The organism is Brevibacillus sp. NRS-1366 (genome assembly GCF_050467985.1).
Map to the genome: position 1 here is coordinate 1 of NZ_JBITPN010000059.1, position 57671 is coordinate 57671.

The window sequence follows — 57671 nt, forward strand, 5'->3', positions numbered from 1 at the left end:
GCTGCATGAATGGCTAACGGGAAGGTTTGCGTAACTTTCCATTATTTGGTGGCGTATAAGAAGTGAAATGACAGAACAAACAACTTTAGAGTGAAGAGTGAGAAACTTTTAAGGAGTGAACAATTATGAGGATGTATTCTAAAGACATCAAAATCATGATTGGTGTGATTTTTATCGTTTGTGTAGTGGGAGGTGCACTGGCATTCCAAAGCACATTTGCTATAAGCGCGATTAATCAAAGCCCGACGAATCCTCCTCACTATCCAGAAAATGAAAATGGACAGACATACGGTTCTGTTGAAGAAGCCACTTCCGTTGAAATGCTACCTGACTTAATCCACGTAGGAAGTGTGAATGGCATTGCAGGATATTTGCTGAAAAAAGATTATCTTGGTGAACTTGTTCATGATGCTCCACTGTATGATGTTAATGGGAAAACCATTATTGGTTCTTTTCTTATTGGCGCTAAGAATATGAACTATCCTAAAAATAAAAACGGACAGACATACGGTTCTGCCACAGATGCTGCTTCTCCAGATACGGAACCTGAATTAATCAGTGCAATAGGATGGTGAAACCGTAATTAGTGTGTTTCATGTTGGAGGAAAGTAAGAAAAATTTATGTTCAAGTGTTACGCTAACAGATTCACTAGTTCAACAAAAGGGAGGCTATTAATTGAAAGAAAATTCATTTGAATGAGCGACCTTCGCGGACAAGGTTGTTCGTATAGCTGGAAAAAAAATTACCGAAATACGGAGAGAGTCTCGCATAGAAGTAGCGTATAAGGACGCAGGAGAACTTGTAACCTCAGCAGATTTTGCCTATGATCAGATTATTCGTGAAGCAATAGCAAGTACTTACCCTAAACATGGTATTCTCTTAGAAGAAACGACCGATGGAGTCTGATCTAAAAATATCTTTGAAGGTCCTCTTTGGATTATTGATCCGTAAGACACCATGTCTATGAAGGAAATACATGGTATGATAGGGGGAAAGAATGCTTTTGGGATGGAGGCTGACCGATGAAGTTCATCGACAATCAAGGAATGACAGACCCCCGCATCAATCTGGCAATCGAAGAGTATGCTCTCAAAAATCTGCCTGATCATGTTGATTATCTGCTGTTCTATATCAATGAACCTTCCATTATCATAGGAAAAAACCAAAATACGATCGAAGAGATCAATGCCAGCTATGTCGAAGAAAACAATATTCACGTCGTTCGCAGGCTGTCGGGAGGCGGCGCTGTCTACCATGATCTGGGCAATCTCAATTTCAGCTTTATTACCAACGATGACGGACAGTCCTTCCACAATTTCCGCAAGTTTACCGAGCCGGTTGTACAAGCCTTGAATAAGCTAAATATCGAGGCCGAGTTGACCGGTCGCAATGACATTCAGGTAGGAGAACGGAAAATTTCGGGCAATGCGCAGTACTCGACCAAAGGACGCATGTTCAGTCATGGCACCCTGCTGTTCGATTCGGAGATGGAGAATGTCGTGTCTGCCTTGAAAGTAAACGCAGAAAAAATTCAATCCAAAGGAATCAAGTCCATCCGAAGCCGTGTTGCCAACATCACGGAGTTTTTAAATCAGCAAATGACAATCGAGGAATTCCGCCTGGCGATTTTGCATTCCATTTTTGATGGCGGGGATGTAGAGGAGTACAAGCTGACCGACGCGGATTGGGAGAAAATCCATGAGCTGTCTCGTTCGCGCTATCAAAGCTGGGACTGGAACTACGGCAAATCGCCAAAGAGCAATTACCGCCAGTCGAAGCGTTTTGATATCGGAACCGTGGAAGTCCAATTGGATATAGAAAAAGGAAAAATCAAGGAAGCCAAAATTTATGGAGACTTCTTTGGGGTGAGGGATGTAGCGGAGTTGGAAGAGCTGCTGCGTGATACTCCGTATGATCGTCCTTCCGTCAGCGCACTTCTCGCAGATATAAATATCCAGGAGTTCTTTGGCAATCTGGATCGAGAGTCGTTCGTCACGCTTTTGATTGGATAACCATACGCTCAGGCTGTCGATTCCAGGTCGACAGCCTTTATTGTTGGGAATGGATATTCGAGCTCTATACCAAGTTAAGGAGGGCCAAGCATATAAGCGTAGCCCTGTGGCTTCATAATAGTTCTATTCAGCTCAGATTCATGAGATCCTCATGACCTTCAAATTTTCGGGTATTTCATGGGCGAACGCCGTATCACAGATGGCGCCGTGTCCCGGAACGACTACCTCGGGTTTGATTTCGTTGATAATGCGATCAAGGACTTTCAATCTTTTCCTCGGCATTAAGCACACAGCCGGAGGTCTGGTCACCTTCGCGCAGGGTGAGGTCATGAAAGTGCACATGTCGTGGATGAGCGATTTACATTTCTTGTCTATTGGGGCTTGGTCAGCCATTTGATAATGAGGTCAAAAAACTCCTTGCCCATTGTCTCCAAATCTTCTTTTCCATCGTAGAGACACCAATCATATATGAGGCTTCGGCCAAAGCGAGCGAGGTATTCCACAAGTACTTCACGATCCAGGGTAACCTGAAATTCCCCTGAACGAAGCCCCCACTCCACAATCCGCTCAAGCAAGACGTAGACGGCGCGCTGGTCGCTTTTATTCAGTATGTTCTGCCGATCACTTAAACTGATTTGATTCATATAAACGACTTTCATCACATTTACGCCGCACACGTTAGAGCAGTAATGACACATGGAAGCGATCAGAATTCGCAGTTGCTCGCTGGCAGGAGTCTGGGGCGATATCTCCTGGAAAGTTTTTTCGTAATAGGCGTCAATTTGGTTGAATTGTTCTACTAGCACAGAATCCTTAGAGGGAAAGTGTGTGTAAAAACTTCCCTTTGACACACCGGCATGCTGAGTGATATCGTCCACGGTTACGGTTTCAATACCATACTCTGAAAAGAGCTTAATTGCTGTTTCAAGTATCTTTTTTTTGGTTTCCTGCGCATCCAGGTCCCGTTTTGTCAATCTTTTTCCTCCAATAGCCATAGTTCCTCCTACCTTGTTTACGAAGTGTGCAACAGTCAATTGATGATAAAGCTTGCTATATATTATAAATAAAAATAAAAACGATTGACATCACTCAAAAAAATATTGTAACAGGCACTTTGAGTAACACAAATTTGCTTGACCACATTTGTGAGGTAATCACGATCTGTTCATTACCTTTTACAAAAAAATACCCTGCGCCTTGCTGGGTTGCAAAAGTCCATCCGCCAGCTTGCAATCTAGATTTGAGTCTCTCAATGGTTTGGTCCAGAGGAAGCTTGGCTCCATACCAAACATAATCACTCTCGGTTGCCAATTTCGTTATCTGATCGTAGGAGGATCATTAAGAAACACCAAACCGATTCCAAGCGCCAAAATAAGGCTAACTAACAGAATGCTGACTTTACGTTTCACTTCGAATCTCCAGTCTTACAAGACTTGTAATCCAAATGATACCATTTCCTCCGGTTGAAATGCATTCAGAGATACATGAATTTCCTTTTAATTGGAAACCTATTTTAAGAAGGTCTTCCTTTAACAAAGATAAGCTGAAAAGAAATCCATGTTGAGTGATCAGGCTAGCGTTATGTATGTTCGAAGTGAAACGGGCAGCTTAAAAATTACCCGTTTCACAAAAAGGCATTAATTGCAACTGCAAGCGACAATTACCAAGAGGACGAAAAGAACCAAGACCAAAGAAAAGTCTTCACCAAAGAAACCGCAGCTGGACATTTCGATCACTCCTTAGCCAAGATAAGCAAATCCTAAGAATATGGTTTATCGGAAAAAGCGGCGTCTCGAAAAGGGTGATTCGACGAAAAAGAAAGGTGACTCACGGAAAAAGAAAGGGGATTCCCTGAAGAAAAATGGTGATTCGCGAAACCCTCTAAAGCCAGGTGACTCAAAAGTTCTGAAGCGACCACCAAATCCTCCTCGACCACGAAACGGCGGTGGATCATCGTACCTCATGGAACATGACGACTCGCATTTGCATTTACAGCGTCTACGTGACATTGGCTTTCCCTCCTTTTCGGTCTCTTCATTGATATGTGTAACTCTGTCTAATGGCTCAGGCATTTACCTAATGATTCCAGCCTAAATTAACCCTAGATGGAGAAAGAGCCGTGAACAGGAAGGCTTTAGCTATCGGAAATGAATTCATCTTTATTTACGGGGGTAAAAGCGATGTTATCAATCGGAGCAGCCTTTATTGGTTTAGTCATCTTGCTTGCGTTGATTGGTTATGTCTACTGGAGAAACATACGAAAATAATGGACTCATCTGCTTCGAATGAAAAAGGACAGGTAACGACAATACGGTATCATTCGTCTAATTGGTATCAAATACCAAACAATAAGGGTGAGTTCCAAATGAATAAAGCATTCATGCTTATCATGGCAATGGTCGTGGTAGTTTGCTCTAGCGGCTGTAGCTCTGGAACGGTAAGCAATGAGGAGAAAGCAGTGGCGGCACATCCGAAAGAAGAAACGAATCAAACGGGAACAATTGAACCAACTCCTCACCCGGAAGAAATGAGCCGCTCAGCAAGCTACAACATAATCTCAGGCTACATGGAGGAAGAGTGCAAAAAGGCTTTTTCACCCTACTATGAATTACTGGATTTTGTGATCTCCGATTATCAGGAAACAGTCGTCGATGGAAAAGTGGAGGCGACATTCGGGTATAAGGTGATACACAAAAATTTTGCTAAAGACCCTGACACGGTTGGCTATATTAAAGCCGCTAAAGAAAAGGGTGATCCCAACTATCAAAAGCTATACGATGAATATTTACAACCGAAAGAAATGAACTTTCAACTGAAAGCCGTGATAGAGGATAGCTATTCCATTGCGCTGTACACCAATGTGAATCCAAAAGGAATCCAGTGGGAGAAAGCCGTTATATCAGATTTTGTCCTGAGCAAATGATCTCGAAATGATTCACGCTTTTGATTGGATAACCCACTTAGGCTGTCGATCTAGGTCGACAGCCTTTTTTAGTAGGGGACCGGTGCACTGCCTCATGTCCAGGTGAATTTGCAAGCGTAGGATAACACATGGAGAGGACTTATTCCAATTCAGGATTGAGTCCTTCGTGTGCAAAATCATGCATGATTTCGATGATCTTCTTTCTCGACAGACACCCTTGCATGATACTCTCTGCTAAGATCAACCTCATTCAGCGGGACCACCTTGGTTCTCTTGGTTACTTTATAACCAATGTAAAGAACTAAAAAGAGAGGCAAGCCGATGTATGACACAGCGATGCCATGCCAATCGATGATTCCGTTGAAAATGGCATCGTAATTTTGTCCCAAAATGACAAACGAGCAAAGAACAAATGAAAAAATGGGACCAAGAGGGAACCATTTCGCCTTGTACTTAAGTTCATTCAGATCACGACCTTGGGCTACAAACGCTTTTCGAAAACGATAATGGCTCACGGCGATTCCCAGCCAAGAGATGAATCCGGTCAAAGCAGAGCTGTTTAACAGCCAAATATAAATGGTGCCGTCTCCATACAAAGAGCTGAGAAAACAGGTCGCCCCAATAACAGTTGTAGCGCATACCGCATAAATCGGTACTCCACGCGAATTGATTTTTCCAAACAGTTTTGGAGCTTTACCGCTTTTCGCCATTGCATAGAGCATTCTTGATGCCGCATAAATCGAAGAGTTCCCGCAAGAAAGCACAGACGTCAGAATCACTGCATTCATGACAGCAGCGGCAAAGGCGAGTCCTGCTTTTTCAAATAGCAAGGTAAACGGACTAATGGCGACATTATCGCTCCCATTTAATAGATTCGGATCATTATAGGGGATCACGAAACCGATAATCAGAATAGTAAAAATATAGAAGATTAAGATTCTCCAAAAGACAGACTTAATCGCTTTCGGAACATTCTTCTCCGGGTTCTCACTTTCACCTGCTGCTACACCGACCAATTCCGTTCCGATGAATGAAAAACCAGCCATTATAAACACGCCAATGACGCTCATCAATCCTCCATGGAACATAGCCCCTTCCATCATGAAGTTTTGAAAGCCAATCGCTTTTCCTCCAATGATCCCCACAATCATGAGTGTTCCGACAATCAGAAAAATGATAATAGTCATAACCTTTATGCCAGCAAACCAGAATTCTGATTCTCCATAAGCACGTGGTGGTAGTAAGTTAAGTCCAAATAACACGGCCAGAAATAGGCTGCTCCACAGGATTGCAGGCGAATCAGGAAACCAGTATTTCATCAACAGAGAAACCGCAGCGATTTCTACGGCTACCGTAATGGCCCAACCAAACCAGTAGTTCCATCCCAGGGCAAAGCCAAGAGCCGGATCTACAAATTTGGTTGCATAAGTTTCAAAGGCGCCTGAGGAAGGCATATAAGTACTCATTTCACCCAAACTTGTCATTAAGAAATACAACATGATTCCGATAACGAGATAAGCGATAAGTGCCCCAATAGGACCAGCCTGGCTAATGGATGCGCCACTGGCCATAAACAATCCGGTACCAATTGCTCCACCAATGGCAATCATGGTAAGATGTCGCGATTTCAGTTCCCTTTTCAAGTGCCCTTCAGTATGATTCGCTTCAATTTGCATGATGAGGCCCCCTCTTTACTGAATATTGTGATAGCAGAGTGGATAAAAATTCCCCCCTTGTATGACAAAAAGATAGACAAGCCTTGTTAGAGCAAAAAACGTACCATGCCCCAAAGTCTCATTCGCATTCAGATTTTCATAGAAACAAAGGAGATGTATACTTAACTAAAAAACAAAAAAATTTGCCCCGATTGAGCAAGGTTTTTTGTTTTTACAACCTTGGTTTAACATTAGAGTGGAGGTAGTCAAATGATAACTCAATACTTACAGTCCATCTCAGATCTGTATGATCAAATAGATGCGCTTCTCATTACAAATAAGGAGGGTATCATCGAATATTCGGTCATGTATTGCCACGAAACAGATAGTTTTGAAAATGAAGGTTTTACCGGGAAACATATCTTAGAGGTCTATCCTTCCATTACGCGGGAAACCAGCAGTCATTATCGCGTCATGAGAAGCGGAAAACCGATTATTGGTGAAAAACAGACGTTGACCGATAAGAATGGAAAGTCATCGTTTTTCGTCAACTCCACGTTTCCCATCAAATACAATCATGAGGTAATGGGTGCGATTGAAGCCTCGATCTTGGCATCCAAAGACGGAAAACCCCTCTATCGAACATCCTCTAAACGAAAAAATGCCGCAAATTCCTTATATACGCTCGATGATATCATTACGGCAAATGCAGCTATGCTGGAAATGAAAGAGAAAATAAAAAAGATTTCGACTGGAGACTCCCCTGTTCTGCTATGTGGTGAAACAGGAACAGGCAAAGAGCTCGTTGCTCAAGCGATTCATAGTCATAGCTTGCGAGCAAGGGAGGTTTTCATCTCGCAAAACTGTTCGGCAATTCCGACAACACTGCTCGAAAGCACCCTTTTTGGCACGGCAAAAGGAAGCTTCACCGGTGCAGAGGATCGGAAAGGATTATTTGAGCTGGCCCATAACGGAACATTATTTTTAGATGAGTTGAATTCAATGGATATCGGGGTTCAGGCGAAACTGCTTAAAGCCATCGAGGAGAAAAAAATCAGGCGCGTTGGTGGGGAACGCGAAATTCCCATTAACGTCCGAATCATTTCTGCGATGAATGAAGACCCATTTACAGCGATTCAATATGGAATCATACGCAGTGACCTTTATTACCGTTTAGGCGTGATCCAGTTAAACCTTTTGCCACTAAGGGAGAGAAAGGATGACATCCTTCTATTGGCTGATTGGTTTCTTCACAAGTACAATGCGCAAATGAACAAGAATATTACCGGTTTGTATGACATCACCAAAAATGTATTGGTAGAGTACAATTGGCCCGGCAACATTAGAGAGCTGCGAAATGCCATTGAATACGCCTTTAATGTTGCGACAGACGAAACGATTATGCTAAAGGACATACCGGAGCATATTCTCTTCAAGAACACCGGTAAGCAAAGTTACTTTACTCAAGACCTGAATCCTGCTAAGTCATTGTTCGATCTGGTAGAAGAATTTGAAAGAGACATGATTCTAAGTACGCTGCGCCAGTCCAAACATATAGCGGATGCCGCGAAAAAGCTGGGAATTTCCAGGCAGGCCCTCCAATACAAAGTCGATAAATATCGATTGTAAAAAACAAAATTTTTTGCAAATAAGAGCAATATTTTTTGGTTTTTTACTTGGGGTTTGTGTAGGAGACGGACAAACAAATGAGTAAGCACGCAAGAAAAAGCCATGGCACATAATTTGCTTAATGGTAGGTACAGAAAGACGAAGGGAGGACAACTACGTATGAAATCTGTTCAAGATATGATTAAAGACAATAAGATTTGGGCTGGATTGAATCGACCAGGTATTTCCATGGAAGAAGCGGATGTTGTTGTTTTTGGAATTCCTTATGATGGTGGAGTGAGCTTCCGCTCCGGTGCCAAAGAAGCACCTCGGGCGATTCGCGAAATAACCTATACAATCCCGCCAACAACGGAACACTGGGAGGACCTCTCAAATCTCAACATTCTTGATGTGGGGGATGTCGCTGGGGATAGTCGGGACGATTTGTTTCATAGTGCTGAAGAAACCGTGTATGCCAGTGTAAAGGCCGGGAAATTATTCACGATGATCGGCGGCGATCATTCCACGACGATTCCCGTGTTGCGCGGGGTGGATCGTGCGTTGGACAAACCATTTGGAATTATCCATATCGATGCGCATTTTGATCTCTGTCATGAAATGGGCGGCGATCTCTTGTCTCATGGCTCCGTAGAGAGACGAGCGTTGGAATTGGCAAACGTTCCGGACACGGAGAGCATTTTTTTTGTAGGCATTCGTTCTGTGGAATCAGAAGAGCTGGCATTCATTAACGAGAACAAAATGAATATTCTCAAAGCGATGGATGTCCGCAACATCGGTGTCGCAGAAACGGTAAGCAGAATCAAGGAAGAAATGAGCCGCTTTGAAAATATTTACATCACGATCGATATTGATTCGTTAGACCCGGCATACGCACCAGGTACGGGTACTCCGCAATTTGGCGGATTGCAAAGCAGGGAACTCCTTGATTTGCTTTATGGATTGTTTGAATTACCTGTCATCGGTTTTGACGTTGTGGAAGTGTCCCCTTCTTTGGATCACACCTCAGTGGCTACCTTTGCCGCACGAAAAATACTTACGGAGTGCTGGGGACATCATCTCCGTAAAAACAAGCGCGTTCACGGGACCTACGAAACCAAATAAACAATGTGTGCACTCCTCATAAGCAAAAACCAGTCAAAAACACGAAAAAAAGCGTTTGACTGGTTTTTGCTTTTCTTTTTATCAAGACGCACCCCATCGGACCCTACTGCTTTCGATCAAGAAATATAAGTACAACTAGAAAAATACTGAGTGCAAGAAAGCTCTTTCTGCTGTATAAATGATTCCGCTGGCCAGAAACGTGGTTGTAGCCAGGATGAGATAGATGGATTTCATTTGGGAACACCTCAACTCCTATTCTATGGAATAGATTAGCATAGATGGGTAGAGTGCAAAAGGAAACGTTACTTGGCCAAGTATGCAGCAGGAGAGTCCGGGTCACTATGTAAATGAAGAGAGAGGGCAAACAAAGCTTAGGCGAAAGAAGGGATTGTTATGAGAAAAGGAATCGTGACTATGTGAAATGTGCGCTCCTGGCAGGAAAATGAAGCCAGAAGTGAAATGAGTACAGAAAGCCAAGTAAGGCAATCGAGAAGAAAGCAGGGAAAACGTAATGACAGCACCGTACAAAAAAGTATTTTGGGCAGCCGGTTTCGGTTGGATGTTTGATGCGATGGATGTTGCACTTTTATCATTTATTATGGTAGCACTCAGGCAGGAATGGGGATTGTCAGGAGAAGAGGCAGGGCTGCTCGGAACCGGCAATCTCGTAGGGATGGCCTTGGGTGCGTTTATTGGCGGGTTTCTTGCAGACCGCATTGGCCGCAAACCGATTTTTTTACTCACGCTCGTGTTATTTGGGGCTGCGAGTCTGGCCAGCGCGTTTGCGACCGGTTTTTTGACCATGCTCTTATTCCGTTTTCTGATGGGACTAGGGCTCGGAGCAGAGCTCCCAGTAGCTTCGACGCTGGTCAATGAATTTGCACCGGTAGAAAAGCGCGGGCGTACAGTCGTGCTGCTGGAAAGCTTTTGGGCAGTGGGCTGGATTGCAGCAGCAGTCATTTCTTACTTTATCATTCCGGTTTACGGTTGGCGTATTGCCGTTATCATCGGGGCTTTGCCCATCGTGTACGCCTTGTTTGCCCGTAAGAGCATTCCCGAGTCGCCGCAGTTTCACCAAAGGGCAGAGAAGGCTCCGTTGAAAAAAATATGGACTGCCCATCAAAAGGAGACGTTGACCCTGTGGGTCGTTTGGTTTGCAATCACCTTTTCCTACTACGGCATGTTTCTCTGGATGCCATCAGTGCTCGTCGATAAAGGCTTTACGATGATCAAGAGCTTTCAGTATGTATTGATTATGACATTAGCCCAACTGCCAGGATACTTTACAGCCGCGTACCTCGTGGAAAAGTGGGGAAGAAAACAAACATTGGCAACGTTTTTATTCATGACCGGCGTAATGGCGTTCGCGTTTGGGCAAAGCAGTGGAACTACAGGATTGTTAGTAACCGGTGCCTTGCTCTCCTTTTTTAACCTTGGGGCATGGGGGGCGCTCTACGCGTATACACCGGAAAATTACCCGACTCCCTTGCGTGCCACAGGCTCGGGATTTGCTTCTGGAGTCGGGCGGATCGGCAGCATTATCGCTCCTTATCTCGTCGGTTATTTCTCGGCTCTGCATTACAGCTACACGTTTATCTTCAGTATGTTTACGGTTGTGCTCATTGCTGGCACCATCGTGTTGGTGGCGATTGGAAAAGAAACAAAAGGGACAGAGGCTGACAGTCTTGGTTAATCGTACAGGCAAAGGATAGCCTGGGCTTCAGCGATTACTTTTTCCCGCAGCTCATCAGGCCCGATCACTTGAATGTGCGCTCCGTAGCCCAGGATAAGCTCTGTTGCCGATTCGAGTGTATGAAATTCCACCTCAGCTTCCATCCAGCCGTTTGCAACAGGCTTGGTGGAAGCTATTTTCATATATCGTTCAAGCTCAAGTCTGGTTATGAGCGACTCTTTGACCAAGACCTGCGCTGGATAGCGAGGCAGAGCAGCTTTGAACTCCTGAGTGGACTTGTCCCAATAGCTAGCGAGATCAAAGTCAAGCGGCCGGACAAACGATTCTTCCAGCATTTGTGCAGCGATAAGCCGTGAAATCCGATAAGTGCGCATGTCAGCATCGACCTGTGCCACCAAATACCAGACACTTCGCTTTGCCACCAGCCCGAGCGGATGGATCAGTCGTTCTACAATGGAGCTGTCGCGTTGGTAGCGAATCAACAGTTTACGCTCCTGCCATACGGCTTCCTGGATGCTAGCCAGATAGGGGAATGTCTCATTTGACTGGTGCCAGCCAGCTCCGTCGATGTGCAGCCGCTGCCTTACGTGATCAGCGCTTTGCTGCATTGTTTTCGGCAAGGCGGAGAGCAGCTTCGCAATCGCACCTTCAAAGCCAACACCCATCCCCAAATCACGCAGCGGTGCAGGAGGGGAAGCGAGCAGCAGCGATTGCAGCTCTTCCGTTTTCATCCCCGTCAGATTGCTCCGATAGCCTTTGGCCAACGCCCAGCCGCCACCGGCACCTCGCTCTGCATAGACAGGAACACCTGAACCGCTCAATGCTTCCATATCACGATGAATGGTCCTCTCGGATACCTCAAGTCTTTCTGCGAGCTCCCTTGATGTCAGACGCTCATGGTTTTGCAAAAGCAACAAAATCGAAAGCAAGCGATCAGCCCGCAATAAGCTCACTCCTTTCTGCACAGAAAACCCTTACCGTTGATTGTATATTATCTTATCGAATATTACAGCGGTTGTCATATTTACACCTGTAGACTAATGAACGTAAAGGAAATAATCAATTGCGAGGAGAGATCATTCGATGAAGCCGTTGCAAGGTAGTGTAGCGTTGGTTGCGGGAGCCACCCGTGGAGCAGGACGAGGGATCGCTGTCAGTCTGGGCGAAGCGGGGGCGACGGTATACGTCACGGGACGCAGTGTCAGAGGTCAGCTGTCCGACATGGCGCGGACAGAAACGATTGAGGAGACAGCAGAAATGGTGACGGCATGCGGCGGACATGGTATCGCCGTGCGAGTAGATCATACGAAACCTGAAGAGGTAAAGGCATTGTTTGAGCGTGTGAAAGCAGAGCAAAACGGACAGCTTGATCTGTTGGTAAATGATATTTGGGGCGGAGACGCCTTGACTGCTTGGGAGAAACCTTATTGGGAGCAGGAGCTTGCATCAGGTCTGTTGATGCAGGAGAGGGCCGTTCACACTCACATGATTACGAGCCATTACGCCACACCGCTCATGCTGGAACGAAAAAAGGGACTGATCATAGAGATTACCGACGGCATAGATTATCGGTACCGTGGCAATCTCTACTACAGTCTCGCAAAAATCTCGACGATTCATTTGGCGCAGGCGATGGCAGCACAGCTTCGTCCACACGGCATCACCGCAGTTGCTTTGACCCCTGGATTCCTGCGTTCAGAAGCGATGCTCGACCACTTTGGTGTGACGGAATCTACGTGGAGGGAGGCGGCAGACCCGCATTTCATCGCTTCAGAAACACCAGCCTATATCGGCCGGGCCGTAGTCGCACTTGCCACAGACCCGGCTATTGCCCAAAAGTCAGGAAAGACACTGAGTACATGGGGTCTTTCTGACGAATACAGCTTTACGGATCGGGACGGCAGCCGCCCCCATTGGGGACGCTATGCCGAGGAGCAAGGCTTTTATCACTCGGAAGAAGAAGCTTGAGCCAATTCTTTTCTGGACAGCCATTTGCGCACATCGCCATTGAGAATTAGATTGGTGATGACCCCTGCAATCAATCCCCAGAAGGCAGCACCAATCCCGCCAATGGAAATGCCGGAGATGGTGACGAGGAAGGTGACGAGCGCACATTCCCTCTCCGATGCTTCCGTCATCGCCTGCGCGAGGCTGGAGCTGAGCGAAGCAAACAAAGCCAGTCCTGCAATAACCGCAATCAGCTCTTTGGGCATGGCTGAGAAAACAGAGGCAATGGTTACGCCGAACATCCCGAATACGAGATAAAAGGCGCCGCAGGCAATGCCCGCGATGTAACGCTTCGTGTGATCGGGATGGGCTTCCTTCCCTGTACAGATCGCTGCGGTTATCGCCGCAAGATTGATGCCGTGCGCGCCAAAAGGAGCGAGAAGCAGCGAAGCAATTCCTGTCGTTGCAATCAGCGGGCTAGCAGGCGTATCATAGCCATCCGCCTTTAACACCCCGATGCCAGGAGCATTCTGGGAAGCCATGGTGACGATGCACAATGGAATTCCCAAACCAATGATGGCATCAAGCGAAAATGTAGGCATTGTAAATACCGGATTGACCAGAGCGATTTGAACGCCATCCAGATGCAGGCGCCCCAGACCGAAGGCTACGACCAGCCCTACAAGAAGGGTCAGAACGACAGCATAACGCGGAGACCAACGCTTCGCAAACAGATAGCAAAGGATCATCGGCAAAGCCAGGGCGGGAAGATGCTGCATGGAGACAAACACCTCGACACCAAAAGAAAGCAAAATTCCCGCCAGCATGGCCGTCGTAATGGAAGCGGGCACGTACTTCATGAGCGTGGAAAAAAGTCCGGAAACGCCCAGGATCGTAATCACGACGCCAGAGAAAATATAGGCGCCAATCGCATCGGCATAAGGGTAAACCGTCAAACTGGAAACGAGCAGAACAGCACCCGGCGTAGACCAAGCGGTGATGGCGGGCACTTTGAACCAGATGCTCAAAATAATAGCAGTGAGTCCGCTCCCGATGGAAATCGCCCAAATCCACGAGGAGAGCAGGGCATCGCCAAGGCCTGCACTTTTGGCGGCTTGGAAAACAATCAGTAATGGCCCCGCGTAAGAAACCATTGTCGCAATGAGTCCGACGATAATAGCAGATAGGGATACATCAGAGGGAATGCTTTTTAATGATGAGATAGACCAATGATGTTTTTGTGAATCCACGACAAGTAATGCCTCCTACATGGGATCAGCTAGGGCCTCCCCCTTTTTCGTTTAAAATGTAACGGATGGTTCGCTTGGTGATGTTCAGCTTTTTGCTTAATAGCTGTCTGTCGCCGTTCGTTTCGTTCAAGCCCTTTTCAATAATTGACCGTCCGATTTCGCCTTCGAGCAATTTGATTCGCCTGATCAAGTAATCGAAGTCGATCCCTTCCATTGATTTCACAGTGCGGGTGATCGCCTGGGCAAAGCGCTCGCACTCTCGGTCAATGGCCTGCTCTAATCCGCTGTGGGCAGCAGGGTGCTCGACCTGTCGCTTCGCTTTGTCACGTATCGTTACAGGCAAGTGGTCCGCTCGAAGGACCTGACATTCGTGCAAGGCAAGGGTCTGATTGAGTACGTTGATAAGCTGGCGGACGTTGCCAGGCCAATGATAGAGCTGCAATAATTCCATTGCGTCCTGATCAATTTCGCAGGGCGTGCCGCTGCGCTTCTCCAGATAAAAGTGAGCAATGGCAGGGATGTCATGCACTCGCTCACGCAATGGTGGAATCGAGAGCTTGATGCCTTCGAGCCGATAAAGCAAATCACTTCGAAAACGATTCATTTCCACTTCATGCTCGAGATCACGATTGGTAGCAGAAATAAAGCGGATATTGCTTTGGCCGACCTCCTCGCCGCCGACCCTCATGAATTCTCCCGTTTCCAGTGTTCTGAGCAGCTTTACCTGAATGGAATGGGGGGCTTCTCCGATTTCATCAAGGAACAGGGTACCGTTATGAGCGAGCTCGAATAATCCTTTGCGAGCCTTTACCGCTCCGGTGAATGCTCCTTTTTCATAGCCGAACAGCTCGCTCTCCAATAGAGATTCCGGCACTGCACCGCAGTTGAAGGCAACGAACGGTTGCTGGGAGCGATTGCTTGCGCCATGCAGAAAACGGGCCATCAACTCCTTGCCTGTACCCGTTTCTCCTTCGATGAGTACATGTATTGCCTTTTTTGCTAATTTTTTGGCGATTGCGGTTACTTTGGTCATCGGACTCTCTGGTGAATACACAATACCATATTGCATAGCTTCTTGGGATAGTTCATCTGCTTGTTGGAAGGAAGATTCCAGAACAGAGTCGATGACGTGCTCCAGACTGTCCAGGTCATCGAACGGTTTTTCCAGATAATCCCGTGCGCCCCATTGCATCGCCGTTACCGCTGATTTGATGGTGCTGTACCCAGTCATGATGAGGACCTCGCAGGATGGAAAAACAGACTTGATCCGTTTGAGCAGCTCCAGTCCGTTAGAATCCGGCAATTTTAGATCGACCAGAGCGGCATGGAACTGATCGCGCTCAGTATGCAGCAAGCGCTCCACATCTTTCCCTGAATTGGCTACAAACACGTCGCAGTTTTTTTGCCTGAGAAAATAAGTAAAAAAGGTAGTGACCTCGGTTTCATCATCGACAATCAAAATCCGTTTCTTGTCCATCCAACCCCTCCTCCTCTGTCAGCAGTGGCAAAAGCAACGTAAACAGGCTGTAGTGACCCTCCGAGCTCTCGGCGAACAGCTTTCCGCCGTGTGCCTGTGCGATCCCCAGACTGACGGATAGGCCGAGACCTGTTCCTTTTGTTCGTTCCTTCGTAGAGTAGAAGGGCAAAAAGATCTGCTGCAAAAGCTCTGGCGCGATTCCCGAGCCGTTATCGTGTACAGACAGTCCGACATAGAAGCGCCCTTCCTCTTCCACTTGAAACGAGCGGATCGTGATGTGCGGGTCCTCTTTTTCAACAAGAGCGTCTCTCGCATTCAACAAAAGATTAATCACAATCTGCTCAATCTGGTGACGGCTCCCGTGAAAGAGCAGGGGAGGCTCGGCCATTTCCCGGGTGATGGTGAGCCCTGATACAGAGAGCTGATATCCGATCAGCCCGAGCACGTCTTCCACGATCTCATCAATCGAAATGGTGGCAAACAAGTACTCCTCCTGGCGGGAAAAAGTGAGCAGATTCTGAATGATCTTTTTGCAGCGGACACCGCATTGATAGATATCCTTCATCAAGGGAGCAGCCTGGGTATCCGTCATTTCCCGCATGAGTAATTGCGCATTGCCGAGGATGGCGGTTAACGGACTGTTGAGTTCATGGGCAATGCCTGCAGCCATCTCCCCGATCGCGGCCATTTTGGCGGACTGGATGAGCTGGGCTTCTATCTTGATCTTTTCACTAACGTCTTGAAAGAGCAAGCTGTTTTCGACCGACACACCAACGTGGCTGGCGATTAACTGGAACAAATCCGTTTCATCCCGATCTGTTTGCCGCTTCTCCCGATGGAACAGGGTCAAAAAGCCAAAGGTCTGGTTTAACTGGCTGCGCAAAGGAACAGAAGCAGCGTGGTGCTCCGGGAGAACTTCTTTCCATTCGAGATGAAACTCCTCTATCAAGAGAGGGGCCTCCACAAGCACCGATTTCGTCAGCGTATGACATTGCCAGCTGTCTCCCGTCCATTTGGCCAAATACGAAGACAGGATGCCTCCTTTTACAAGGGTAAGGGCGAAGTGCTCAAACTGGAGGATTTGGGAAAGCTGTGTGGCAATATAGATACTAGTTTGGGGCCAGGTCGCATTGATCTGGATTTGCGTCAGCTGGTTGATGACGGCAAGCTGCTTATTCTTTTTTTTCATCTCCTCTACGAGGTAGACCAGCTCACTGTAGTAGCTTTTTCGGGAAGATTGGATGCCAGTCAGCTTTTCCAGAATTTCTTGCTTATTTTGCATGATAGACCTCCTATCAGATCCTGTTCAGCTATGTTTTCCGGACTTTTGGAACATCCTCTACAAGGCTTGGCGGAAGAGGTTGGCCACGTCGTGCACATTCATATCTCGCGGATTGGTAGTCATACATACATCGAGCAGAGCCAGAGAGCTCAAGAGATCAATCTGCTCAGGCGCAAGTCCGATCGCCGAGAGAGACTCGGGAGCATCCAGGTCTCTCGCAAGCTCCTTCACAGCTTTCAGGGCCAGTCGCGAGGAGTCGTGTGAGCTTAGACCGGCAGTATTTTCACCCAGGCATTCGGCGATCTGCCTGTATTTTTCAGGAGCAGCGATGTAGTTGTACTCGAGTACATAAGGAAGCAGGATGGCATTGACCTCTCCGTGGGGCGCATCGAGAAAGCCCCCGAGCTGGTGGGACATGGCGTGAACAGCACCGAGGATCGCATTGGAAAAGGCGATTCCAGCCTGTAGACTAGCCATGGCCATTGCTTGCTTGGCTTCTGCGTTGTATTGGCTGGCCACAGATGGCCGCAGATGCTTGGCAATGAGTCGCATGGCCTGGAGGGAGTGAACCTCCGTGAGTGGTGTCGCGGCAAGCGAGATATACGATTCGATGGCATGAGTCAAGACGTCCAGGCCCGTATTGGCTGTCAATTGCTTGTCCTTGGTCATCAACGTCTGCGGGTCAATGATTGCGATATCGGGAATGAGTGACTTGGAGATAATCGCCATTTTTACCTTGCGCGTACTGTCGACGATGATGGAAAACTGTGAGACCTCGGAGCCGGAGCCAGCAGTGGTTGGCACCATCACCATCGGGGGAAGCGGATGCGCAATGTTGTCGACACCTTCGTACTGCACGATGCTGCCTTCATTGGTGGCTAATAGAGCGATGGCTTTGGCTGCGTCAATGGAGCTGCCGCCACCAACGCCGAGTATCGCGTTGCATTCCTTGGCTCTGTATTCGGCAATGCCTGCGTGGATTTCGTAGTCTTTGGGATTGGCTGTCACGTTAGTCCACAGGTGATATTCAAGCCTTTGCTGCTGCAAATAAGAAATAATACGCTCTGTCCAACCAGCATTGACGACGCCCATATCGCTGACGAGAAAGACACGGGTCGCCCCCAATCTTCGCAAACTTTCGCCAATCTGCGCGATCGACTGGTTTCCAAAAATGATTTCCGGCGTCATGAATTTGGATATTTGCATGCTTCTTCCCCCTTTTTCCGCTATGTAGTAATACCGCAGATAGGGGGCAATACCCTTTTTCGGCCAAAAGGTCGGCAGCAGGGCCGTTTTTTTGGCTCGACGGGCCAAAATATCGGCTAAAAGTGAACCGAAACGACGGAAAAACGCTGGAAAATAAAGCGCTTTCAGTTGGCACGCTGCTTGCTATAAGAAAGAGATAGCATTCCTATCCATGAGAAAAAGAGGAGGAAGAGTAGAATGAAAGCAGCGATTGTAAACGAGTTCCATCAAAAGCTGGAAGTAAAGGAAGTGCCAGTTCCGGAGGTTGGACATGGTGAAGTTCTCGTGAAAATCAAGACATGCGGAGTCTGCCATACGGATCTGCATGCGGCACACGGTGACTGGCCAGTGAAGCCGAAGCTTCCGCTCATTCCAGGTCATGAGGGAGTAGGGGTCGTAGAAAAGCTGGGCGAAGGCGTGACCTCACTGAAGCTGGGCGATCGTGTAGGGATTCCATGGCTGTTCTCGGCCTGCGGCGAATGCGATTATTGCTTGACTGGCTGGGAGACGCTGTGCAAGCAGCAATTGAATGGCGGGTATTCTGCAGATGGCGCGTACGCTGAATACTGCGTGGCACCGGCTGCCTATGTGGCCCGCATTCCGGATGAGCTGGGCGATGTGGAGGCAGCACCAATCCTGTGTGCAGGGGTAACGACTTACAAAGCGCTGAAAGTAGCCAATGTAGCGCCAGGTGAATGGGTAGCGATTTATGGAATCGGAGGTTTGGGTCACGTCGCGCTACAATATGCCAAGGCGATGGGCTACAACGTAGTGGCGGTTGATATTCACCAGGAAAAGCTGGAGCTGGCAAAAGAACTGGGAGCAGACGTTACAATCAATGGCAGCGAGGTGGACCCTGTACAAGCAATCGAGGAGCAGGTTGGCGGCGTTCATGGAGCGATCAGCGTGGCGGTAACCAAGAAGGCATTCGAGCAAGCCTACAAGTCCGTGAGGCGCGGCGGTTCGCTGGTTGTCGTCGGATTGCCGAATGCTGAGCTGCCTATCCCCATTTTTGATACGGTCCTAAATGGTGTGACCGTAAAAGGTTCCATCGTGGGTACGCGCAAGGACATGCAGGAAGCGCTGGATTTTGCCGCTCGCGGTAAAGTACGTGCGATCATCGAGACGCAGCCGCTGGATCAAATCAATAAAGTATTGGAACGACTGGAAAAAGGCCAAATCAATGGTCGTGTCGTTTTGACGATGGAATAATAGAAGGCAGGATGTGTGAAAAAGGGAGGTCCCAAAAGTAGAGAATCCTACTTGAGGGACAGCCCTTTATTTGTTTGCGCTGTTGATCGAATCATTTGAACAATGCAACTTTTTCGTAGCCTTTTGTTGCAAACTTGCCTATAATGCTCCGTAAGCAGCTAAAAAGTTGTATGGAAAGGTAGGGTATACGTACATGTTGATCCGCTTAGCCGTAATTACGCCCGAGGATTTTGCCCCGCTTATTACGGAGTGCGCGGTAGAGTTCACGAATATTGTTTTTACCACTTATTACTATCAAAACCCGATGGAATGCGACCAATTGATGGAGCAAGTTCAAGATTGCGACGTCCTTTTGTTTGCAGGACCGCTTCCGTACTATTTCGCCAAAAAAGCATTGGGTCAAAGAAGGATTCCGGCTGTCTACATTCCGTCTGATGAGTACACGCTGACGTTGAACCTCGGACATATTATGCTAAACAGAAAAGAAGGCTTGAAATCCTTATCAGTAGATATCCCGAAGATGGCGTACCTGGAGCAGGCAGTGGACGAATGGCAATTGGATGTCTCGGGCTGGAGTGCCATGGATTACAGTCAGATCATTGACGGTACCGGCGCGAGCTTTCATCCAGAGGCGATCATTTCGTTTCATCGAGACAACTACAGAAGTGGGCGCAGTAATCTCGTCCTGACCAGCGTGGACTATGTCTATACGCAGTTGTCTAAAGCAGGGATACCGTGTGTCAATCTGATCGTGCCCAAGAAAAGCATCAGGGAAACGGTGGCAAAAGCGGCTCATTTTGGTCAGCTCATGATTAGCGAAAACGCTCAAATTGCTGTCGGATTGGCGGCTATCAACCAGGTGGAGAAAGATGCAGCGATCATTGCAAAGCCAGATGCGGGAATTATGCTGCAGCAGTTGCTGTTGGAGTTGGGGAAGGAGACTGATGCGTCCATCCAGCAGTTGGGATTGGATCAGTTTATTATTTATGGAACCAGAGGCAGCATCGAACAGATGACTGGCGACTTTTCCCACATGCCAGCGATAGGAAACATGGAGCTGTTATTCGATGTGACAATCAGCATGGGATTCGGCTTTGGCATGACGGCAAGAGAGGCGGAGGCCAATGCACGGATTGGATTGTTTCACGCCCGAAAGCAGCAGGGGATCAGCAGCGCTTTTTTAGTGACGAATGAAAAAGAGGTAATCGGACCGTTGGGTACCATTTCCAAAGCGTTTCATCTGAAAAGCGATAATCGGGATATTCTCCGGGTAGCAGATCAAACGGGGCTAAGTGTGGCTACGGTTACGAAGCTGTCCTCGTTTATCAATCTGCGTCGCGAAAATCGTTTTACGGCAACGGATCTTGCTGAATATTTACAGGTAAGCAGGCGAAGTGCGGAGCGGATGCTGAAAAAGATGATGGACAACGGTTTTGTGGAGACAGTGGGGGAGGAGCAGCCATACCAACAGGGACGACCACGTGCTGTCTATCAAATTAATTTTTAGAATATTCCATTGACTAATCATGTGTTTATTTGTATATTTATTCACAATTAACGACATGATAACGACAATTGTCGGTAATGGAAAATTTAGGGAGGGTCAGCCATGGCTTCTAGAGTGCCCCACGTATTTGTCATTTTATTTTCAGTCATTTTACTCGCAGCTATAGCTACGTACGTTGTTACCCCAGGGGAGTACGACCGTGTAGAGGATGCGAACGGCCGGATGATCGCGGTTGAGGGCAGCTACCACGCCGTTGAGCCGCAGCGTGCAGGGTTTATGGACGTTTTTCAATCTATTTATACGGGAATGAACAAGGCTTCTGATATTATTTTCTACATTTTTATTGTAGGTGGTTCCTTCGGGATTTTACGCTCGACGAATGTGATTGAAGGTGCTGTAGGAAGTATTTCGAAAAAAATGGCTGGACGGGAAAAGCTGATTATCCCGGTTCTCATGGTGTTTTTCTCTCTGGCAGGTGCGATGCTTGGTCTGGCGGAAGAAACGATCCCGTACATTACGATTCTAGTTCCGCTTATGCTTCGACTCGGGTTTGACTCGATCACCGGTGCGGCAGTTGTTCTGTTGGGAACTTCGGCAGGCTTCACTGCAGCGTTCATGAATCCTTTTACGGTTGGGGTAGCCCAAGGGATTGCACAGATTCCCGTTTTCTCCGGGATGGGCTTTCGGATCGTGGTTTGGGCGGTATTCATTGCAGTCAGTATTTGGTTCGTTATGCGTTATGCGGACAAAGTGAAAAAAGACCCGATGAAGAGTCCGACCTATGAAACAGATCTCCTGATCAAAGAAAAGCAGGCACCGATTGAGCAATTGGCAGGCCTGACTGGCAGACAAAAATTGGTCTTGACCATTTTGCTTGTTACTTTGGTCACACTGGCGATTGGCGTATCCAAGTTTGGCTGGTATTTGACTGAGATCGCAGGATTGTTCCTTCTGATGGGTATTGTGATGGGGGTTATTGCTAAGCTTTCTTTAAATGAGATCGCAGAAGCGTTCATCGAAGGATGCCGTTCGTTGGTTATGGGAGCTTTAGTAGTTGGGGTAGCGCGAGCGATTCTTGTCATTTTGCAAGATGGTCTGGTCATGGATACTATCCTGTACGGATTGGCAAATGCCGTAGGCTCACTCCCGAGTGGTCTGACTGCGATCGGGATGTATGTCGTTCAGTGTTTGATCAACTACATTATTCCATCTGGCAGTGGACAAGCCGCGGTAACGATGCCGATCATGGCTCCATTGGGCGACCTGGTAGGCGTTACTCGTCAGACAGCGGTACTCGCTTTCCAACTGGGGGACGGCATCTCCAATATATTCACGCCAACGTCTGGCTACTTTATGGCAGGACTTGCTTTGGCGGGTATTTCCTGGATTAAATGGGCCAAGTGGATTTTGCCACTGATCATTACGCACTACGTACTTGGAGCGATTTTCGTTACGATCGCGCATATGATCGGCTATCAATAAACAGCAGGGGGAAACTGTAGTGAAAATCACTTCGGTGACCGTAACGGGGATCAAGCTTCCGTTACTTCGTCCATTCATCGTTGCCTATGAAACGTACTACGATATGCCGACACTTCTCATCAAAATCGAAACCGATGCGGGTATTACAGGATACGGGGAAGCTACGCCGGATCAGCACGTGACCGGGGAAACCTGGGAGAGTACCTACAGCATGCTGGTTCATCATCTAGCTCCTAGTGTGATTGGAGAAAACCCATTTCACATGGAACGAATTCATGAAAAAATGAAGGGGCTAGTATACGGTTCGCCCTCTGCAAAAGCTGGAATCGACATCGCTTGTTATGACATTATGGGAAAAGTGACTGGACAGCCCATCTACAACCTGATTGGCGGGCTGTATCATGAAACCTTGCCAGTTCCGTATGTCGTAAGCATCCTGGCTCCAGAAGTGATGGCTGAGGAAGCGGCTGATGCACTGAGGCAAGGATACAGCACAATTAAAATCAAGGTCGGGACAGATCCAATCATTGACGTGGAGCGAATCCGAGCTGTCCGCAAAGCAATTGGCGACAAAGTACAATTGCGGGTCGATGCCAATCAGGGCTGGCGAAACAGAGCGACGAGCATGTGGGTGCTGGATCAGGTGAAGGATTGCAGCATCGATTGGATCGAGCAGCCAGTCATCGCCGATGATATCACGGCTCTCGCTGAAGTGCGTCGCCAGACCCGTATTCCCGTGATGATTGATGAAGGTGTGCATGGGGACCGCGAAATCCGCGAAACGATCGTCAAGCAGGCGGCGGACAAGCTGAACATCAAGCTGATGAAATGCGGCGGGATTTATCCTGCGACCAGACTGGTAGCCCAGGCGGAAATGGCGGGGATGGAGTGCCAGGTGGGCTCGATGGTAGAATCAGCAATTGCGTCGGCAGCTGGTGCGCATTTGTGTGCCGCCAAAAAGGCGATCATCTCCAATGAGCTGGTGGGACCGTTGATGTTCTCGCGCGATGTAGCCGTCATGCCCTATGAAGACAAGGCCATCAAGCTGACGGATCGTCCAGGACTAGGTCTCGATGTGGATGAGCAGGTAGTGGCTGAGCTTGCACAAATGTCAACTGTGGTTATGAAGTAAATACTAAAAAAAGAAAGGGTAAAGCGATTGGATAGTCGCTTTGCCCTTTTTGCATTTAGAAGCATAGACGACCCCTTCAATGTGCAGTCTCATGGCTGAAAGAAAAGGGCGATATCTTTAGTTCGTAATAAAATTCAGATTGAAATTAAATGAGGTTTTGTTAACCTGCGTGATTTGCTTCGTGCTCTCATCGTATTCAAAAATGACAACGCGCGTTTCATAGTCATCTACTTTCTCTACGACCGCAAAACGATTTTTATCTAATTGGGCAACAGAAGAATTGGTAGAAGATACGGGAATCGTCGGAAACGATGGCATTTTGATCGGCGGCGCATCGAAGCTTGGCACTGGCTTGGTTGCGATGAAAAACAAGCACAAAAGAATGCCAGCTAACAAAGTGGTTTGAATTTTTTCTTTGAAATTCATGTCATCACCTATCTTTTTTATTTCATTGCTTTTGATGGTAACATAAAGACGATTGGAAAAAATAGAGAATAATGAAAATTCCTTGTTCGACTAAGCAACAGAAAAACGCGGGAGCGCTGAAGTAAACTTCAACTGCACCCGCGTTTTTCTATTAGACCACGATTCTGCTTAGACTATGCAACGGAACGTGTTGGCTCATCATTTCTTGTTTCAGCTTTTTTTGTGAGGGCACTCACCGTCAACGTCACGACCACATTAATCGTAAAAGCGATGATCCCGATATCAAAATCTTTAAACGCTTGCGGCATGGATGGGAAAATATCGGCCATGGAGGCATTGCTGAGTGTCGTATACAGAACGGCAGCAAGACCAGCGATAATACCGCTAAATGCTCCTTGAACCGTGACCGGATTTTTCTTCCACAGGCTGAAAAAGAGTGCGGGGAAGAGTTGGGTGACCAGGCTGTAACCCATGATCAGGAGGGTGACAATTGTGTCGCCTCCATTGAAGGTAAAATACAAGGCGGCGAGGGCTACCACAGGCACCAGATAGCGAGTCAAGCGGGCGAGCTTGGCATCATTTGTTTCGGGTTTCCACACTTTGTAGACGTTTTTGGATAAGATGGTGGCAGCTACGTTGAGCATCATGGAGCTGGGGACGAGGGCAGCCAAAATGCCGGCAGCGCCGATGACACCGACAAACCACGGATCAAAAGTAGCTTTGGAGAGCTTGAACAGGGCCAGATCGGTATCGGAGCCAGTCAGGCCGGGTACCTGAAAAATAGCAGCAAAGCCGATAAAGATGACGAAAACGAGCACGATTTGATATAAAGGCATCATGATGGCATTGCGGCGCAGCGCCTTGCTGCTTTTTGCTGCGTAGGCAGCGCTAAAGGTATGGGGCCACATGTAGGAGCCGAGCGACCACAAAATAAGTGTAGAGACAAACCAGTACGTAGAAAGGCCACTTTCAGGAAGGACCAGAAAACCGGGATTTGCCTGATCGATAGACTTGAACATTTCCACGAATCCGCCATGATAGTGAATCGGCAAATAAAAACCCATGAAAATGACTACGCCGAGAATGAGAAAGTCTTTGAGGACAGCGGTCCAAGCGGCACCATGAATGCCAGAGAGCATGACGTACACGGTGACACATATGACACCAATCCAGATTGCAGCAGAGGGGGAGATCATCCCGTAAGAAGCTTCGGATACGATGATCCCGAGTCCCTTCAACTGAAGGATCAGATAAGGAATCATAGAGATGACACCGACAATCGCTACCAGCACCCCGAGAGCCGTACTGTTGTATTTGCTGACAAAAAAGTCGGATTGAGAGAGAAGCTTCTTTTCCTTGGCGTACTTCCAAATGGGAGGCAAGAGCCAGTAGGATAATACAAAATAAGCAGCGTTAAAGATGTAGAAGGCTGGAGCACCCGCAGCGTAAGTGAAACCGCTTGCACCAAGAAACGTAAAAGTCGTAAACGCCTCACCAGCCATTAAAAGGAAGACAAGCATGGAGCCAAGCCCGCGGTTCCCAACAGACCACTGCTCCAGCGTCATCTCCTTGCCTTTACGAGCACGGATAGCCAAATAAATGGATAAGGCCATGAATGCGGTAATGATGAGCAAAGCAGAATTCATTCGTCGTCGCCTCCTTGGTTGGCTGGGTCGAGCTTGAATACAATCCCCATGAACACCGAGGTTAATACCAGCCAGAGCACCATCCAGAATAGGATGAATGGCATGCCCAGAACGTAAGGCTCGACTTTGTTAATGACAAGAAGCGAAAAGAAGACGGGTATGATGCTGAGTAGATACAGCCACTTTTTCATGGAATGACCTCCTTTAAGATTCAAAATGCTGTATCAATTCAAGAAATAAGCGGATGGCGGTTGGAATCGCCTCTTCATCAATATCGAATTGGGGATGGTGGTGAGGATACATGCTTTTTTCTCCACCCATTCCGACGAAGAGATAAATGCCTGGCTTTTTCTCTAAATAATAAGAGAAGTCTTCAGAACCCATCATCGGTCCGATCGGCAGAAGCATTTCCTGACCAAATCCAGAAGCGATGACTTGTTCTGCATACTGAGCGAGCTTTTTGTCGTTAATGACAGGCGGGGCACCCCAGCCGAACTCTACGGAGCCTTTTGCCAAGTAGCTCGAACAAATTCCTTGGACCAAGCGGGTCATTTCATCCACGATCAAGGCACGAGTCTTATGGGACAAGGTCCGTATCGTACCCCCGATAGTAGCTTCATGAGGAATGACGTTGTAGGCTGCGCCTGCCTCCAATTTGCCAACAGAGATGACGGCTGGCTCCAAAGGGTCAAGTCTCCTGCTAACGATGGATTGCAGAGCAAAAATGATATGACTGGCAATATAAGTGGGATCAACGGTGTCCTGTGGCATGGAACCGTGGCCGCCCTTGCCTTCGATGTGGATGGTGAAATCGTCTGCGGCAGACATGATAGCGCCTTCACAAACACCGATTTTTCCGAGTGGGAGGCTTTGCATGAGATGCAGTCCGAAAACCACATCGGCCTCCTCGATCGCTCCTTCTTGTACCAGGGCCTGGGCACCACTGGGCAATGCTTCTTCTGAGGATTGGAAAAGAAAGAGGATGTTGTGCCTGCACGCCTCGCGATGCTCGGAAAGCCATTTGGCGACAGCGAGGAGAATGGCTGTGTGTCCATCGTGACCGCACATATGAGCGACACCGGGAATTTTGGATTGGTAGCTTTTCTCTCCTTGCTCCATGATTGGCAGAGCATCAATATCGGCGCGCACCGCAATCGTTTTTGCGCCTTCTGTTCCTTTCAAATAGCCGACAATATTGGGGGGACAAAAATCCAGTACCTCAATATTCAGCTCTTCCAGGCAGTTGCGGATATAGGAACATGTTTCGAATTCCTGACCAGACAATTCCGGATATTGGTGCAAGTGGCGCCGATGTGCAATCGCCCAATCGGCTAAATCCTGTGATACAATCGTATGCATAGAAATACCTCCAGAGATAAATATATAAAATAGAATATTTTGACAAATGATATTATTTTCATTTTTCTATTCTTGATGTGGTTTAGTGTAAACAGTCGAGGTAACTAGAGGTCAATAGATGAATCTAAAGCTTTTTGTAAAAAAAGTAGAGTTAGCTCCAGTTTTTGCGGTACAGGAATGTTAAACGCGTGGGAGGTTAGCATGAAGATAGGAGCGTTTGCCAAGCAGTTTGATGTTTCTATTGATACAGTCCGTTACTATATTGATTTGGGGCTTTTGGTGCCGGATAAGCAAAAAACGCAGTATCAAATGAACCAGACCTGTAAAGAAGACATGGCCTTCATTGCGGAGCTGAAGCAATTGCATTTTTCTTTGCAGGAAATTCATAAGATTCTGTCCTATAAGCGAATTACTCATTTTACAGAAGAGAATGACATCCATTACTTCGTGAATCTGCTGACGGAGAAGAAGGCCAAATTGGCTGAGGAGCATAATCAAATCGCCCAAACGATCCAGCGAATCGACCAAATCATCGCAAAAACGCAGAAATCACAGGTGAAGGATTCGGGGAAAGGGATGCCGCTGTCTTTTGTTCCGTACTTATATTGTCCGAGCTGTCGCGTCCCATTGAAGATGACGGATGCTTCCATCCAACAGACAAGTGTATACGATGGAAAGCTCGCTTGCCAGTGCGGCTATGAAGCGGAGCTTGCTGAGGGGATCTTGATCACGAGAAATGTCACGACCTCTCCTTACCATTCCTGCATTTACGATGAAGAAATTATTAAGGAGTGGAGCCCGAATCTCATCAGTTTGGCTGAAAAAAGCAGCTTGTCCATGTACAAGGAGCTGACTCGCCACAATTTAGCACAAAAGCTGATTGTAGAAACGAATGTCGATATCTTTCTATTTTTAACCAAATATTTGCCCCTTCTCAGTGAGGATGTGAACTACGTCTTCTGCGGACACTCGTTCGAAATGATGAAACGGCTGAAAAAACGAGTGGAGTATTCCTGCCCGGATGCAACCGTCTTATATATCGTGAATAGCGATCTGCAGTTGCCGTTACGCCCGGAATCCATTGATTTTTTTATCGACAGCTTTTCCTTCAATCAATTCTCTTTATTGAATAAGCAGCTTCCTTGCCAAATTCTTGCCCCCTATTTGCATGAGGAATCGAAGATCTTGGGAGCGTACATGTTCTTTCAACCGTCCTCGAAATCGTTGAAAAGGATTCAGGAATTGTATCCGGATCCACACCCGAAAGCGTACGCGCTTGGCTATCTGGAGGAAAATATGGACGGTTTGGATGCAAAGCGTTTTCAGAAAGAACATGTAGGCCAGACGGACAATCCCGGAAGCTACTTTATTTATCATACCGAGCATGAAATGGCCCATTTGTATTCATATCAGTACGCTTATAAGGAGCGCGTCTAAGTAGGGATGGCGATCAACCGAAGCGAAAGAAAACTGTCCTCGTTCCGGACGAAAATGTGTGTAAACTGTCTTTTATCATTCAAAGCCAGACACCGCTTTTGCCCCGGTGGCCACGAAACACAAGGGGTCTTTCGCTGGTATCCGAATTGCATTTCTTTTTTCTGACGTGTAGGAAAGGTTAATTACTTCATAGTGGGAAAGCATCCTTGCATACACTTTCCAAAGCGCATAAAAAATTTCCGCTAAAACGCGGTCGCTCCGCCGTGGGCAGGCTTCGAAAAAGGTTATGAAAAATGCGGATTTTACCGAAAGGAGAGAATGGCCGTGGAGATTCGAGATGTAGTTGCCATCGTGACAGGTGGAGCCTCCGGATTAGGGGAAGCCACTGTGAGAAATGTGGTAGGACATGGAGGAAGAGTAGCCATTCTTGATCTGGCGGAGGAAAAGGGGCGGGGATTGGCACAGGAGCTGGGACGTGATCATTCTCTGTTTATCCCAACGGACGTGACGAGTGAAGCGAGCGTCCGTGAAGCGATTGATCTGGCCACAGGAGCATTTGGGACGATTCATGCCGCTATTAACTGTGCAGGGATCGGCCTTGCGCAAAAGACGCTTTCCCGAAACGGTCCGCATCATTTGGAAGCCTTCACCAAAGTAATCACGGTCAATTTGATTGGCACGTTCAATGTCATCCGTATGGCAGTAGAGCAGATGGCAGGCAATGAGCCGAATAAAAAAGGGGAGCGAGGGGTGGTCATCAATACAGCTTCGGTAGCTGCGTTTGACGGTCAGGTAGGTCAGGCAGCATATAGCGCCTCCAAGGGAGGGATTGTCGGAATGACACTTCCGCTTGCACGTGATTTGGCGCCATATGGCATCCGGGTGATGACAATTGCGCCAGGACTGTTTGACACCCCTTTATTTGATAAACTGCCCAGGTCCGTAAAAGATGCGTTGGGAGCGACTGTTCCCTTTCCATCCCGACTTGGCGACCCGCAAGAGTTCGCAATGCTTGTGAATAGCATCATTTCAAATTCAATGTTAAATGGTGAGACGATCCGGTTGGATGGAGCGATTCGCATGCAGCCGAAGTAATAACAAAAGAGCCCTGTTTCCACAAAGGGCTCTTTCCTTTTGCCATTTTTATGGCGCAAACGGAATCATTCCTTTTCCACCAAAGAAATTTCTTGCGCTTTTAAGACAGCTTGCGTCCGATTGGTTACCCCGAGTTTACCGTAGATTCGATGCAGGTACACCTTGACCGTGCCCAGTGTATTGCCCAGCTCTTCCGCAATATGTTTGTTGGAAGCGCCTTGTGCCAGCATGGAGAGAATGATCATTTCTTTTCCAGTCAAAGGCTCAATCAAAAGGGAGGAAGCATCCGCCATTTTGTTACGGCTTCTCTTGGGGAAAAGGGAAAGGAGCTGCTTCAAATATGCCACAGACACATGGGGAGTTAGCTTTTGCACCCGCCCTCTGCTACGTTCGGTGTAGGCCAGTAACAAGTGAGACATGGCAAGCCCATGATCCACGAAGCTGCGAATATAGCCGTTCGCCTCCCCAATGACGAGCGCTTCGTGTAGATGGGCCAATGCCTCTGGTTTATTGCCAAGCTGTTGATGAGCCAGTGCTTGCAAAATAGCGATATCCACCTGACTGGTCAGCAGTCCCTCTCGCAGGGCTACAGAACTTAGGATATGTAAAATCCGAAGAGCATCCTGCTCCTGTTGCTTTGCCAGTTGCATGCGAACAAAGGTGAGCAGCTCCAGCTCCTTGTGGATTGTCGGCTGGCTCAATAAAGTGAGTGGCAGCGTGGCTAGTGCAGATTCTGCTTCGGAAAGGTCTCCTTCGAGCAGGGCAATCTGTGCTAGAAACGCACGCAAAGGTTGCAGCCAAAAAGCAGCCGACCAGTGTTGGATCGTTTCTATTGCTTGCTCGATGAGGTTCCGAGCAGCTGTGGTCTCTTTGTTTACCAGCATGATTTTTGCCTGGGTCAGAGTATAGGGTACAAAGAGGCCTGGAATCCGCTCACGGCGGGACACATGCTCTACCTGTTTCAGCAGCTCGGTGCTTTCCTCTAACTGGTTGCGCTCGTAATATCCCTCTGCCATCGCTTGGACGACGTACATGTTCATCAAAGATTCCTGCCAGCCATGCGCTGTGAGAATTTCGATGAATTGTTTGCCGACGCTCTCGGTTTGCAGGGAAAGCATTCCCTTTAATCCAAATGCTGTCCGTCTAATAAAGGGCTCAGTGGTATTGTAGTTAAAATGATAAAAAACGGGATTTTCCGGCAATTTGTGATTGAGCTCAGAGGAGCCGGCTACCCACGTATCAAATTCACGATTTGCAAAAAATAGATTGGCTTTTACGAACAAGAGGCCGCTTAAAAATTGGAGCTGCTCGTCAGATACATCCATCGCAGCGCATTGTTCTTCCAAGCGCAACAGAGATTCACGAGCGCGGTTTGTTTGACCGCAAGCAATCAAAATAAAGGCGTGGAGCAGAGAGAGCATAGGCGTCAGCACATCGGACGGCTCTGGAAAGCTGTCCAGCCAACGCAGCAGCGTGGAAAACTCCCCGCGTTGGACCAATAGAGGGATGTGCCCCTCCAACAAGTGTGCAGCAAGACCGTACTCAGTCGCTGCAAGGGCATGATCAATGGCCTCGTCGTAAAATCCCCGGTTCGCAAAGCATTCACTGGCGAGCCTGTGGAGCGCAAACGATTTTTTTGGGTCCAGCTGATGAAGCTGTCTCCGCAAAAAATCCGTAAATAGTTGATGGTAACGGTACCAGTTTTGATAATCATCCAAGGGAATCAGGAAAATATTTTGAGCGTAGATGCTATCCAGCATTTGTTGGCTATTCGATTGTCCTGTCAGAGTGTTGCATGATTCGGCATCCATCCGGGACAAGACACAAGTCAGCAATAAAAAACGCTGGGTATCCACAGGAAGCCGGAGCCATACCTCATGCAGCAAATATTCCGAGATATTTCGATGGGAGCCTGTAAAGTTTTTGAAAAACTGATCAGGGCTCGACGAATTCGCAAGAGAGATGGCAGCCAATTGCAGCCCGGCTACCCATCCCTCTGTACAGCCCCTCAACTGTTCTATTTGCTGTGCGGAAAGGGAGAGCTTGTGAACTTCACGGTAAAAGTTCACGGTTTCCTCCTGATTAAATAAGAGCTGTGCGGCATCCAGATGACAGGCCTCATTGCGCAATATCCATTTTGACGTGGAAAAAGGCAGCTTGGTCCGGCTGGCTATATAGAGATGAACATTGTTTGGCAAGTATTCAATAAAGTAGCAAATACTCGCGTGAATCGATTCTTCTGTTATCACATGGTAATCGTCGAGTATGATCGCCAAATGCTGGTCTGTGATCGTCAACTCATTGAGGAGGGAGTCAATGCATGTATAGATAGAGGTGTGCGTGGTAGCCTCCATTGACGGCTCCATCCGCTTTGCTAGCTGAGGGAGCAAGGAGTCTGACAATGTAGCGATTATATATCTCCAAAAGCGTATCAAGTCATTATCCTTTTCATCGAGCGAAAGCCAGGAGGCAAGTGGCTGGTGCAAATGGGCCCATTGACTGAGCAAAGTAGTCTTCCCGTACCCCGCGGGAGCGGACAAGGTGGTCAGTTTGCCATTCAATCCGTCATCCAACAGTCGTTGCAGCTGAATTCTTTCTACACTGTGGGAATGAACCGAGGGCATGGTTGTTTTGGTTTTTAACATGATGGAATGCTCGGAGCGAAACATGGTTCCTCCTTTCACCTGTGGATCTATTTATATACCTTCCTATTATACTTGTTTTTGGCAACATTCGACATTTGAAATGTTGACATCCTATTAGCTGGTTTAGAGTAACAACATCGTTTCACCAAAAGATAAACTGCTGAAACTTTAACTTTATAATCCTTGGCTAAGTCCTACTATCTGATCATTAACATTTACATTACTTAATCCCCCGTGATAACAAACCACGGATGCAATGTCGAGGTCTACATACTTTTTTAAAGAGAGGCGAGCTGCATTCATATCCGGAGTGGTCGGGGCATGAATTCCCCCGAGAATGCCGTTTACACTGTACATCGAATCCCCGGCAATGAGAGTCTTACTTTGCTTTAAATAAAGGCTGATATGACCGGGAGTATGCCCAGGAGTATGGATGACGCGAATCCCGCCGCAAAACGGCAGTTCCTGACCGTCAATCAAGGTATCGTCCACTCTGCCTTTCGGGGGATTCTCAAGGTGCCCGTCTTTTAAAAGCGGTATCTCCCCTTGAATATACGGCTTATCCAGTTCGTGTGCATAAACTTTAACATGATTACCACACTCCTGCAAAATCTCAGGAAGACTGCCTATATGATCCACATCCTGATGCGTCAAAATCACAACTTTTAGTTTGTCGAACGACACTTCTACCTTTTCCATGGCCACGCGTAAATCTTCAATTTGCCCTGGGAATCCTGTGTCTATTAAAACAGCCATTTCTTGATCCCACAAAAGAATTGGGTGAATAATATTCCCATGAAAATCTAGATGAAGCATTTCTACTCCCTTTGAAATTTTCATAATATCGGGCCTCCGTAAAACGATTTTTTTACGCAAAACAATATTATTATGTGGGTTTAGTTGTTGTCAACATCTTCTCTATAAATCGCTCGACATAACAGTTTCACTAGATCTACCAATAGATTGGCGTTTTGCACGCAAAGTTTGCTATTTTTCACTTGCCCGTCGGTTTTCCACGATAAATAACCGATGCCCCAAGACATGCTTCAACAGGCTTCACACTCGTTGCCCGCTAGAATGGTGCATAGAAAGAGGGGACGAGGGAGGTGTATGGGAGATCGGACGTGTAAACAAGGTAGTTTCCCTACTGGCAGTCAGCATTCTTTTGGCCACAATAAGCGCAAGTCCGGCTATGGTCCGGGCAAACAGCGGCAGCGCAGAAGAGGAGAACGTAGATACGGGGGAGTCAATTAAAGTGGCGTTTGTAGGGGATATCATCATGGACAAAAGCGTAGGGGGGCAGATCAGTCGAAACGGCGTAGATTATCCGTTCCAAAAAACAGCAGACTTTCTCAAGCGAGCGGACCTGACGATTGGCAACCTAGAGACGTCCGTCAGTACGAGAGGAAAGCCTGAGAAAAAGGAGTTTACGTACAGATCCAAGCCAGAAACATTGAAAGGACTGGTACATGCGGGATTTGATGTCGTAAACCTCGCGAACAACCACAGTCTCGACTATGGCATGGAAGCCTTGTTCGATACGATGCACCATTTAGATCAGGAGAAGATCGGGTATGTCGGAGCGGGCAAAAACGAAGAAGAAGCATTTGCGCCTTATATTCAAACGATCATGGGGAAACGCGTAGCTGTCATTGGCCTCAGCCATGTACTCCCCAACCGCCAATGGTTTGCAGGCAAAAATAAGCCGGGATTGGCACACGCTTACTCGTACGAACCGATGCTTTCGTATGTAAGGAAAGCGGTAGAACAATCCGATATCACGATAGCGGTGATGCACTGGAATTTAGAGTACAAAGATTTTCCTGAACCGTATGCCCGCGAGATGGCACGCAAGCTGATCGACAACGGAGTAGACGCGATCGTAGGCTCCCATAGTCATTCTGTAATGGGCGTCGAATTTTATAGAAACGTGCCGATTTACTACAGCGTAGGCAACTTCGTCTTCACGACCTCCTACAATCCAAAAGGGAGAGAAGCGATGATGGTCGAATTAACGTTCACAGAGAGTGAAACAAAATCACGCGTCATCCCTGTGAAAATAACGAGCGGACAGCCCGCTCCAATGGATAGACAAAACCGAAAGCGCATGGTCGATAAATTGAACCGGATTTCTTACCAGGCAAGCATCAGAGAGGACGGCGAAGTAAGCAGGAAAAAGTAGGGAGGCGAGATATTCGCCTCTCCATTTTTTTGCATATGATTCACCTGATTATGTTTAATCAGAATGGACAAGGTAGGATATGGAAGGATGTTTTTGGATAGCAATGGTAATTACGGTTAACTGCATCTGAGCGGTCCTGAGGGGCGAAAACCAAGGATTTTACAGGGTGAGCAAGTGAAAGTGGCTATGTTAGTATAAACCCCGTGTTAACCATAATGATTCGTGAGAGGAGACCAAGATACCACCACTAACCGAATAAGGGCCTAGTTCCGCTCATGGCGGAAGCGGGGGAACCATCTACTAGGGGTTAATTCTGTGTATGCAGAAGGGGTGCTAAACTGCCATCCTACCCGTCAGCTAACCTCGTCGGCTAAAGCAGAGTAATCATACATCAGTTGCATGTCATCGCATGTTGCAAGTATCGGGTACCCATTTCTTTGAAGGGAATGGAGAATGTCCCGTTCTATTTGACATGCCTACTAACGAGAAAGCAGTCGACGCATTTTGCTTAGCCGCCAGGGAAGGCCCTCCTGGAGCTGGAAGCGATGTGTCGACTTTTTTTCTACCATTCTTAAAAAAAGAGAGGAGCAAGGGAGATGAAAAAGAGGAACGTACTGAGGTGGGGGAGCATGGCGATCATGTTGTGCGCCCTGCTGCTGGGAGGCTGCGGGTCGGGAACACAGGAAGCCCAGCCAGCCACAGGCGAGGATGCTGCGCGGGTGAGTCAGAATACTCTGGAAAGATCCAAGAGCCAAGGGTTTGTCACGGTAGGGTTCGCCAATGAAAAGCCGTATGCGTACGCGACGCCAGATGGAAAACTGACAGGAGAAGCGGTGGAGGTAGCTCGAGTGATCCTGAAGCGGATGGGAATCAACGAGATGAACGGGGTGCTCACCGAATTCGGCTCTCTTATCCCCGGACTGAAGGCCAAGCGCTTTGATATGATCACTGCCGGGATGTACATCACCCCAAAACGAGCGCAGGAGGTTACTTTTGCCAATCCAGAATACAGCATCGGGGAGGCGATCGCCGTCAAGAGTGGCAATCCGTTGAATCTGAAAAGCTATAAAGACATTGCGACCAATCCGCAGGCAAAAGTAGCTGTCATGAGCGGCGGCATCGAAATGGAATATCTGGAAAAATCGGGTGTCAAAAAGGAACAGATGGTGCTTGTTCCAGATCAGCCTTCTGCCGTTGCTGCTCTGCAGGCAGGTAGAGCGGACGCGATCACGATGACAGGTCCATCTCTGCAGTCCGTGCTGGAGAGTGCCAAAGACGACAAGCTGGAGAGAGTGATGGATTTTGTACAGCCGGAAATTGACGGGAAGAGCGTACGCGGTTATGGGGCTGCGGCTTTCCGCAAAGAGGATGAGGCGTTTGTAAAAGCCTACAACGAAGAATTGCAAAAGCTGAAAGACTCAGGGGAGCTGTTGGAAATTTTGCAGCCTTTCGGTTTTACCGAGCAGGAGCTGCCGGGTGAGAAGACAGCAAGTGAGCTTTCGCAGCCGTAATGGAGGGGAAGCAATGAGTAATCTTTTGCCGCTTTTAGCAAAAGGAGCTGGTACAACTCTCCAGGTGACTGTCATGTCTGTACTCGTCGCTTTGCTCGTTTCCTTCCTGGCAGGGTTTGGCCGTCTCAGTCGTTTGCGCAGTGTTCGTATGTTGAGTACGGTTTACGTGGAGCTGTTTCGAGGTACCTCCCTTTTGGTGCAGTTATTTTGGTTGTTTTATGCACTGCCCCTATTGGGAATTGAGCTTCCTCCTTTGGCTGCAGGAGTGATCGCGCTAGGACTCAACTACGGTGCTTATGGATCAGAAGTGGTGCGTAGCTCCATTCAGTCGATTCCAAAAGGACAGACGGAAGCTTCGATTGCCTTGAATATGACGTCGTGGCAACGGATGAGGCTGGTCATTTTGCCCCAAGCCTTTGTCATGATGTTACCTGCATTCGGTAACCTGTTGATTGAATTATTAAAGGGGACATCCCTGATCTCTTTGATTACAATAGCGGACTTGACGTTCCAGGGGATGATTCTGCGTACAACCGATTCGTCCAGAACATTTGAAATATTCTGCTTGATTTTGATCATGTACTTTCTCATGGCGTATCCCATGACACTGGGGATGCGATGGCTTGAGAAACGCTTTTGTGCAGGGAGGGTGTAAGGAAAATGTGGAGCTGGTCTTTTACATGGAGTATTCTTCCTGCCATCCTGCAAGCCATTCAAACCACCATCGCAGCCACGGTCGCCGGTTTTTTGCTGGCCTTGATAGGGGGCTTGCTGCTTGCCTTCGGGCGCAGAGCGAAGAACCGTGCTCTCTCTTGGTCTGCAGCAGGGTTCATCGAATTTGTGCGCAGCACACCGCTCCTCGTGCAGCTGTACTTTCTCTTTTACGGTCTTCCGGCAGTAGGTATTTCGCTTAGTCCGTTTACGTCTGGTGTTCTGGGCCTGGGAGTTCATTACAGCTGCTATCTGTCAGAGGTATACCGATCCGGTATTGATGCTGTCCCCCGCGGACAGTGGGAAGCAGCGCGAGCACTCAACTTCTCCCGGGGCCAGACGTGGCTGCGCATCATTTTACCGCAAGCGATCCGCCCTGTGGTACCTGTGCTTGGCAACTACCTGATTGTTATGTTCAAGGAAACGCCCATTCTGTCAGCCATTACCTTGGTAGAGATGCTGGCGGCTGCCAAGATTATCGGTGCCGAATCGTTCCGCTATTTGGAGGCATTCACGCTGGTAGGACTTTTGTTCTTGCTGCTTAGCTACGTCTCTTCCGTTTTCATCAAAAAACTGGAGCTGACGTGGAACAAACAATAGTTGGAGGTGATCAGCATGAAAGCAAGCACGCAGACTGTTCCAGTCGTTCGTTACAGGAGCGTGAGCAAATCCTTTGGCGACCTGCAAATTTTAAGCGGAATCGACCTGGATATTCTTCCTGGAGAAAAAATTGCCGTCATTGGTCCGAGCGGTTCCGGGAAAACGACACTTGCACGCATATTGATGACGCTGGAAGAGCCGACTGAGGGGACGGTCGAGGTGGATGGTCAGCTTTTATGGCACAAAGAAGTAAGTGGCAGGCTGGTCAAGGCGGATGAGAAGCATCTTCACAGCATTCGTGGAAATATCGGGATGGTTTTCCAGCACTTCAACCTCTTCCCGCACATGACCATCCTGCGAAATGTCACAGAGGCGCCAATTCATGTCTTGGGCCTGAGCAAGGAGGAAGCAACGAAGAGAGCGGTGACGATTTTGGCAAAGGTAGGGCTGGAAGATAAATTGAATGCGTACCCTGCCCAGTTGTCAGGTGGCCAGAAGCAGCGAGTGGCGATTGCCCGTGCACTGGTGATGCGCCCGAAAGTGATGCTGTTCGACGAAGTGACGTCCGCGCTTGATCCGGAGCTGGTAGGAGAGGTGCTTGCTGTCATCAAGGAAATTGCCAGAGAGGGTGAGATGGCGATGCTGCTCATCACCCATGAAATGGATTTTGCCCGCGATGTTGCGGATCGCGTCATTTTTACGGACGGCGGTACGATTGTCGAGCAAGGTACCCCAGAGCAAATTTTTTATCATCCGCAGAGTCCGCGATTGCAGGCGTTTTTGAGCCGCTTCCGCGCGGGTTAGGGAAAGGAGGTGAAATCATTGAAAACGATCAGTGGGGAACGTCTCGTCCTGCGCAAGCCGAAGGAAGAAGATGGAGCAGATATGTGGAGGCTGGTTCGGGACTCGAAGATCCTTGACTTAAATTCAGCCTACGCGTATCTGTTGTTCGCCAAGTACTTTTCGGACACGTGCATCATCGCTGAAGCAAAAGGAGAAGCGATCGGCTTTGTCATCGGCTTTCATCCGCCAGATATGCCCGACACGCTCTTTGTGTGGCAGATTGGCGTAAGTGAAAATATGCGAGGCCAAGGAATCGCGAAAGAGATGATCCGCGCATTGCTCAAGCGGAAGCCTTTGAAAAGAGCACAGTATGTGGAGGCTACAGTCTCTCCCGCAAACAACGCCTCTCGTGCTATGTTCACCAAGCTTGCTCGCGAGTTTGGCACTGGTTGTGAAATAACGGAGTGTTTTCCCACCAGATTGTTTCCGGGAGGAGCATACGAGGAGGAATGGACGTACCGAATCGGTCCCATTCCTGCCATTTCCTAAGGAGGTTTTTCATGAAAACGATTGTAGAGACGAGATCACCCTTATCTGTTTTTGACCAGATGGAATCAGAAGTAAGGAGTTATTGCCGCAGCTTTCCTGTCGTCTTCACGAAAGCGAGCGGGCATACGGTCTGGGATCGCCAAGGAAAGGCGTATATCGACTTTTTTGCTGGGGCAGGCGCCCTTAATTACGGGCATAACAGCCCCGCGATCAAGAAAAAGCTGATCGAGTACCTGCAAAATGACGGCATTACGCACAGCCTGGATATGGCAACAGAAGCAAAAGAAGCGCTGTTGACCCAGTTTCACGAGATCATTCTCAAACCTAGAGGGCTCTCCTACAAAGTGATGTTCCCTGGTCCAACCGGAACAAACTCGGTAGAAGCGGCATTGAAGCTTGCCCGCAAAGCTACCGGGAGAGAGATGATCATGAGCTTTACGAACGGCTTTCATGGAATGACCCTTGGCTCTCTGGCGGCGACAGGGAACCGGATGAAAAGAAATGGAGCAGGCGTGCCGCTCTCACATGTTATAGCCCTGCCATTTGACAACTACATGGGCAAGGACATCAAGACAACAGATTATATCGAGCGGCTACTCGAAGACGATGGCAGCGGCGTACCTCTCCCCGCAGCTATGATCCTCGAAACCGTTCAAGGAGAAGGCGGCATCCATGTAGCAAGTGCATCGTGGTTGAAACAGATTGAGGCGATCTGCCAAAAGCACGACATCTTGTTGATTGTGGATGATGTGCAGGCGGGCTGCGGACGAACGGGTCCTTTCTTTAGCTTTGAAGAAGCGGGTATTACGCCTGACATTGTGTGCCTGTCCAAGTCAATCGGGGGATTCGGTCTGCCCTTTTCGCTTACGCTGCTTAGGCCAGAGCTGGACATCTGGCTACCTGGCGAGCATAACGGCACCTTCCGAGGAAATAATCTTGGGTTTATTGCTGCGGCCGAGGCATTGCAGTACTGGAAGGACCATGGCTTCAGCGAAGCGGTCAAGGAAAAGGGGGACCTCGTGCAAGGACACCTTTCACAACTAGTTCAGACGTATCCTGACCTGTCGGGAGAAGTGAGAGGGAAAGGTTTGATGCAAGGAATCGCTATCGGCGTGGATGGTTTGGCGGAAAAAATCTGCTCACAGGCATTTGAAAGAGGACTGATCATGGAGACCTCAGGACCAAAGAGCGAAGTGATGAAAGTGATGCCGCCTCTGACGATTACGAAAGAGGCTCTGAGAAAAGGACTGAACATTTTGGAAGAGTCCGTGAATGATTGTCTTGAAAGAGATTTTCTGAATAGGAGAGATGGGAAATGATTGTAAAACATTTGGAAGAAATCGTAGGGACGGTAGATGACATTGATACACCTACTTGGAGCAGCAGAAGATTGCTTCTCAAGCAGGATGGGATGGGGTTTTCCTTGCATGACACGATAATCAAGGCGGGAACCGAGACCTTCATTTGGTACAAAAACCATCTGGAAGCCGTCTATTGCATAGAAGGCGAGGGCGAAATCGAGGTAATTGGAGGTGAGACTTACCAGATAAAGCCAGGTATGATATACGCCTTGTCAGGGAATGAAAAGCACTACTTGCGTGCGCGAAGCCAGATGAGGATGGTGTGTGTGTTTAACCCTCCGCTGACAGGCCGCGAAATCCATGATGAAGAAGGCGTGTACCCGTTGCTTGAGGGATAACTTTTTACAAAGAGAGGAGCTGTCTGTATGAATCACTCAGATCGCTATCCTTCCCGTATAAATGAAAATCCATCCACTTTAAAACGGGTAGATCGCGTCGTTTATTGGAGTGACAAGACAAAAGAAGGGCCACTGACAAAGGATACTCTCTTGTCTTACGAGAAAAAAGGCTACCTGAGTCTACGGGGATTTTTCTCACCGGACGAAGTGCAGGAATTGCGAGATGAATTAACGAAGCTCTGGCAAGAAAATCGCGGTTCCACTCGCAAAGAGGTCATTTCCGAACCGCAAAGCAGGGAAGTCCGTTCTATCTTTGCTGTCCACCGTGACAATACCGTATTTCAAAATTTGTCCCGCCATCCGCGGTTGGTCTCCGTTGCTGAGCAGATTTTGGGAAGTGATGTTTACGTCCACCAATCTCGGATTAATTACAAGCATGGCTTTACGGGCAAAGAATTTTACTGGCACTCCGACTTCGAGACCTGGCACGTGGAGGACGGAATGCCTGGCATGAGGGCACTCAGTTGCTCAATTTCGTTGGAAGAAAACTATCATTATAATGGTCCGCTGCTGTTGTTGCCAGGCTCGCACCAAACATTTATCTCTTGCGTAGGACAGACACCAGAATCTCATTATGAGCAGTCATTGCGCAAGCAGGAGTATGGCGTACCTGATCAGGAGAACTTGAAAAGGATGGTAGAACAGCATGGAATCGATACGATGATCGGTCCTGCTGGAACAGTTGTCTTCTTTGATTGCAATACGATGCATGGATCCAATGGAAACATCACGCCGGTGCCGCGAAGCAACGTGTTTATGGTCTACAACAGTGTAGAAAATCGGTTGGTGGCGCCCTTCTCGGGTCAGGAGCCGAGACCGGATTATATTGCAACCAGAGATTAGGAGCTGGCTGTCTGTCAATAATCATCGGCAGGCAGCCTTACAAGTCGAGCGATAGCTTGTGTTATGTGGGTGGAGACCGGAGCATAGCATGGAAACAGGCTTCTCTCCACCACAGCCTATTTGCTATCCACCATTCTCCGCATCATTTCCCTCCGCTCAAACCCGTATTGCTCATACAACCCATGCGCATCCCGTGTCGCCAGTGTCATGTTTGTATGGCGGATCTGGGGATGTTCAACCATGACTTCCATCAGCCACTTTCCAAGCCCCAATCCGCGATGAGCAGGATCGATGTAAACATCACAAACCCAGGAGAACGTAGCGTAATCGCTAACCACTCGGACGAAGCCAGCCAGTCGATTTTCACCATAAAGCCCAAAGCAGAGGGAGTTCTCGATTCCTTTTACAATCATCTCTTTGGAGCGTTCGGACGCCCAGTATGTCGTCTGTAACCATCCACAAATCTGCTCCTTATCCAAAAGCTGCTTGTCATCACTGATCAGATAGGGCAATTCCTCATGTTTCCATTCCATCTGTAACCCTCCATTTTCTATTTACTACTTTGCTTACGATTCACTATACTGAAGGCACAAGCAGAGATAAACGGAGAAAATGCACATCTGTACCCACACAGATGGAAAGCGGGTGGAAGGGATGGAGAACAAATACGAGGTGGTAAAAAGCCAGATTAAGGAACAGCTTCTCGCTACGAAAATTAAGCCTGGCGAAAAACTGCCTTCGATTCGGGCGGCAGCGAAACGATGGACGTGCAGTGTGAATACGGCGATTCGTGCTTATCAGGAGCTGGAAAAAGAGCATTTGATTTACGCTGTTCCCAAAAGCGGCTACTACGCTGTGCTTCGTTCAGCCAGCAGTGCGCAAACAACGATAGAACGAATTGATTTTTCCGCAGCAAGTCCTGACCCCCAGGTTATGCCTTATAAAGATTTTCAGCATTGTCTAAACCGTGCGATTGAATTGTACGAAGATCAGCTTTTTGCTTATTCCGACCCGCAAGGATTCTTCTCCCTGCGCAGAGAGCTGGAAAAGCATCTGGCACATTCCCAGGTGTTCGCCGAGCCTTCCAACATTTGTGTCGTTTCCGGAGGGCAACAAGCCCTTCACTTGCTTGCCTCCATGCCGTTTCCAAATGGAAAAACGGCCGTTTTGGTAGAACAGCCTACGTTTCACGGGATGCTCCGTTCACTTGAACTGCTCGGGATTACGACTCTTGGCATAGAGCGAACCATGGACGGGATCGATTTGGACGAGCTGGAACGTCATTTCCGCAATAACCAGATCAAATTCTTTTATACCGTTCCACGCTTTCATAACCCTCTGGGCGCCTGCTATACGGAGGCCCAAAAAAAGGAGATTGCGAGACTCGCCAAGCGCTACGATGTATTTATACTAGAGGACGATTATTTAGCGGACATGGAGATTAGTGGAAAAACAGACCCGATTTACAGCTACGATCCATCCGGTCACGTCGTTTACGTCAAAAGCTTTTCCAAAATCATGCTGCCTGGATTGCGACTGGCTACGGTTGTTTTGCCTTCTTCTTTAATGGAGACCTTTCGTATGTTCAAAGCGTCGTGTGATTCTAGCACTTCCGTCCTGTCGCAGGCTGCCCTGGAGCTCTACTTCAAGTGCGGGATGTACGAGCATCATGCAGAAATGATTAGGGAACGCTACCGTTTGCGGATGGAGTGCCTCGCAGATGCCTGTCGCCGACATTTGCCACCAACGTTTCGCTTTGAAATTGGAAAGGCCGGTATTTTCTCGAGAACGTTGCTTCCAGAGTCGATCAATCCGAATGACCTGATTGCAGCGCTTCACCACCAGAATGTACGGATTACTTCGACGGATCAGAGCTATTTGCGAACGTTTAAACGAGACAATGGGCTGCGCGTCAGCATCATCCAGACAGATGCGGACCAGATTGAAAGAGGGATCGCCTTGCTTGCAGAGACAGCGGCAGCATTAGAGCAAAAACAAAAGAAAGAGGGATTGTGGCGCGTGACTGACTGGAGAGAATGATGGACTTGTGAATTATCGAAATCTTTAGTATTGACACGATAGTTGCAAAAAAACTAAAATAAATATAAGTTAAAAACATTGTTTTGTATATGAAACAATTCAAACGACGTATTTATCGTGAAGGGAGACTAGCACTATACAATCAAGACAATTGCTAGGGTTCTCTTTTTTTTTAATTGTTTTAGGAAACTTCGTTTTGTATATAAAACGAACGATCGAAAACAAACATGACAGAGGTTTAGGGAGGGTTGAAACAGATGGATCTGGGTCTGAAAAATAAAGTCGCAATCATTATGGGAGGAACATCTGGTGTAGGGCTGAAGGCAGCAGAGATGTTTTTGCAGGAGGGTGCACGGGTGGCAATCTGCGGACGCGATGAGAAGCGAATGCAGACCGCTTGCGAGACACTCGCCTCTTTTGCTCCTGCTGATCACCTGTTCACCGGGACCTGTGATGTAACCAACAAAGAGGATGTAAGCCGCTTTATTGATGGAGCAGCTGAAGCCTTTAGCGGTGTGGATATTCTCGTCAATGCGGCCGGCCAAAGTGTCATGGGTTACTTTTTTGACATTACTGACGAGCAGTGGAGACAACAAATCGATCTGAAGTACTTTGCGATCATCAACGCAGTTCGGTCGGTTCATCCTCATCTGCTGAAGCGGGGCGGCGGCCGGATCATCAATATTAATGCAACTCTGGCAAAAGAACCGGAGAGACACATGGTTGCAACAGCAGCGACCCGAGCAGGACTCTTGAATTTAAGCAAAACCTTGTCCCATGAATTGGCCCTGAGCAACATTTTGGTCAATTCGGTTAGCCTGGGATTGATTGCCACCGACCAATGGGAGCGCAGACGGTTGAAAAACGCACCAGAGATGGATCCACAGGAGTATTACAACGATTTGGCACAAAAGCGGGGCATTCCGCTTGGCCGTGTGGGTCAGCCCGAAGAGGTAGCAAGCGTCATCTTGTTCCTCGCATCCGAGCAGGCAAGCTATGTATCCGGTTCGACGATTGAAGTAGCGGGAGCTTTGGGAAAAGCGCTGTAATTGTGAAAAGGCGGGAGATAACATGACTACAAATATGCAAATGGAATTCACAACGGCAGATGCTGTTGTCTCGGAGCTCGTACGGGCCGGAGTAGAAGTTGTATTCGGAGTCGTCAGTATCCACAATATGCCCATCTATGATGCCCTGCTTTGCGAGGGAAGCATTCGCATTGTCTGCTCTCGCGGGGAAAGCGGCGCAGCCAATATGGCGGATGGCTATGCCAGATCAACGGGCAAGCTGGGCGTTGTCATCACCAGTACGGGTACAGGAGCAGGCAATGCCGCAGGTGCCTTGGTCGAAGCCTGGGCAGCGGGTGTGCCAGTCCTACATCTGACTGGCGAAGTCTCTTCGAAGTATCTGGGTACGGGCAGAGGCTATATTCACGAATGTAAAGATCAGCTTTCCATGATGGAGGGCTGCTGTAAAGAGGCGTACCGACTGCGCAGGCCTGAGCAGGCAGCTGCGATTGTACGACAGGCGATTCAGGTAGCGACCACGTCTCCGGCGGGTCCCGTATCCCTGGAGATACCGATTGATTTCCAATCAGCGATCGTTCCGAAAAGCCAGCTCGAAGCGATCCAAACGATTGCACCCGTTATGGAGGCAGCTCCTTTTATTCCGACCGAGGTAGGCAGACTTTTGGCTGTAGCACGGCGCCCAGTGATCTGGGCAGGCGGTGGCGTGATCTCAGCAGGCGCGTCCGCAGAGCTGACCAGGCTGGCGGAGCTTACCGGTGCAGCAGTTATCACCAGCCAGTCCGGAAAAGGCTCTATCCCGGAAGATCATCCACAATGCATCGGGCATTTTGCCGCTTATGAAGCGGTCAAAGAATTGCTGAAACAATCCGATCTGTTAATCAGTGTCGGCGTTCGCTTCCGCGGTAATGAAACGGCGAACTGGAAAGTGAGCGTACCTGAGACACATATCGGTATCGACGCAGACTACAGCGCCTTTAACCGAAACTACGAAATGACGCACGGTCTTTTAGGCGACGCCAAGTCCATCCTGCATGCTCTGAATGAAGGAATCAGCAAGCAAAAAGTCACGCCAGATGCCGGTTATGTAGAGGAAGTAACCTCTGTAAGGGAAAAAGTACGCGCCATTCTGCGTGAAACACTCGGACCGTATGAGGCGATCGTCGATGGCATGCGCCGCGTACTGCCGAAAGACGCGATTCTGGTACGTGACGTAACGGTGCCTGCCAACGTGTGGGGGAGCCGCCTGTTTGACATTTACGAGCCGCGCACCTCGATTCACGCTTCTGGTGGGGGAATTGGCCAGGGGTTGCCGACAGCGCTTGGTGCACAGCTGGGTCAGCAGGATCGAGTAGTGGTGCTGATGGCAGGCGATGGCGGCTACATGCTGAATATCGGGGAAATGCCGGTTGCTGTTCAAGAGAATCTTCCATTAATTGTTCTGTTGTTCGATGATGCGGGCTACGGTGTCCTGCGCAATATTCAGGATGCGGCATACGGGCGACGCGTAGCGGTCGACCTAGTGAGTCCCGACTTCGTAATGCTGGCAAAAGCGATGGGCTATGAAGCGAGTCGGATCGGTTCCCCGCAGGAATTCGTGGATATGCTGGAAGCAGCGGTTACGAGGAGAAAGCCAACGATGATCGTCATCGACATGAATGCTGTCGGACCGATGGCCAAGCCGTTTGGCGGCCCTCCAGGAGCGGCAGATGCATTCAAGCCGAAAAAAATCTAAAGGAGGCCAGTTCAGATGACAAGCGCATATCCAAGCATTTCCGGACAATTCCTGATCAATGGCGAATGGATTGCAGGGAAGCGGGTTACTGCGGTGACCAACCCCGCCATTTTGACAGAAGTCGTCGGAGAAGTAGCTCTATGTTCGAAACAGGATGTCGGGCAAGCGATAGATGCAGCACAAGCAGCGTTTCCCGGGTGGGCCGGGACTTCCGCTGAGAAAAGAGCTGCCCTGATCAAGGAAGCTTCCAGTCAGTTGGCTGCGATTATCGAAGAAAGCGTGCCTCTGTTTGTTCGGGAAAACGGAAAGGTATTGGTAGAAGCCAAAAAGGATCTTCTCCGCTGTGTAGAGATCATGAGCAAAGGGGCAGATGCTCTCGTAGCGTGGTGGAAAACGGAGTCGATACCTGGGGGACAGATGGTGCAGATCCGCAGACGTCCGCGTGGCGTGACAGCCGTCATCTCGCCCTGGAATTCACCGATGATTCTGACGTTCAAGCGTGTCATTCCCGCCATCCTTGCAGGAAACACCGTGGTCGTCAAACCTGCAACTGACTGTCCTTTGACCGTATTGTCCAGCCTGCGTGTAGTGGCCGCTCATTTGCCGCCGGGCGTGATTAATATCGTCACGGGCTCAGGAGCTTTGGTAGGGGAACAGATTTGCAGCGATCCGCGTGTGCGTGCCATTGCTTTTACGGGAAGCACGGAGACGGGGAAGCGCATCATGGGCATGTCGGCAGGAACAGTGAAAAAGCTGTACATGGAGCTAGGGGGAAACGATCCAGCCCTGATTTTGCCCGATGCCATTCTCGATGAAGCAGCAATAGAGCGCATTCGTATGGGAATCCTGCGTGCGGCGGGTCAAGTATGCTCTGCGATCAAACGCGTCTACGTGCATGAATCCCGTTACGAGGAGTTCATGACCAAGCTGAAGCGTGAGTTCCAGCGAATGATCGTAGGCAACGGCATGCAGCCTGACGCCATGATGGGACCGATCAATAACAAGGCACAATACGATTTTGTCACTGGGTTAATCGAACGTACGAGAGAGGCAGGTGCCCATGTACAGACATTAGGAAACAAATTAGAAAAAGAGACCTGGGAAAATGGCTATTTTCTGCTTCCGTCTATCGTAACTGGCGTGAGCCAAGCCAGTGAACTGGTGCGCGCAGAGCAATTTGGTCCTGTGATACCCGTTATTCCTTATTCGGATCAGGAAGAAGTCATTGCGATGGCAAATGATACAGAGTTTGGGCTGCGTGCCTCCATATGGACGGCTAACCAACAGCTGGCGGAAGCATTGGCTGACCGCCTGGATGCGGGTGCTGTCTTCTTTAACAACCATACAATTTTCCAAGATCTCCACCTTGATTTCCCCGGGCTAAAGGAGAGCGGATTAAGCAGAGAAACGGCTTGGTGCGGGATTGATTTATTCGCAGATACGTACGGCTTTGCCAATTAGATAAAAACCTTCCATTCCAGAAAAGAGAGGGCTAAGCGATGGAAAAAGAAGAAAAAGATCGGTACAATTCCAGCTCCCTCGTCAGGGGATTGGAAATTTTGCGGCTATTCCGGCCGGAGCAACCAACCCTTTCCCTGGTGGAAATTGCCAATCAATTAGGAGTTAGCCGGACAACGCCATTCCGACTGTTGTTTACGCTGCAAACACTTGGATATTTACATCAGAACGAACATACGAAGCGATACGAATTGACACCAAAAGTACTGGAGCTTGGGTTTGCCTATCTGAATACGTTGCAAATTACGGAGGTGGCACGACCATTTCTGGAGCGGCTTCGTGATGAGACGGGTGGATCTGCACATATCGGGATACTCGATGAGACGGCTGTCGTCTATGTGGCGAGAGTATCAGCGAGGGGGGTATCTACGGTTAGTGTCACCGTTGGCTCACGCTTACCTGCTCATGCCACGGCTCTGGGCAAGACGCTGCTGGCGTTTTTGCCGAGAGAAAAGTGGCAGGAAATACTCCTGATTTCAGACCTTCATTCGTATACAAAAGATACAAAGACGATGATGGCAGCCCTTCTCAAGGAGTTGGAGCTGATTCGGAGGCAGGGGTATGCGATTAGCAACGGTGAGTTCGAGAGCGGGATTCGCTCGGCAGCCGCCCCTATTTTCGATAATACCGGACAGGTGATAGCGGCTGTCAATGTTGCGGCTCCGGAAGCCATTTTGCCAGATGGTTATCTAGCTAAGTTTGTGCTGCCTGCGATTCTGGAGACAGCCGACCAGCTTTCTGCTTTTTACGGCTATTCGCAGTAAAGCCCAATTTTCTCACCATTTCGAATATTGACTTTTGGGAAAACGAAGCCTATAATTTTAAATACAAAACTATGTTTTCTATTTAAAACGATATCGAGGAGGATTTACCCATGAGTGACCAAAACATCACGATCGAAGAATTCGAGCAAAAGTATGTAGCCCGCCTGAATACAAGAAAAATTGACTATGATGCGCTCTCTTTCCAAGAGCAAGTAAGTCCGACTTACCGCCGTGCCCAATGCCGTTATGTTGGTACTGGCGGCGTGGCAACCACTGACAGCAACGTCATCAAAGCCGAGCACTTCACGCTCTCCAACATGTACCTGCCGGCAGGAGCGGAAGGCCCGATGCACCTGCACGACGATGTGGAGGAAGTGTTCTTCGTTATCCGCGGTACGGTCACTGCACGTATACAAATTGGCGAGACTATCCATGAAGTAAAGCTGGAAGAGCGCGACTGCATCTGGACTCCGCCAGGCTACTACCGTGGCGTTCGCAACGATGGAGAAAGCGAAGCAATCATGGCAGTTATGCTTGGAGCGAGCAAGCCGCAAATCCCGACTTATCCAGAAGGCAGCGAATTGGAATCCATCCGCGTCGAGCGTGCGAGGGCAAAAGCAGCGGCAGCAGAACAGAAATAAGACGCGAAAAGACCGGCACATATCGGCCGGGTCTTTTCATTTCACGATACAAATATCGCTGTATTTTCTAACTTGACTTGAGGTGAAGATGATGGCTACTACACAGGTTGGTTCACTCACGATTCACTATCAGACGGCAGGTGAGGGAATCCCGCTTATCTTGTTGCACGGTTTGGGCAATAACTCAGGGTCGTGGTCAAGGCAGCTTGCGGGACTGCAAAATCAATTTCAGGTCATTGCATGGGACACACCGGGATATGGCGAGAGCTCGGATCCAGAGCCGGAGTTTCGGACTTTCCGCGAGTTGGCAGTGATCTTACGAGACTTCCTCGATGCGCTCGGCTTTCAAAAGATTTACTTGCTGGGTCACTCCATGGGGAGCACGCTTGCCATGCAGTTCTGCTCCATGTATCCCGAATATGTAGAGGCGCTGATTTTGGCGGCAAGCACGCGGGGTGGGCTAGCGAATCCTGAGTCCAATGAACGCAAGCTGAAAAACAGGCTGCACAATATTGAAAATCTTTCGCCAGAGGAATTGGCTGAGCGGCGGACACCTGACATGTTTTCCAAATTCGCATCGGGAGAAGCAATTACCGAGGCCATGCGGATTATGTCAAAGGTACGTCCCGCCGGATACAGATCGGTCGCCTACTCGCTCTATCATGCTGACCAGACGTCATTGCTTTCCTCCATTCAGATGCCTACGCTGCTTATTTGCGGAGAGGATGACACGGTTACTCCCGTAGCGGAATCCCGCATGGTGGAACAGAGGATTCTAGGCTCCAGACTGGAACTGATCGCGCAGGCAGGACATCTGTGCTATATCGAAAAGCCGGAGGAATTCAACGCCCTTGTGCGTTCGTTTTTACAATCGGTAAGCCAGAAGGTAAACGAGGGGGAAGTCTGATGAAGATAGGAATTATCGGCGGGGGCAATGTCGCGAGGTTTCTATTGAAAAGCATTAATGTCGACCGGAGGCTGCCCAACTGCTCGGTAGAGTCTGTTTTTCTCAGACGGCCAGAAGTGGCGAGCGAATGGGAGTGCGATTATGGGACGCGTATTTACACGGATCTGGATGCCTTTTTGTCATCGGGCATTGATATCGTAGTGGAGGCAGCGACTGTTCAGGCGGTTCGTGAATACGCGGAGCAGGTGATTGCGCGGCGCAAGGATCTCGTGATTATCAGCGTGGGCGCGCTGGTCGACCAGGAGTTGTATCAGCGGCTAAACGAGCTCTGTCGTCAGTTGGGGACACGCATTTTGCTTCCGTCCGGAGCGATCGGCGGATTGGATGTGATTCGCTCGGCGATGGCCATGCAGCAATTGGACGAGGTCTCGCTTACGACCAGGAAACCGCCGCAATCCCTTTTAGGGCGAATGGTAGAGCAAGAGGAAGTCGTGTTTGAAGGCAGTGCGACGGAGGCAATCAGCCGTTTTCCGCAAAATATCAACGTTTCGATCGTGCTGTCGCTGGCGGGCTTAGGCTGTGATAAAACGAGGGTGAAAATCGTGGCGGATCCACGCGTGACGAAAAATATCCATAGTATTGAGGCGATTGGCTCCTTTGGCCAGCTTTGTGTGAAGCTGGAGAACAATCCGATGCCGGAAAATCCCAAAACCAGCCATTTGGCTGCGCTCAGCGTTCTTTCTACCTTGAAAAAGCAAACAGAGCGGATCTTAATCGGGTAAACTTATTTGGCTATTCGCACTTGTTACGTTACCGCGTGAAGACTACAATAGGTTCAATGGTTCCTATTGCATGTCCCTTAGTGAAAGGAGTAACAAGCGCTCATGCCGAAAACGGAGAAAGATCGGTACCTCTCTAATTCCCTCATCAGGGGGTTGGAAATATTAAAAATGTTCGACGCTTCTCACTCAACGTTGAGTTTGGCAGAGATCGCCTCCAAGATGGGGGTAAGCCGGACTGTCCCATTCCGATTTTTGTACACCCTTCAGCATTTGGGGTACCTTTTTCAGGATGAGACGACCAAGCGCTATCAGCTAACTCCCAAAGTAATGGAGCTCGGCTTTGCCTTTTTAAACACCATGCAGCTCCCAGAATTGGCAAGACCGTACTTAGAAAAGTTGCGCGATCAAACAGGCGCGTCTGCGCATATCGGAATATTGGATGGAAATGAGGTCGTCTACATCGCTCGTGCCGCTACCTCTACCAATTTTTCCACGCTCAATGTCATGATTGGCTCGCGGCTGCCGGCACATGCTACCTCGATGGGGAAGGTTCTCTTGGCATTCCTCCCCAAGGAAAAGCTGACTGCTCAGTTGGAGAGTGTCGATCTGCAATCCTTTACGACCCAGACCAAAACGATGCTCCGTGACTTGACGTCGGAGCTCGAAGAAATCCGCCTGAGAGGCTATGCGGTCAGCAATGAAGAGTTCGAGCTTGGGATCTGCTCGGTTGCCGTACCTATTTTTGACCGAGACAAAATGATTACAGCGGCAGTGAACGTGGCAGCCCCGACCAGCATTCTCTCAGCAGCTATTCTCGACTCCCAAATCATTCCGGCTGTCTGCGAGACGGCAAAAGCACTGTCTGGTTTTGCTAAGTAAGCAAGTGCAGGATCTGATCGACTCGTGAGTAAAAAAGTGGATATTACGTAAAAAGCTGCTGTTCATAATCGAACGGCAGCTTTTTTGTTGTTCATGCTCGAGGACTTGACGTAAAACGCTCTCCCCATTTCTTGGCTAAGTCATATTATGGATCAATGGGAAGTTACAGTCGAGAGGATGAGTAGGTTGCTGCCAGCAAATTCATTGATTACTTATATAAAAACCAAGCATCCTGAATTATCAAGGGAGTTGATCCGAATAAATGATTCAGGATGGTCAAATCTTGTTTTAGTAGTAGGAGGACGATTTATTTTCCGCTTTCCGAGAACGGAAAACGCAAAAAAAACATTACAATTGGAGCAGCGTATTTTGCCGGGATTGAGTAATATTCTTCCGGTAGCTATTCCTCATTTTGTTTATTCGTCTAGCCCAGCGGATGAAATCACATATGTTGGTTACCCCATCCTCAAGGGGATTCCTCTAACAAATGCAGTTCTTATTTCTTTTAAGGATAAACAAAGGGAGCAGTTGGCTCATGATCTGGGGAGATTTTTGACAGCTCTTCATACCTATCCAATAGAAAATGCTTTTTCATACGCTTTTGATACCTCCGGCACAAGAAAGACGTGGCAGAGAATCTACGAACGAATTCAAAATAAGGCTTTTCCTTATATGGATTCAATGCTTAAGGCTTGGACTGATCGTGTATTTACTGGCTTCTTATCCGACTCAGATTCCTTCAAATTTTCCCCATGTCTATTACACAATGATTTTAAACCGGAACATATTCTTTATGATCCGGAACAGAAAGCAATCTCAGGTGTCATTGATTTTGGGTCTATGTGGGTGGGAGACCCGGCATATGACTTTGTAGGCTTACACAAAGCATATAGTGAGGAATTTGCAAAAACGGTCATACGTTCCTACGGTGCAACAGTTGATCAAGCATTTTTTAAACGAATCAATGCTTTTTACTTAAAAGTGACGAGTTTTTGGAAGTTATTTCATGGAATAGAAACAAGGAGCCCAGAATTAATTCAGAGTGCGTTGAAAAAGTTACAAAGGATCGCGCAAGAGGACAGCAGGTAACTCTTGTAAGACTTGCTGTAGCAGTCGTTTCCAGTCGGCAGGCTGCTGCATATTGTACGGGAGAATTAAGCATCAAAATATGAGGTGAAAAAATGCGTGTTTTGTTTTTTGAAAGTCATCCCATGTGGATTCATGGACTGCCAAATGGATTTCGTGATGCCGGACATCAAGTTATGGTCTCCGGTCCATTAACGGAACAAAACATTCCTGAGATGATTTCTGAGTTTGGGCCTGATTTAATAATCATGATGGGGTGGGGACCTGAACACACATTTCAAAGACAAAACTGGATCCAAAAATACGCACATTCCACAGATGTGCCGCTTATTTACTGGGCAACAGAAGACCCCACCTTTGCTGTGAGTTTTTCCGTACCATTAATTCGGATGATAAAGCCTCATTTCGTATTTACGATTTGTCCTTCTTGGGTTAAGCATTACAACAGCCTAGGTATAAAAGCAGCTCATATGGACTTCGGTCATCACTCAAGTGTCCATCAACCCGTGGAAAGTCACGCTCGATACCGCAGTTCTATTGCTGTAGTCGCGAATGCCTATCCAAATGTTTTAGAAAAATATCCTGATCATTATCGACTTATATCACTCGATACACTGATTCGTCCGCTCGTTCAGGAGAAGATACGAATCAATTTTTTTGGACGGGATTGGGATAAAATGAAACCATATTTAGGCGTGGACATACCCCGAGAGTGGATGTATGGGTATTTGCCTTACCCTGATGCAAACAAAGTCTACAGTTCTGTTGATATCGTCATTGGTTTACAAAATTATCAGACACAAGTGACGCAAAGAACCTATGAAATACTGGGTTCGGGCGGGTTTCTTTTTACACAAGATACCCCGGAGATTAGGCGAAAGTTCAAGCACGGTCATGACCTTGTTGTTTCTTCTTCCCCCCAAGAAACACTACGATTGATCCGCTACTACCTGGAACATCCCGAGGAGTGTAATCAGATCCGAGAGCAAGGCAGACGTGCTGTCTGTAATGATACCTATCAGCATCGTGCGGAATATATGATTACTGTTTTGCAAGAACAAGGGATATTGCAGAGTGATGACCGTTCTGAACAAGCAGGTGGAGAGAATGACAAGAAAACGGACGATAAAAAAGAGAAGGTTGAAGTGCATCTTGTAAAATCAGGGGACACTCTTTGGAAAATCTCCAAGAAATATGGTGTTTCTGTAGAGCAAATCAAAAGATGGAATAAACTTACTTCCGAAATGATCATTGTCGATCAACAACTGAAGATTAGAGAAAAAGCAACTGTCGGTAGTAAGGATGATGAGATTGAGAAAGTGTATCTCGTAAAACCTGGGGACACTCTTTGGAAGATTTCCAAGGAAAATGGCGTATCTGTAGAGCAAATCAAAAGATGGAATAAACTGACTTCCGATATGATCATTGTCAAACAAAAGCTAAAGCTTTACGGAGAAAAGGAGGGGATGTAATGAAACCAAATGCCCCTATCTCGCGACGCACATAAAGGTTGCCTTTATCCGCTTATCGTTAGTTTCCTGATAAATGGGTACGGGCGAAAATACTTCGAATAAGAGTGCCCTTTGACGAATCTCGTTGGAGGGTATTTTTTCACCTTGATGTACCCATCTCGATTTAGAATCGGTTTCCTCGTAGACCCAGTGCTTTTCATTGACAGACTGGGAATGAGGAGGTATTATCAAGAGAATAAAACAAACTAAACAGGTAGGAATAATGTATATTTGATTTTTGTTTTTTGATTGAGACAAAGGAGGCGGGACCTTATGCTAAAAAAAGCAGGTGTTCTTGATGATCTGCTGATGGAGAGAATCACACGTGCATTGGAAACTTTGGAATATGGCTCCATACATATCGTGGTTCACGATTCACAGGTGGTCCAGATCGAGCGGACGGAAAAATACAGACTTCCTGCTGAAAAGGCCGATGCAAAATACAATCAGCTTCGGGCAAGCAAGTAGCAAATGGGCAGCACAGAAGGCTCGAAACGGATGAAGATGAGGATAATAGAGAGGAGGATCTTGAAATGGCAGGCGTTCTAGTAGTTGGAGGAGATCGGTTAGGAGAAATTGAAAGCTTATTGCAGGATAAAGGATTCCGCCACGTCTATCACGTATCCGGGAGGAAAAAGTCAGATGTGAAAACGACTATCCCTTCAGATACAGAGCTTATTCTCGTCTTTATCAATTTCGTCAGTCACAGTCTTAGCAAAAATATAAAGAAGCTGGCGAAACAAAAGCATGTTCCGATCGTTTTTTGCAGGCGTTCCTGTGATGCGGTCTCCATGTACGAACCAGCTATCAGCTAAAAGAAAGGGGCTTCGCTTTTTGGCACATGCTCCCGCATATATTCGTCTCTGAATAGAGGTATTCAATCATGAATACCTCTATTTGTTGTTCCAAAAGCAGCTGGCTGAAAAATGTCGGAAAAGAGCGAGCAAAACTATTCATTGATGAATAATGAAATCGGAAAAAGCTAGATAGTTACATATGGCACGTAATTTGCAGAATATTTATTCATCAGAGAATACATGATTTGTAGGGGGTCCAGCATGAAAAAACCAGTTGCCATTTTGAGTATGTTTGTTCTGCTCACAGGTCTGTTCGCAGGCTGTAGCAGCAGCGATCAAGCGAATCAGACAGGGACACAGCCGCCCAAGCAGTCGACGTCAGAGTCGGCGCCTTCACAGCTTGCTGCTACTCAGGTTTTGCACATGAATGCGGCTGAACCAGAAACATTGGATTCAGGAATGTCCAACGATGTCATTTCAGGAGCTTTCATCCGCTCGCTGTACGATTCGCTGGTGCGGCTGGACAAGGATGGAAAACCGGTGAACTCTGTTGCTTCCGATATTCAAATCTCAGAAGACAAAAAGGTCTACACGTTCAAACTGCGCGACAGCAAGTGGAGCAATGGCGATCCGGTTACGGCAAATGACTTTGCCTTTGCCTGGATGCGCGTTCTCGATCCCAAAACAGCCAGTGGATCAGCTTACAAGTACTACGCGATTAAAAATGCAAGGTCATTCTTCGAAGGAAAAGTACAAGCACAAGACGTCGGAATCAAAGTAGTGGATGACAAAACATTGGAAGTCACACTGGAAAATCCGACACCGTATTTCCTTACTCTTGCTACCTTCTACTATCCGGTCAATCAAAAAGTAGTAGAGTCCAATCCGGATTGGGCGAAAAAGCCGGAGACGATTGTCACGAATGGGCCGTTCAAGCTAGCAAAATGGGAGCATAAAAACAAGATTGAGCTGGCGAAAAATGAGAACTATTGGGAAAATGACGTCGTGAAGCTGGATAAAATCGAGTTTTCCATGATCGAGGATACGAATACGGAACTGGAACTGTTCAATAGCGGCGAGCTGGATTGGGCAGGCGGACCAATCAGCGGATTGCCTGCAGATGCGATCGGGCCTTTGCGTGACGAAGGCAAGCTGAAAACGATGGAGCGCGCAACCAGCTACTACTTGCTGTTCCAAACAGAAAAACCGCCATTCACGAATGCAAAGATTCGCAAAGCGTTTGCTTACGCGATCAACCGCAAGGATATTGCTGAAAACATTGGACAGGCTGGTCAGACGCCGCTAATGGGATTTGTTCCGCTTTCTGCTTCATTAAAACCCGATGGATATTTCAAGGATAATGATGCTGAGACGGCGAAACAGTTATTGGCAGAAGGCATGAAGGAATTGGGAATGACCAAGCTGCCTGAAATCACCTATCTGTTCAATACTTCTGACCTCAATAAAAAGATCGCCGAGGCTTTGCAAGCCCAGTGGAAACAAGTGCTCGGCGTGGACGTGAAGCTGACGAACAAGGAATTGAAGGTCATGTTTGACGACCAGGAGCATGGCAAGTACATGATTTCGCGTACAGGCTGGACAGGCGATTACAACGATTCTGTCAACTTCTTGGAGCTGATGATGGAGAAGTACAGCTCCAAGAACTCTACCTTCTGGGGCAATGAGAAGTATGTGGAGCTCGTGAAAAAAGCATATGCCGAACCAGATGAGGCGAAGCGCAATCAGTATCTGATCGACGCAGAAAGCATCCTGATGGACGAAATGCCGGTTACAGGCGTATACAGCAGCGTCAATTCCTGGGTACAAAATGACAAAGTAAAAGGAATCACTGTGGACCCCTTGGGCTACATCGACTTCAAGTGGGGGTTCAAAGAACAATAGCGTAAGACAGAAATGGCCGACACCTTATCGAGTTGGCCATTTTGAGGGCGAACAAGGAGGCATGGACATGGGCTGGCAACAGGCAATGGAGGAAGCGCTGACGGACGCACCGGGTGTGTTCGGTGTAGCAGCTAGGCATTTGGAGACAGGGGAATTTGCGGGCAATTTGGACGATCAGCTTTTCCAATTGGCAAGTGCGTTCAAGATTCCGATCATGGTTACGTTGATGCGGGAGGTAGAGGCCGGCAAGATTCGATTGGATCAACGTGTCACACTGCAGCGTGATGACAGAGTGCCTGGTTCCGGGGTTTTGCAGGAGCTGGATGCGGGTGCTGCTTTGACTGTAAAGGACTTGGCGACGCTGATGACGATTGTGAGCGACAACTACGCGACAGACCTCGTGATCGAGCTGATTGGTGGGCTGGACCAGGTAAACGCACATATGCGTGAGCTTGGACTAAACGAAATTTATCTGCGCCACACTTGCTGGGAACTGCTGAATCACTGTGTGGGCATGAACGAGCTAGGACCGACATCGGCAGGCTTTGCTGAATACGAGCGCAGGGAAGAGACAGGGGAGTACGAAATCATCCATGACGTTTCGCTGCCAACACGGGATAACAACGTTGCCACGCCTGCTGATCTGAATCGCCTCCTGGCTATGATCGCGCAAAAACAAATCCTGACTCCGGCATCGTGTGAGGTCATGCTCGATATTTTGCACCGGCAGCAATACAATAGCCGCCTGCCAGCTCTCTTGCTGGAAGGAACCAAGGTCGCGCATAAAACAGGTACTGTAAATGGCGTTGTCAATGATGCGGGCATCATTTATTTGCCAAAAGGAAAAGGCACGATAGCGATTACCGTATTATCTCGGGGTGTAACCGACAAGATCGCAGCAGAGCATACAATCGCCCGGATAGCCAAAGCGATTTACGATCAGGCGATGGGAGATGAATGAGCCTTGCGTACATGGATGCAGGAATTTGA

Annotated in this window: 53 protein-coding genes, 1 pseudogene and 1 riboswitch (1 of these 55 running past the window's edge); of the genes and pseudogenes, 39 read left to right on the plus strand and 15 right to left on the minus strand. The window is 48.1% G+C overall.

Features of this window, described 5'->3' with window-relative positions; genetic code table 11:
- Positions 1-125: 125 nt before the first annotated feature.
- The 3 genes and pseudogenes from ACIFQN_RS32175 (at position 126) to ACIFQN_RS32185 (ending at position 2013) form a co-directional block, all read left to right on the plus strand.
- The gene (locus tag ACIFQN_RS32175; protein ID WP_429837133.1) at positions 126-575 is read left to right on the plus strand and encodes a hypothetical protein; all 450 of its coding nucleotides are present in this window, start codon (positions 126-128) and stop codon (positions 573-575) included.
- Between the two features lie 143 nt (positions 576-718).
- A pseudogene (locus ACIFQN_RS32180) lies at positions 719-907 on the plus strand (inositol monophosphatase family protein); the annotation flags it as partial.
- A gap of 116 nt (positions 908-1023) precedes the next feature.
- Positions 1024-2013 (plus strand): lipoate--protein ligase, encoded by a 990-nt coding sequence (locus tag ACIFQN_RS32185; protein ID WP_429837134.1) that lies wholly within the window; start codon positions 1024-1026, stop codon positions 2011-2013.
- Positions 2014-2384: 371 nt separating this feature from the next.
- On the opposite strand, the gene ACIFQN_RS32190 is transcribed toward ACIFQN_RS32185, so the two are convergent.
- Both ACIFQN_RS32190 and ACIFQN_RS32195 read right to left on the minus strand, forming a co-directional pair.
- Positions 2385-2987: a TetR/AcrR family transcriptional regulator gene (locus tag ACIFQN_RS32190; RefSeq protein ID WP_429837135.1), complete on the minus strand. Its 603-nt coding sequence runs from the start codon at positions 2985-2987 to the stop codon at positions 2385-2387.
- Positions 2988-3650: 663 nt separating this feature from the next.
- Positions 3651-3740: a YjcZ family sporulation protein gene (locus ACIFQN_RS32195; RefSeq protein WP_429837136.1), complete on the minus strand. Its 90-nt coding sequence runs from the start codon at positions 3738-3740 to the stop codon at positions 3651-3653.
- Positions 3741-4378: 638 nt separating this feature from the next.
- On the opposite strand from ACIFQN_RS32195, the gene ACIFQN_RS32200 reads away from it, so the two are divergent.
- Complete coding sequence (locus tag ACIFQN_RS32200; RefSeq protein WP_429837137.1) at positions 4379-4936, plus strand: hypothetical protein; 558 nt, start codon at positions 4379-4381, stop codon at positions 4934-4936.
- 176 nt (positions 4937-5112) lie between these two features.
- Here the strand turns inward: ACIFQN_RS32200 and ACIFQN_RS32205 are convergent, their stop codons facing one another.
- On the minus strand, positions 5113-6612 hold the full coding sequence (locus ACIFQN_RS32205) for an amino acid permease (protein ID WP_429837138.1): 1500 nt from the start codon (positions 6610-6612) through the stop codon (positions 5113-5115).
- A gap of 249 nt (positions 6613-6861) precedes the next feature.
- On the opposite strand from ACIFQN_RS32205, the gene ACIFQN_RS32210 reads away from it, so the two are divergent.
- From ACIFQN_RS32210 to ACIFQN_RS32220, 3 genes are all read left to right on the plus strand, one after another.
- Positions 6862-8220 (plus strand): sigma-54 interaction domain-containing protein, encoded by a 1359-nt coding sequence (locus tag ACIFQN_RS32210; RefSeq protein ID WP_429837139.1) that lies wholly within the window; start codon positions 6862-6864, stop codon positions 8218-8220.
- A gap of 159 nt (positions 8221-8379) precedes the next feature.
- A complete protein-coding gene (speB, locus tag ACIFQN_RS32215; protein ID WP_429837140.1) occupies positions 8380-9321 on the plus strand; it encodes an agmatinase in 942 nt (313 codons plus the stop codon).
- Between the two features lie 511 nt (positions 9322-9832).
- A complete protein-coding gene (locus ACIFQN_RS32220; protein ID WP_429837141.1) occupies positions 9833-11014 on the plus strand; it encodes an MFS transporter in 1182 nt (393 codons plus the stop codon).
- Here the strand turns inward: ACIFQN_RS32220 and ACIFQN_RS32225 are convergent.
- Positions 11011-11958: a helix-turn-helix transcriptional regulator gene (locus tag ACIFQN_RS32225; protein WP_429837142.1), complete on the minus strand. Its 948-nt coding sequence runs from the start codon at positions 11956-11958 to the stop codon at positions 11011-11013. The two genes, ACIFQN_RS32220 and ACIFQN_RS32225, sit on opposite strands and share 4 nt — an antisense overlap.
- A 139-nt stretch (positions 11959-12097) precedes the next feature.
- Between ACIFQN_RS32225 and ACIFQN_RS32230 the strand changes: the two genes are divergently transcribed.
- A complete protein-coding gene (locus ACIFQN_RS32230; protein WP_429837143.1) occupies positions 12098-12982 on the plus strand; it encodes an SDR family oxidoreductase in 885 nt (294 codons plus the stop codon).
- On the opposite strand, the gene ACIFQN_RS32235 is transcribed toward ACIFQN_RS32230, so the two are convergent.
- Genes ACIFQN_RS32235 through ACIFQN_RS32250 form a run of 4 tightly spaced genes read right to left on the minus strand, consistent with a single transcriptional unit; the run spans position 12961 to position 18176 of the window.
- Entirely contained in the window at positions 12961-14211 is a 1251-nt protein-coding gene (locus tag ACIFQN_RS32235) for a benzoate/H(+) symporter BenE family transporter (protein ID WP_429837144.1), read from the minus strand. The genes ACIFQN_RS32230 and ACIFQN_RS32235 overlap by 22 nt on opposite strands.
- Before the next feature lie 25 nt (positions 14212-14236).
- Positions 14237-15688, minus strand: a complete 1452-nt coding sequence (locus ACIFQN_RS32240; protein ID WP_429837145.1) for a sigma-54-dependent transcriptional regulator — start codon at positions 15686-15688, stop codon at positions 14237-14239.
- Positions 15657-16970 (minus strand): sensor histidine kinase, encoded by a 1314-nt coding sequence (locus ACIFQN_RS32245; protein ID WP_429837146.1) that lies wholly within the window; start codon positions 16968-16970, stop codon positions 15657-15659. The genes ACIFQN_RS32240 and ACIFQN_RS32245 overlap by 32 nt, the downstream gene beginning before the upstream one ends.
- Before the next feature lie 57 nt (positions 16971-17027).
- Positions 17028-18176 (minus strand): iron-containing alcohol dehydrogenase, encoded by a 1149-nt coding sequence (locus ACIFQN_RS32250; protein ID WP_429837147.1) that lies wholly within the window; start codon positions 18174-18176, stop codon positions 17028-17030.
- A 237-nt stretch (positions 18177-18413) separates the two neighbouring features.
- Here ACIFQN_RS32250 and adhP point away from each other — a divergent pair, with 237 nt between their 5' ends.
- The 4 genes from adhP to ACIFQN_RS32270 all read left to right on the plus strand — a co-directional run bounded on the left by adhP (position 18414) and on the right by ACIFQN_RS32270 (position 23548).
- Entirely contained in the window at positions 18414-19427 is a 1014-nt protein-coding gene (gene adhP, locus ACIFQN_RS32255) for an alcohol dehydrogenase AdhP (RefSeq protein WP_429837148.1), read from the plus strand.
- A 193-nt stretch (positions 19428-19620) separates the two neighbouring features.
- Positions 19621-20934: a transcriptional regulator gene (locus ACIFQN_RS32260; protein WP_429837149.1), complete on the plus strand. Its 1314-nt coding sequence runs from the start codon at positions 19621-19623 to the stop codon at positions 20932-20934.
- 102 nt (positions 20935-21036) lie between these two features.
- On the plus strand, positions 21037-22416 hold the full coding sequence (locus tag ACIFQN_RS32265) for a YfcC family protein (RefSeq protein WP_429837150.1): 1380 nt from the start codon (positions 21037-21039) through the stop codon (positions 22414-22416).
- Between the two features lie 19 nt (positions 22417-22435).
- Positions 22436-23548: a mandelate racemase/muconate lactonizing enzyme family protein gene (locus ACIFQN_RS32270; RefSeq protein ID WP_429837151.1), complete on the plus strand. Its 1113-nt coding sequence runs from the start codon at positions 22436-22438 to the stop codon at positions 23546-23548.
- Positions 23549-23665: 117 nt separating this feature from the next.
- On the opposite strand, the gene ACIFQN_RS32275 is transcribed toward ACIFQN_RS32270, so the two are convergent.
- The 4 genes from ACIFQN_RS32275 to ACIFQN_RS32290 all read right to left on the minus strand — a co-directional run bounded on the left by ACIFQN_RS32275 (position 23666) and on the right by ACIFQN_RS32290 (position 26979).
- Positions 23666-23974, minus strand: coding sequence for a hypothetical protein (locus ACIFQN_RS32275; RefSeq protein WP_429837152.1), 309 nt, complete (start codon positions 23972-23974; stop codon positions 23666-23668).
- 173 nt (positions 23975-24147) lie between these two features.
- On the minus strand, positions 24148-25620 hold the full coding sequence (locus ACIFQN_RS32280; RefSeq protein ID WP_429837153.1) for a sodium:solute symporter family protein: 1473 nt from the start codon (positions 25618-25620) through the stop codon (positions 24148-24150).
- Positions 25617-25811, minus strand: coding sequence for a DUF3311 domain-containing protein (locus ACIFQN_RS32285; RefSeq protein ID WP_429837154.1), 195 nt, complete (start codon positions 25809-25811; stop codon positions 25617-25619). The genes ACIFQN_RS32280 and ACIFQN_RS32285 overlap by 4 nt, the downstream gene beginning before the upstream one ends.
- 13 nt (positions 25812-25824) lie before the next feature.
- Positions 25825-26979, minus strand: a complete 1155-nt coding sequence (locus ACIFQN_RS32290; RefSeq protein WP_429837155.1) for a M20 metallopeptidase family protein — start codon at positions 26977-26979, stop codon at positions 25825-25827.
- A 201-nt stretch (positions 26980-27180) separates the two neighbouring features.
- Between ACIFQN_RS32290 and ACIFQN_RS32295 the strand changes: the two genes are divergently transcribed.
- Together ACIFQN_RS32295 and ACIFQN_RS32300 are read left to right on the plus strand one after the other, a co-directional pair.
- Positions 27181-28416, plus strand: coding sequence for a MerR family transcriptional regulator (locus ACIFQN_RS32295; RefSeq protein ID WP_429837156.1), 1236 nt, complete (start codon positions 27181-27183; stop codon positions 28414-28416).
- Positions 28417-28740: 324 nt separating this feature from the next.
- Positions 28741-29511 carry a 3-hydroxyacyl-CoA dehydrogenase gene (locus tag ACIFQN_RS32300; protein WP_429837157.1) on the plus strand — a complete coding sequence of 257 codons (771 nt, stop codon included), beginning with the start codon at positions 28741-28743 and terminating at the stop codon, positions 29509-29511.
- A gap of 65 nt (positions 29512-29576) precedes the next feature.
- Here ACIFQN_RS32300 and ACIFQN_RS32305 read toward each other — a convergent pair whose 3' ends face one another.
- Together ACIFQN_RS32305 and ACIFQN_RS32310 are read right to left on the minus strand one after the other, a co-directional pair.
- Positions 29577-32180 carry a LuxR C-terminal-related transcriptional regulator gene (locus ACIFQN_RS32305; RefSeq protein ID WP_429837158.1) on the minus strand — a complete coding sequence of 868 codons (2604 nt, stop codon included), beginning with the start codon at positions 32178-32180 and terminating at the stop codon, positions 29577-29579.
- 150 nt (positions 32181-32330) lie between these two features.
- On the minus strand, positions 32331-32996 hold the full coding sequence (locus tag ACIFQN_RS32310; RefSeq protein WP_429837159.1) for an MBL fold metallo-hydrolase: 666 nt from the start codon (positions 32994-32996) through the stop codon (positions 32331-32333).
- Between the two features lie 352 nt (positions 32997-33348).
- On the opposite strand from ACIFQN_RS32310, the gene ACIFQN_RS32315 reads away from it, so the two are divergent.
- From ACIFQN_RS32315 to thpD, 9 genes are all read left to right on the plus strand, one after another.
- On the plus strand, positions 33349-34338 hold the full coding sequence (locus ACIFQN_RS32315) for a CapA family protein (RefSeq protein WP_429837232.1): 990 nt from the start codon (positions 33349-33351) through the stop codon (positions 34336-34338).
- A 250-nt stretch (positions 34339-34588) separates the two neighbouring features.
- A riboswitch (cyclic di-AMP (ydaO/yuaA leader) is annotated at positions 34589-34724 on the plus strand.
- Between the two features lie 243 nt (positions 34725-34967).
- Complete coding sequence (gene ehuB, locus ACIFQN_RS32320; RefSeq protein WP_429837160.1) at positions 34968-35849, plus strand: ectoine/hydroxyectoine ABC transporter substrate-binding protein EhuB; 882 nt, start codon at positions 34968-34970, stop codon at positions 35847-35849.
- Between the two features lie 13 nt (positions 35850-35862).
- The gene (gene ehuC / locus ACIFQN_RS32325; protein WP_429837161.1) at positions 35863-36504 is read left to right on the plus strand and encodes an ectoine/hydroxyectoine ABC transporter permease subunit EhuC; all 642 of its coding nucleotides are present in this window, start codon (positions 35863-35865) and stop codon (positions 36502-36504) included.
- A gap of 5 nt (positions 36505-36509) precedes the next feature.
- Positions 36510-37160, plus strand: a complete 651-nt coding sequence (ehuD, locus tag ACIFQN_RS32330) for an ectoine/hydroxyectoine ABC transporter permease subunit EhuD (RefSeq protein WP_429837162.1) — start codon at positions 36510-36512, stop codon at positions 37158-37160.
- Positions 37161-37175: 15 nt separating this feature from the next.
- The gene (gene ehuA / locus ACIFQN_RS32335) at positions 37176-37964 is read left to right on the plus strand and encodes an ectoine/hydroxyectoine ABC transporter ATP-binding protein EhuA (RefSeq protein WP_429837163.1); all 789 of its coding nucleotides are present in this window, start codon (positions 37176-37178) and stop codon (positions 37962-37964) included.
- Between the two features lie 18 nt (positions 37965-37982).
- Entirely contained in the window at positions 37983-38492 is a 510-nt protein-coding gene (gene ectA / locus ACIFQN_RS32340; RefSeq protein ID WP_429837164.1) for a diaminobutyrate acetyltransferase, read from the plus strand.
- An 11-nt stretch (positions 38493-38503) separates the two neighbouring features.
- Positions 38504-39811, plus strand: a complete 1308-nt coding sequence (ectB, locus tag ACIFQN_RS32345; protein WP_429837165.1) for a diaminobutyrate--2-oxoglutarate transaminase — start codon at positions 38504-38506, stop codon at positions 39809-39811.
- Entirely contained in the window at positions 39808-40191 is a 384-nt protein-coding gene (locus ACIFQN_RS32350) for an ectoine synthase (protein ID WP_429837166.1), read from the plus strand. Before ectB ends, ACIFQN_RS32350 begins: the two co-directional genes overlap by 4 nt.
- 27 nt (positions 40192-40218) lie before the next feature.
- Positions 40219-41094 (plus strand): ectoine hydroxylase, encoded by an 876-nt coding sequence (thpD, locus tag ACIFQN_RS32355; protein WP_429837167.1) that lies wholly within the window; start codon positions 40219-40221, stop codon positions 41092-41094.
- A gap of 116 nt (positions 41095-41210) precedes the next feature.
- On the opposite strand, the gene ACIFQN_RS32360 is transcribed toward thpD, so the two are convergent.
- A complete protein-coding gene (locus tag ACIFQN_RS32360; RefSeq protein ID WP_429837168.1) occupies positions 41211-41627 on the minus strand; it encodes a GNAT family N-acetyltransferase in 417 nt (138 codons plus the stop codon).
- Between the two features lie 121 nt (positions 41628-41748).
- Here ACIFQN_RS32360 and ACIFQN_RS32365 point away from each other — a divergent pair, with 121 nt between their 5' ends.
- From ACIFQN_RS32365 to ACIFQN_RS32440, 16 genes are all read left to right on the plus strand, one after another.
- Complete coding sequence (locus ACIFQN_RS32365) at positions 41749-43134, plus strand: PLP-dependent aminotransferase family protein (protein ID WP_429837169.1); 1386 nt, start codon at positions 41749-41751, stop codon at positions 43132-43134.
- A 257-nt stretch (positions 43135-43391) separates the two neighbouring features.
- Positions 43392-44183 (plus strand): SDR family oxidoreductase, encoded by a 792-nt coding sequence (locus ACIFQN_RS32370; protein WP_429837170.1) that lies wholly within the window; start codon positions 43392-43394, stop codon positions 44181-44183.
- A gap of 22 nt (positions 44184-44205) precedes the next feature.
- Positions 44206-45894: a thiamine pyrophosphate-binding protein gene (locus tag ACIFQN_RS32375; protein WP_429837171.1), complete on the plus strand. Its 1689-nt coding sequence runs from the start codon at positions 44206-44208 to the stop codon at positions 45892-45894.
- A 15-nt stretch (positions 45895-45909) separates the two neighbouring features.
- On the plus strand, positions 45910-47355 hold the full coding sequence (locus ACIFQN_RS32380; protein WP_429837172.1) for an aldehyde dehydrogenase family protein: 1446 nt from the start codon (positions 45910-45912) through the stop codon (positions 47353-47355).
- Positions 47356-47393: 38 nt separating this feature from the next.
- Positions 47394-48176 carry an IclR family transcriptional regulator gene (locus ACIFQN_RS32385; RefSeq protein WP_429837173.1) on the plus strand — a complete coding sequence of 261 codons (783 nt, stop codon included), beginning with the start codon at positions 47394-47396 and terminating at the stop codon, positions 48174-48176.
- A gap of 110 nt (positions 48177-48286) precedes the next feature.
- Positions 48287-48817, plus strand: coding sequence for a cupin domain-containing protein (locus ACIFQN_RS32390; protein WP_429837174.1), 531 nt, complete (start codon positions 48287-48289; stop codon positions 48815-48817).
- 88 nt (positions 48818-48905) lie between these two features.
- Complete coding sequence (locus ACIFQN_RS32395) at positions 48906-49724, plus strand: alpha/beta fold hydrolase (RefSeq protein WP_429837175.1); 819 nt, start codon at positions 48906-48908, stop codon at positions 49722-49724.
- The gene (gene nadX / locus ACIFQN_RS32400) at positions 49724-50506 is read left to right on the plus strand and encodes an aspartate dehydrogenase (protein WP_429837176.1); all 783 of its coding nucleotides are present in this window, start codon (positions 49724-49726) and stop codon (positions 50504-50506) included. Before ACIFQN_RS32395 ends, nadX begins: the two co-directional genes overlap by 1 nt.
- Before the next feature lie 102 nt (positions 50507-50608).
- The gene (locus tag ACIFQN_RS32405) at positions 50609-51385 is read left to right on the plus strand and encodes an IclR family transcriptional regulator (RefSeq protein ID WP_429837177.1); all 777 of its coding nucleotides are present in this window, start codon (positions 50609-50611) and stop codon (positions 51383-51385) included.
- Between the two features lie 186 nt (positions 51386-51571).
- On the plus strand, positions 51572-52474 hold the full coding sequence (locus ACIFQN_RS32410; protein WP_429837178.1) for a phosphotransferase family protein: 903 nt from the start codon (positions 51572-51574) through the stop codon (positions 52472-52474).
- A 92-nt stretch (positions 52475-52566) separates the two neighbouring features.
- The gene (locus ACIFQN_RS32415) at positions 52567-53943 is read left to right on the plus strand and encodes a LysM peptidoglycan-binding domain-containing protein (RefSeq protein ID WP_429837179.1); all 1377 of its coding nucleotides are present in this window, start codon (positions 52567-52569) and stop codon (positions 53941-53943) included.
- A 312-nt stretch (positions 53944-54255) separates the two neighbouring features.
- Entirely contained in the window at positions 54256-54450 is a 195-nt protein-coding gene (locus ACIFQN_RS32420) for a YezD family protein (RefSeq protein WP_429837180.1), read from the plus strand.
- A 65-nt stretch (positions 54451-54515) separates the two neighbouring features.
- Entirely contained in the window at positions 54516-54797 is a 282-nt protein-coding gene (locus tag ACIFQN_RS32425) for a DUF2325 domain-containing protein (protein WP_429837181.1), read from the plus strand.
- A gap of 243 nt (positions 54798-55040) precedes the next feature.
- Complete coding sequence (locus ACIFQN_RS32430; RefSeq protein ID WP_429837182.1) at positions 55041-56681, plus strand: peptide ABC transporter substrate-binding protein; 1641 nt, start codon at positions 55041-55043, stop codon at positions 56679-56681.
- A 67-nt stretch (positions 56682-56748) separates the two neighbouring features.
- Positions 56749-57642, plus strand: a complete 894-nt coding sequence (locus ACIFQN_RS32435; protein WP_429837183.1) for a serine hydrolase — start codon at positions 56749-56751, stop codon at positions 57640-57642.
- A 3-nt stretch (positions 57643-57645) separates the two neighbouring features.
- Positions 57646-57671, plus strand: the start of a protein-coding gene (locus tag ACIFQN_RS32440; RefSeq protein ID WP_429837184.1) for a serine hydrolase. The gene runs 1390 nt beyond the window's last position; the window shows 26 of its 1416 coding nt (coding positions 1-26); its start codon is at positions 57646-57648; its stop codon lies off the right edge, out of view.

What these genes read in the sequence shown, in the direction of transcription:
- ACIFQN_RS32175 (WP_429837133.1), top strand. Translation starts at nt 126, where the DNA reads ATGAGGATGTATTCTAAAGACATCAAAATCATGATTGGTGTGATTTTT.
- ACIFQN_RS32185 (WP_429837134.1), top strand. Translation starts at nt 1,024, where the DNA reads ATGAAGTTCATCGACAATCAAGGAATGACAGACCCCCGCATCAATCTG.
- ACIFQN_RS32195 (WP_429837136.1), bottom strand. Translation starts at nt 3,740, where the DNA reads ATGTCCAGCTGCGGTTTCTTTGGTGAAGACTTTTCTTTGGTCTTGGTT.
- ACIFQN_RS32200 (WP_429837137.1), top strand. Translation starts at nt 4,379, where the DNA reads ATGAATAAAGCATTCATGCTTATCATGGCAATGGTCGTGGTAGTTTGC.
- ACIFQN_RS32205 (WP_429837138.1), bottom strand. Translation starts at nt 6,612, where the DNA reads ATGCAAATTGAAGCGAATCATACTGAAGGGCACTTGAAAAGGGAACTG.
- ACIFQN_RS32210 (WP_429837139.1), top strand. Translation starts at nt 6,862, where the DNA reads ATGATAACTCAATACTTACAGTCCATCTCAGATCTGTATGATCAAATA.
- speB (WP_429837140.1), top strand. Translation starts at nt 8,380, where the DNA reads ATGAAATCTGTTCAAGATATGATTAAAGACAATAAGATTTGGGCTGGA.
- ACIFQN_RS32220 (WP_429837141.1), top strand. Translation starts at nt 9,833, where the DNA reads ATGACAGCACCGTACAAAAAAGTATTTTGGGCAGCCGGTTTCGGTTGG.
- ACIFQN_RS32230 (WP_429837143.1), top strand. Translation starts at nt 12,098, where the DNA reads ATGAAGCCGTTGCAAGGTAGTGTAGCGTTGGTTGCGGGAGCCACCCGT.
- ACIFQN_RS32240 (WP_429837145.1), bottom strand. Translation starts at nt 15,688, where the DNA reads ATGGACAAGAAACGGATTTTGATTGTCGATGATGAAACCGAGGTCACT.
- ACIFQN_RS32245 (WP_429837146.1), bottom strand. Translation starts at nt 16,970, where the DNA reads ATGCAAAATAAGCAAGAAATTCTGGAAAAGCTGACTGGCATCCAATCT.
- ACIFQN_RS32250 (WP_429837147.1), bottom strand. Translation starts at nt 18,176, where the DNA reads ATGCAAATATCCAAATTCATGACGCCGGAAATCATTTTTGGAAACCAG.
- adhP (WP_429837148.1), top strand. Translation starts at nt 18,414, where the DNA reads ATGAAAGCAGCGATTGTAAACGAGTTCCATCAAAAGCTGGAAGTAAAG.
- ACIFQN_RS32260 (WP_429837149.1), top strand. Translation starts at nt 19,621, where the DNA reads ATGTTGATCCGCTTAGCCGTAATTACGCCCGAGGATTTTGCCCCGCTT.
- ACIFQN_RS32265 (WP_429837150.1), top strand. Translation starts at nt 21,037, where the DNA reads ATGGCTTCTAGAGTGCCCCACGTATTTGTCATTTTATTTTCAGTCATT.
- ACIFQN_RS32275 (WP_429837152.1), bottom strand. Translation starts at nt 23,974, where the DNA reads ATGAATTTCAAAGAAAAAATTCAAACCACTTTGTTAGCTGGCATTCTT.
- ACIFQN_RS32280 (WP_429837153.1), bottom strand. Translation starts at nt 25,620, where the DNA reads ATGAATTCTGCTTTGCTCATCATTACCGCATTCATGGCCTTATCCATT.
- ACIFQN_RS32285 (WP_429837154.1), bottom strand. Translation starts at nt 25,811, where the DNA reads ATGAAAAAGTGGCTGTATCTACTCAGCATCATACCCGTCTTCTTTTCG.
- ACIFQN_RS32290 (WP_429837155.1), bottom strand. Translation starts at nt 26,979, where the DNA reads ATGCATACGATTGTATCACAGGATTTAGCCGATTGGGCGATTGCACAT.
- ACIFQN_RS32295 (WP_429837156.1), top strand. Translation starts at nt 27,181, where the DNA reads ATGAAGATAGGAGCGTTTGCCAAGCAGTTTGATGTTTCTATTGATACA.
- ACIFQN_RS32305 (WP_429837158.1), bottom strand. Translation starts at nt 32,180, where the DNA reads ATGTTTCGCTCCGAGCATTCCATCATGTTAAAAACCAAAACAACCATG.
- ACIFQN_RS32310 (WP_429837159.1), bottom strand. Translation starts at nt 32,996, where the DNA reads ATGAAAATTTCAAAGGGAGTAGAAATGCTTCATCTAGATTTTCATGGG.
- ACIFQN_RS32315 (WP_429837232.1), top strand. Translation starts at nt 33,349, where the DNA reads ATGGTCCGGGCAAACAGCGGCAGCGCAGAAGAGGAGAACGTAGATACG.
- ehuB (WP_429837160.1), top strand. Translation starts at nt 34,968, where the DNA reads ATGGCGATCATGTTGTGCGCCCTGCTGCTGGGAGGCTGCGGGTCGGGA.
- ehuC (WP_429837161.1), top strand. Translation starts at nt 35,863, where the DNA reads ATGAGTAATCTTTTGCCGCTTTTAGCAAAAGGAGCTGGTACAACTCTC.
- ehuD (WP_429837162.1), top strand. Translation starts at nt 36,510, where the DNA reads ATGTGGAGCTGGTCTTTTACATGGAGTATTCTTCCTGCCATCCTGCAA.
- ehuA (WP_429837163.1), top strand. Translation starts at nt 37,176, where the DNA reads ATGAAAGCAAGCACGCAGACTGTTCCAGTCGTTCGTTACAGGAGCGTG.
- ectB (WP_429837165.1), top strand. Translation starts at nt 38,504, where the DNA reads ATGAAAACGATTGTAGAGACGAGATCACCCTTATCTGTTTTTGACCAG.
- ACIFQN_RS32350 (WP_429837166.1), top strand. Translation starts at nt 39,808, where the DNA reads ATGATTGTAAAACATTTGGAAGAAATCGTAGGGACGGTAGATGACATT.
- thpD (WP_429837167.1), top strand. Translation starts at nt 40,219, where the DNA reads ATGAATCACTCAGATCGCTATCCTTCCCGTATAAATGAAAATCCATCC.
- ACIFQN_RS32360 (WP_429837168.1), bottom strand. Translation starts at nt 41,627, where the DNA reads ATGGAATGGAAACATGAGGAATTGCCCTATCTGATCAGTGATGACAAG.
- ACIFQN_RS32365 (WP_429837169.1), top strand. Translation starts at nt 41,749, where the DNA reads ATGGAGAACAAATACGAGGTGGTAAAAAGCCAGATTAAGGAACAGCTT.
- ACIFQN_RS32370 (WP_429837170.1), top strand. Translation starts at nt 43,392, where the DNA reads ATGGATCTGGGTCTGAAAAATAAAGTCGCAATCATTATGGGAGGAACA.
- ACIFQN_RS32375 (WP_429837171.1), top strand. Translation starts at nt 44,206, where the DNA reads ATGACTACAAATATGCAAATGGAATTCACAACGGCAGATGCTGTTGTC.
- ACIFQN_RS32380 (WP_429837172.1), top strand. Translation starts at nt 45,910, where the DNA reads ATGACAAGCGCATATCCAAGCATTTCCGGACAATTCCTGATCAATGGC.
- ACIFQN_RS32385 (WP_429837173.1), top strand. Translation starts at nt 47,394, where the DNA reads ATGGAAAAAGAAGAAAAAGATCGGTACAATTCCAGCTCCCTCGTCAGG.
- ACIFQN_RS32390 (WP_429837174.1), top strand. Translation starts at nt 48,287, where the DNA reads ATGAGTGACCAAAACATCACGATCGAAGAATTCGAGCAAAAGTATGTA.
- ACIFQN_RS32395 (WP_429837175.1), top strand. Translation starts at nt 48,906, where the DNA reads ATGATGGCTACTACACAGGTTGGTTCACTCACGATTCACTATCAGACG.
- nadX (WP_429837176.1), top strand. Translation starts at nt 49,724, where the DNA reads ATGAAGATAGGAATTATCGGCGGGGGCAATGTCGCGAGGTTTCTATTG.
- ACIFQN_RS32405 (WP_429837177.1), top strand. Translation starts at nt 50,609, where the DNA reads ATGCCGAAAACGGAGAAAGATCGGTACCTCTCTAATTCCCTCATCAGG.
- ACIFQN_RS32415 (WP_429837179.1), top strand. Translation starts at nt 52,567, where the DNA reads ATGCGTGTTTTGTTTTTTGAAAGTCATCCCATGTGGATTCATGGACTG.
- ACIFQN_RS32420 (WP_429837180.1), top strand. Translation starts at nt 54,256, where the DNA reads ATGCTAAAAAAAGCAGGTGTTCTTGATGATCTGCTGATGGAGAGAATC.
- ACIFQN_RS32425 (WP_429837181.1), top strand. Translation starts at nt 54,516, where the DNA reads ATGGCAGGCGTTCTAGTAGTTGGAGGAGATCGGTTAGGAGAAATTGAA.
- ACIFQN_RS32430 (WP_429837182.1), top strand. Translation starts at nt 55,041, where the DNA reads ATGAAAAAACCAGTTGCCATTTTGAGTATGTTTGTTCTGCTCACAGGT.
- ACIFQN_RS32435 (WP_429837183.1), top strand. Translation starts at nt 56,749, where the DNA reads ATGGGCTGGCAACAGGCAATGGAGGAAGCGCTGACGGACGCACCGGGT.